Source organism: Pseudomonas sp. AF32 (genome assembly GCF_022342325.2).
GTDB classification, from domain to species: Bacteria; Pseudomonadota; Gammaproteobacteria; order Pseudomonadales; family Pseudomonadaceae; genus Aquipseudomonas; species Aquipseudomonas uvaldensis.
In genome coordinates, this window is the sequence record NZ_RQJK02000016.1 from 57,517 (window position 1) to 115,187 (window position 57,671).

General features: G+C 60.5%; 49 protein-coding genes and 1 pseudogene (2 of these 50 only partly in view). 25 read left to right on the forward strand and 25 right to left on the reverse strand.

All coding sequences use genetic code 11. From position 1 onward, the window contains the following. The 3 genes from EGM97_RS16125 to EGM97_RS16135 form a co-directional block, all read left to right on the forward strand. Positions 1 to 603: the 3' portion of a 2-hydroxyacid dehydrogenase gene (locus EGM97_RS16125; protein WP_238965658.1), read on the forward strand. The gene continues 387 nt to the left of window position 1, outside the view; only the last 603 of its 990 coding nucleotides appear in the window; the start codon falls outside the window, past its left edge; its stop codon occupies positions 601 to 603. A 132-nt stretch (positions 604 to 735) separates the two neighbouring features. Next, positions 736 to 1,170 (forward strand): hypothetical protein, encoded by a 435-nt coding sequence (locus EGM97_RS16130; RefSeq protein WP_238965657.1) that lies wholly within the window; start codon positions 736 to 738, stop codon positions 1,168 to 1,170. Then, positions 1,170 to 1,574 (forward strand): META domain-containing protein, encoded by a 405-nt coding sequence (locus EGM97_RS16135; protein WP_238965656.1) that lies wholly within the window; start codon positions 1,170 to 1,172, stop codon positions 1,572 to 1,574. The genes EGM97_RS16130 and EGM97_RS16135 overlap by 1 nt, the downstream gene beginning before the upstream one ends. Positions 1,575 to 1,771: 197 nt before the next feature. Here the strand turns inward: EGM97_RS16135 and EGM97_RS16140 are convergent, their stop codons facing one another. Continuing rightward, a complete protein-coding gene (locus tag EGM97_RS16140; RefSeq protein ID WP_238965655.1) occupies positions 1,772 to 2,239 on the reverse strand; it encodes a TlpA disulfide reductase family protein in 468 nt (155 codons plus the stop codon). Positions 2,240 to 2,366: 127 nt separating this feature from the next. Between EGM97_RS16140 and arsC the strand changes: the two genes are divergently transcribed. From arsC to EGM97_RS16155, 3 genes are read left to right on the forward strand one after another with little or no spacing between them, the layout of a single operon-like run. Next, complete coding sequence (gene arsC, locus EGM97_RS16145; protein WP_053147314.1) at positions 2,367 to 2,720, forward strand: arsenate reductase (glutaredoxin); 354 nt, start codon at positions 2,367 to 2,369, stop codon at positions 2,718 to 2,720. Then, positions 2,717 to 3,322, forward strand: coding sequence for an NAD(P)H:quinone oxidoreductase (gene wrbA / locus EGM97_RS16150; protein ID WP_238965654.1), 606 nt, complete (start codon positions 2,717 to 2,719; stop codon positions 3,320 to 3,322). The genes arsC and wrbA overlap by 4 nt, the downstream gene beginning before the upstream one ends. Then, positions 3,315 to 3,740, forward strand: coding sequence for a DUF2069 domain-containing protein (locus EGM97_RS16155; RefSeq protein ID WP_238965653.1), 426 nt, complete (start codon positions 3,315 to 3,317; stop codon positions 3,738 to 3,740). The genes wrbA and EGM97_RS16155 overlap by 8 nt, the downstream gene beginning before the upstream one ends. Positions 3,741 to 3,839: 99 nt before the next feature. On the opposite strand, the gene EGM97_RS16160 is transcribed toward EGM97_RS16155, so the two are convergent. Next, positions 3,840 to 4,514 carry a DNA-3-methyladenine glycosylase I gene (locus EGM97_RS16160; RefSeq protein WP_238965652.1) on the reverse strand — a complete coding sequence of 225 codons (675 nt, stop codon included), beginning with the start codon at positions 4,512 to 4,514 and terminating at the stop codon, positions 3,840 to 3,842. A 66-nt stretch (positions 4,515 to 4,580) separates the two neighbouring features. Then, positions 4,581 to 5,405, reverse strand: a complete 825-nt coding sequence (ttcA, locus tag EGM97_RS16165; RefSeq protein ID WP_238965651.1) for a tRNA 2-thiocytidine(32) synthetase TtcA — start codon at positions 5,403 to 5,405, stop codon at positions 4,581 to 4,583. Positions 5,406 to 5,721: 316 nt separating this feature from the next. Here ttcA and EGM97_RS16170 point away from each other — a divergent pair, with 316 nt between their 5' ends. Beyond that, positions 5,722 to 6,324, forward strand: coding sequence for a Yip1 family protein (locus EGM97_RS16170; protein ID WP_039591896.1), 603 nt, complete (start codon positions 5,722 to 5,724; stop codon positions 6,322 to 6,324). Between the two features lie 156 nt (positions 6,325 to 6,480). Next, a complete protein-coding gene (locus EGM97_RS16175) occupies positions 6,481 to 6,975 on the forward strand; it encodes a SprT family zinc-dependent metalloprotease (protein ID WP_238965650.1) in 495 nt (164 codons plus the stop codon). Between the two features lie 123 nt (positions 6,976 to 7,098). Here EGM97_RS16175 and EGM97_RS16180 read toward each other — a convergent pair whose 3' ends face one another. Next, complete coding sequence (locus EGM97_RS16180) at positions 7,099 to 8,274, reverse strand: CaiB/BaiF CoA transferase family protein (RefSeq protein WP_238965649.1); 1,176 nt, start codon at positions 8,272 to 8,274, stop codon at positions 7,099 to 7,101. Positions 8,275 to 8,493: 219 nt separating this feature from the next. Further along, positions 8,494 to 9,846, reverse strand: a complete 1,353-nt coding sequence (locus tag EGM97_RS16185; RefSeq protein WP_238965648.1) for a dicarboxylate/amino acid:cation symporter — start codon at positions 9,844 to 9,846, stop codon at positions 8,494 to 8,496. A 334-nt stretch (positions 9,847 to 10,180) separates the two neighbouring features. Here EGM97_RS16185 and EGM97_RS16190 point away from each other — a divergent pair, with 334 nt between their 5' ends. Further along, on the forward strand, positions 10,181 to 11,179 hold the full coding sequence (locus EGM97_RS16190; protein ID WP_238965647.1) for an AraC family transcriptional regulator: 999 nt from the start codon (positions 10,181 to 10,183) through the stop codon (positions 11,177 to 11,179). Positions 11,180 to 11,319: 140 nt separating this feature from the next. Here EGM97_RS16190 and EGM97_RS16195 read toward each other — a convergent pair whose 3' ends face one another. From EGM97_RS16195 to EGM97_RS16205, 3 genes are all read right to left on the reverse strand, one after another. Then, positions 11,320 to 12,666: an ATP-binding protein gene (locus tag EGM97_RS16195; protein ID WP_238965646.1), complete on the reverse strand. Its 1,347-nt coding sequence runs from the start codon at positions 12,664 to 12,666 to the stop codon at positions 11,320 to 11,322. Further along, positions 12,663 to 13,340, reverse strand: coding sequence for a response regulator (locus tag EGM97_RS16200; protein ID WP_053147293.1), 678 nt, complete (start codon positions 13,338 to 13,340; stop codon positions 12,663 to 12,665). The genes EGM97_RS16195 and EGM97_RS16200 overlap by 4 nt, the downstream gene beginning before the upstream one ends. Positions 13,341 to 13,434: 94 nt before the next feature. Then, complete coding sequence (locus EGM97_RS16205; RefSeq protein ID WP_238965645.1) at positions 13,435 to 14,034, reverse strand: porin family protein; 600 nt, start codon at positions 14,032 to 14,034, stop codon at positions 13,435 to 13,437. Between the two features lie 156 nt (positions 14,035 to 14,190). Here EGM97_RS16205 and EGM97_RS16210 point away from each other — a divergent pair, with 156 nt between their 5' ends. Then, entirely contained in the window at positions 14,191 to 14,982 is a 792-nt protein-coding gene (locus EGM97_RS16210) for a dienelactone hydrolase family protein (protein ID WP_238965644.1), read from the forward strand. 104 nt (positions 14,983 to 15,086) lie between these two features. Continuing rightward, positions 15,087 to 15,812, forward strand: a complete 726-nt coding sequence (locus tag EGM97_RS16215; RefSeq protein ID WP_238965643.1) for a 4'-phosphopantetheinyl transferase family protein — start codon at positions 15,087 to 15,089, stop codon at positions 15,810 to 15,812. Between the two features lie 109 nt (positions 15,813 to 15,921). On the opposite strand, the gene EGM97_RS16220 is transcribed toward EGM97_RS16215, so the two are convergent. Together EGM97_RS16220 and EGM97_RS16225 are read right to left on the reverse strand one after the other, a co-directional pair. Continuing rightward, positions 15,922 to 17,532 carry an ATP-binding protein gene (locus EGM97_RS16220; protein WP_238965642.1) on the reverse strand — a complete coding sequence of 537 codons (1,611 nt, stop codon included), beginning with the start codon at positions 17,530 to 17,532 and terminating at the stop codon, positions 15,922 to 15,924. Continuing rightward, a complete protein-coding gene (locus EGM97_RS16225; RefSeq protein WP_238965641.1) occupies positions 17,529 to 18,251 on the reverse strand; it encodes a response regulator in 723 nt (240 codons plus the stop codon). The genes EGM97_RS16220 and EGM97_RS16225 overlap by 4 nt, the downstream gene beginning before the upstream one ends. 749 nt (positions 18,252 to 19,000) lie before the next feature. Between EGM97_RS16225 and EGM97_RS16230 the strand changes: the two genes are divergently transcribed. Then, positions 19,001 to 21,892 (forward strand): ribonucleoside-diphosphate reductase subunit alpha, encoded by a 2,892-nt coding sequence (locus EGM97_RS16230; protein WP_238965640.1) that lies wholly within the window; start codon positions 19,001 to 19,003, stop codon positions 21,890 to 21,892. Positions 21,893 to 22,179: 287 nt separating this feature from the next. Here the strand turns inward: EGM97_RS16230 and flgE are convergent, their stop codons facing one another. From flgE to EGM97_RS16260, 6 genes are all read right to left on the reverse strand, one after another. Beyond that, positions 22,180 to 23,490, reverse strand: coding sequence for a flagellar hook protein FlgE (gene flgE / locus EGM97_RS16235; protein WP_238965639.1), 1,311 nt, complete (start codon positions 23,488 to 23,490; stop codon positions 22,180 to 22,182). Positions 23,491 to 23,518: 28 nt separating this feature from the next. Further along, on the reverse strand, positions 23,519 to 24,241 hold the full coding sequence (gene flgD / locus EGM97_RS16240; RefSeq protein WP_238965638.1) for a flagellar hook assembly protein FlgD: 723 nt from the start codon (positions 24,239 to 24,241) through the stop codon (positions 23,519 to 23,521). A 15-nt stretch (positions 24,242 to 24,256) separates the two neighbouring features. Further along, positions 24,257 to 24,700 carry a flagellar basal body rod protein FlgC gene (gene flgC, locus EGM97_RS16245; RefSeq protein ID WP_003204730.1) on the reverse strand — a complete coding sequence of 148 codons (444 nt, stop codon included), beginning with the start codon at positions 24,698 to 24,700 and terminating at the stop codon, positions 24,257 to 24,259. A gap of 3 nt (positions 24,701 to 24,703) precedes the next feature. Beyond that, a complete protein-coding gene (flgB, locus tag EGM97_RS16250; protein WP_053147273.1) occupies positions 24,704 to 25,111 on the reverse strand; it encodes a flagellar basal body rod protein FlgB in 408 nt (135 codons plus the stop codon). Positions 25,112 to 25,408: 297 nt separating this feature from the next. Next, entirely contained in the window at positions 25,409 to 26,236 is an 828-nt protein-coding gene (cheR, locus tag EGM97_RS16255; RefSeq protein WP_238965637.1) for a protein-glutamate O-methyltransferase CheR, read from the reverse strand. A 53-nt stretch (positions 26,237 to 26,289) separates the two neighbouring features. Then, entirely contained in the window at positions 26,290 to 27,216 is a 927-nt protein-coding gene (locus EGM97_RS16260; protein ID WP_238965636.1) for a chemotaxis protein CheV, read from the reverse strand. Positions 27,217 to 27,294: 78 nt separating this feature from the next. On the opposite strand from EGM97_RS16260, the gene flgA reads away from it, so the two are divergent. The 4 genes from flgA (at position 27,295) to EGM97_RS16280 (ending at position 29,892) form a co-directional block, all read left to right on the forward strand. Further along, positions 27,295 to 28,059: a flagellar basal body P-ring formation chaperone FlgA gene (gene flgA, locus EGM97_RS16265; protein ID WP_238965635.1), complete on the forward strand. Its 765-nt coding sequence runs from the start codon at positions 27,295 to 27,297 to the stop codon at positions 28,057 to 28,059. A gap of 173 nt (positions 28,060 to 28,232) precedes the next feature. Next, on the forward strand, positions 28,233 to 28,538 hold the full coding sequence (gene flgM / locus EGM97_RS16270; protein ID WP_053147265.1) for a flagellar biosynthesis anti-sigma factor FlgM: 306 nt from the start codon (positions 28,233 to 28,235) through the stop codon (positions 28,536 to 28,538). A gap of 48 nt (positions 28,539 to 28,586) precedes the next feature. After that, complete coding sequence (locus EGM97_RS16275) at positions 28,587 to 29,054, forward strand: flagella synthesis protein FlgN (RefSeq protein ID WP_053147263.1); 468 nt, start codon at positions 28,587 to 28,589, stop codon at positions 29,052 to 29,054. A 91-nt stretch (positions 29,055 to 29,145) separates the two neighbouring features. Further along, a complete protein-coding gene (locus EGM97_RS16280; RefSeq protein WP_238965634.1) occupies positions 29,146 to 29,892 on the forward strand; it encodes a flagellar brake protein in 747 nt (248 codons plus the stop codon). Positions 29,893 to 30,095: 203 nt separating this feature from the next. On the opposite strand, the gene EGM97_RS16285 is transcribed toward EGM97_RS16280, so the two are convergent. The 6 genes and pseudogenes from EGM97_RS16285 to EGM97_RS16310 form a co-directional block, all read right to left on the reverse strand. Then, positions 30,096 to 31,409, reverse strand: a complete 1,314-nt coding sequence (locus EGM97_RS16285; RefSeq protein ID WP_238965633.1) for an MFS transporter — start codon at positions 31,407 to 31,409, stop codon at positions 30,096 to 30,098. Between the two features lie 67 nt (positions 31,410 to 31,476). After that, positions 31,477 to 32,718 carry a glutamine synthetase family protein gene (locus EGM97_RS16290; RefSeq protein ID WP_238965694.1) on the reverse strand — a complete coding sequence of 414 codons (1,242 nt, stop codon included), beginning with the start codon at positions 32,716 to 32,718 and terminating at the stop codon, positions 31,477 to 31,479. Positions 32,719 to 33,049: 331 nt separating this feature from the next. After that, on the reverse strand, positions 33,050 to 33,742 hold the full coding sequence (locus EGM97_RS16295; protein ID WP_238965632.1) for a sensor histidine kinase: 693 nt from the start codon (positions 33,740 to 33,742) through the stop codon (positions 33,050 to 33,052). Then, the gene (locus EGM97_RS16300; protein ID WP_053147254.1) at positions 33,735 to 35,342 is read right to left on the reverse strand and encodes a tetratricopeptide repeat-containing response regulator; all 1,608 of its coding nucleotides are present in this window, start codon (positions 35,340 to 35,342) and stop codon (positions 33,735 to 33,737) included. Before EGM97_RS16300 ends, EGM97_RS16295 begins: the two co-directional genes overlap by 8 nt. A 171-nt stretch (positions 35,343 to 35,513) precedes the next feature. Next, positions 35,514 to 36,750: pseudogene (locus tag EGM97_RS16305) on the reverse strand (aromatic ring-hydroxylating oxygenase subunit alpha). Between the two features lie 241 nt (positions 36,751 to 36,991). Continuing rightward, positions 36,992 to 37,918 (reverse strand): LysR family transcriptional regulator, encoded by a 927-nt coding sequence (locus EGM97_RS16310; RefSeq protein WP_238965693.1) that lies wholly within the window; start codon positions 37,916 to 37,918, stop codon positions 36,992 to 36,994. 372 nt (positions 37,919 to 38,290) lie between these two features. Here EGM97_RS16310 and EGM97_RS16315 point away from each other — a divergent pair, with 372 nt between their 5' ends. From EGM97_RS16315 to EGM97_RS16355, 9 genes are all read left to right on the forward strand, one after another. Then, on the forward strand, positions 38,291 to 39,451 hold the full coding sequence (locus tag EGM97_RS16315; protein ID WP_238965631.1) for a quaternary amine ABC transporter ATP-binding protein: 1,161 nt from the start codon (positions 38,291 to 38,293) through the stop codon (positions 39,449 to 39,451). Positions 39,452 to 39,530: 79 nt separating this feature from the next. After that, complete coding sequence (proW, locus tag EGM97_RS16320) at positions 39,531 to 40,484, forward strand: glycine betaine/L-proline ABC transporter permease ProW (protein WP_238965630.1); 954 nt, start codon at positions 39,531 to 39,533, stop codon at positions 40,482 to 40,484. 59 nt (positions 40,485 to 40,543) lie between these two features. Then, the gene (gene proX, locus EGM97_RS16325; protein WP_238965629.1) at positions 40,544 to 41,557 is read left to right on the forward strand and encodes a glycine betaine/L-proline ABC transporter substrate-binding protein ProX; all 1,014 of its coding nucleotides are present in this window, start codon (positions 40,544 to 40,546) and stop codon (positions 41,555 to 41,557) included. A 66-nt stretch (positions 41,558 to 41,623) separates the two neighbouring features. Next, entirely contained in the window at positions 41,624 to 42,970 is a 1,347-nt protein-coding gene (dddP, locus tag EGM97_RS16330; protein WP_238965628.1) for a dimethylsulfonioproprionate lyase DddP, read from the forward strand. A 312-nt stretch (positions 42,971 to 43,282) separates the two neighbouring features. Then, complete coding sequence (locus EGM97_RS16335; RefSeq protein ID WP_238965627.1) at positions 43,283 to 44,173, forward strand: GlxA family transcriptional regulator; 891 nt, start codon at positions 43,283 to 43,285, stop codon at positions 44,171 to 44,173. Positions 44,174 to 44,311: 138 nt separating this feature from the next. Beyond that, a complete protein-coding gene (locus EGM97_RS16340) occupies positions 44,312 to 45,631 on the forward strand; it encodes an NAD(P)/FAD-dependent oxidoreductase (protein WP_238965626.1) in 1,320 nt (439 codons plus the stop codon). Positions 45,632 to 45,696: 65 nt separating this feature from the next. Next, positions 45,697 to 47,025 carry an MFS transporter gene (locus EGM97_RS16345; RefSeq protein ID WP_238965625.1) on the forward strand — a complete coding sequence of 443 codons (1,329 nt, stop codon included), beginning with the start codon at positions 45,697 to 45,699 and terminating at the stop codon, positions 47,023 to 47,025. Positions 47,026 to 47,097: 72 nt separating this feature from the next. Then, positions 47,098 to 48,000, forward strand: coding sequence for a dihydrodipicolinate synthase family protein (locus EGM97_RS16350; RefSeq protein WP_238965624.1), 903 nt, complete (start codon positions 47,098 to 47,100; stop codon positions 47,998 to 48,000). 1 nt (position 48,001) lies between these two features. After that, the gene (locus EGM97_RS16355) at positions 48,002 to 49,492 is read left to right on the forward strand and encodes an aldehyde dehydrogenase (RefSeq protein ID WP_238965623.1); all 1,491 of its coding nucleotides are present in this window, start codon (positions 48,002 to 48,004) and stop codon (positions 49,490 to 49,492) included. 126 nt (positions 49,493 to 49,618) lie between these two features. Here EGM97_RS16355 and EGM97_RS16360 read toward each other — a convergent pair whose 3' ends face one another. The 3 genes from EGM97_RS16360 to EGM97_RS16370 form a co-directional block, all read right to left on the reverse strand. After that, on the reverse strand, positions 49,619 to 50,515 hold the full coding sequence (locus tag EGM97_RS16360; protein WP_238965622.1) for a PoNi-like cognate immunity protein: 897 nt from the start codon (positions 50,513 to 50,515) through the stop codon (positions 49,619 to 49,621). Positions 50,516 to 50,764: 249 nt separating this feature from the next. Continuing rightward, positions 50,765 to 51,661, reverse strand: a complete 897-nt coding sequence (locus EGM97_RS16365; RefSeq protein ID WP_238965620.1) for a PoNe immunity protein domain-containing protein — start codon at positions 51,659 to 51,661, stop codon at positions 50,765 to 50,767. Next, positions 51,662 to 57,671: the 3' portion of a two-partner secretion domain-containing protein gene (locus EGM97_RS16370; protein ID WP_238965619.1), read on the reverse strand. Its footprint extends 3,068 nt past the window's final position; 6,010 of the gene's 9,078 nt are visible here — the last part of the coding sequence; the start codon falls outside the window, past its right edge; its stop codon occupies positions 51,662 to 51,664. It abuts the gene before it with no gap.

Sequence of the window (57,671 nt, forward strand, 5' to 3'; positions counted from 1 at the left end):
GGCAATTTCAGCCTTCATGGCCTGACCGGATTCGACCTGGTGGGCAAGACGGTCGGTGTCGTCGGCACCGGGCAGATCGGCGCGACCTTCGCACGGATCATGACCGGGTTCGGCTGTCAGTTGCTGGCTTACGATCCCTATCCCAACCCTGAGGTAGAAGCCTTGGGCGCACGCTACCTGCCCCTGGCCGACCTGTTGGCGCGAGCGCAGATCATCAGCCTGCATTGCCCCCTGAACGAGCAGAGCCGCCACCTGATAAACGCCCGGTCGCTGGCGGCCATGCAGCGCGGTGCCATGCTGATCAATACCGGGCGCGGCGGTCTGGTGGACACTCCGGCCTTGATCGATGCCCTGAAAAGCGGTCAGTTGGGCTACCTGGGGCTGGACGTCTACGAGGAAGAAGCCCAGCTGTTTTTCGAGGATCGCTCCGACCTGCCCCTGCAGGACGACGTACTGGCACGGTTACTGACCTTTCCCAATGTGGTCATCACCGCCCACCAGGCGTTTCTGACCCGCGAAGCCCTGGCTGCCATCGCCACGACCACCCTGGACAATATCGCTGCCTGGGCGGCCGGCACGCCGCGGAACCTGGTAGACAGCTGATCTGTTATTCAGCCCCTGTGGGAAATTCTATGTTGCAGGCCCACTCCCACAGTGGATTTCGTCGCCCGGACGGCATCCGGCCCATCCCCAACCCTGGCGCGTGCTAGCATATCGCGCCAATCTGGAGGACCCATGGCCGAACACGATTTCCGCTACACCTTGATGAACCCCCAACACACCTTGACCGAAGTCCGCGCCCTGGCACCGGGCCGCTACCAGGTGACCGGCAACGGCGGTTCGATCCAGACCAACGATGTGCTGCTCGTCACGCTCAAGGGCAGCAAAGACTTGTCCATGCGCCTGACCGTGGACAGCGTACGCCACCTGCTCAAGCCGATGGGGCAATGGACCGCCGTGACCACCGGTCCGGTATTCGGCGAACTGGCGATCCATACCTGGCAGGTCAATTGCGACCGTTGCGCCAGGGAGCTGAAATTTGAGTTCGCCGTCGACGCCAAGCTTGGCAGTAAGGCTCAGAAGCCTGCTGCCAATGCGCGCATCGCCGAGCTGGGCTGGACCACTGTGGGTGAAAAACACATCTGCCCCGATTGCCAGGATGCCGCTTGATGAAATGCTTGACCCTGTCCGTGTTGATCGGCATGAGCCTGATGGGCTGCGCCGCTGAACCTGTGCAGTTGCAACAGAACCGCAGCTATATTCTGGAGTGGATTGGCGAACGACCATTGATGGATTACAGCCACCTGACCATTACGCTGGGCGAAGACGGTCGGGCCTATGGCAACGCAGGCTGCAATCATTGGTTCGCGCCGTATACCCTGGAAGGTCACCGCTTGAGCTTCGGCAAGATCGGCAGCACCCGCAAGCTCTGCGGGCCGGCCGTGATGGAACAGGAAACACGCTTTTTGCAGGCGCTGGAAAAGGTCGAACGCTGGGACGTTTCGCCCATCGAGCAGATGCGTTTCTGGCCCGCCCAGGGCAAACCGTTACGGTGGTGGCTGGAGGAAGGCTGAGCCTGGCGAGCCTTTGGGCTGGCACCCATTCACCTGACCTGGATGCGATCATTGTGGCGAGGGGATTCATCCCCGCTGGGCTGCGTAGCAGCCCTCCGCATAGGTCTGAGACACGGCGGTGGCATTGATATATTGGGGCCGCTTCGCAGCCCAACGGGGATGAATCCCCTCGCCACAAGGTGTCCTTGCAACAGGTATCATTTAAGCGCCTGCAACGCCTCCAGCTTGGCCATCACCCCCGCTGCCGTCTGCTCCCCCAACAACTGCTCACGCATCTTGCCCTGGTTATCGATGATGTAGGTCACCGGCAGTCCTTCGCTGCGAGGCAGGTCGAACATTTCGGCCGGATCCCGGGCCAGCACGGTAAAACGAATGCCCATTTTTTCGCTGACGCTCTTGAGCTCTTGGCCCTGCACCTGATCGAAGTTGACGCCGAATACACCGACATTGCGTCCTTTGAGTCGTTCGGCCAGGGCGTTGAATTCAGGGATCTCGGTGCGACAAGGCGCACACCACTCGGCCCAGTAGTTGATCACCAGCCACTGCTTGTCCAGCCGTTGCGAGGCGACAGCCTGGCCGTTCTGATCCACCCCATAATCATTGCCACAACCGGCGAGCATCAAAATGCCCATGCATACCAGTGCCGCCGTCAATCGCTTTGCCATGTGCCTGTCCTTGTATTGAATGTGAACGCCTGCGCGGCCCATCACCTGCAAAGGCACCCGAGCGGGGTGCCTGGGGCGTCGCGGCACAGTAGAATAGCCGCCACCTTACGCAAGATGCGACCCACTCATGACCGACCTGACGCTTTATCACAACCCGCGCTGCTCGAAATCCCGTGGTGCGTTGGAACTGCTGGAGGCCCGAGGCCTGACACCCACCGTGGTCCATTACCTGGACACCCCGCTCGACACCGCGCAATTGGAGCGCCTGCTGGGCAAGCTCGGTATCCCCGCCCGACAACTGCTGCGCACCGGCGAAGAACAATACAAAGCCTTGAACCTGGCCGACGCAAACCTCACCGAGGCCCAGTTGATCGCCGCCATGGCCGCTCACCCGAAACTCATCGAACGGCCCATTCTCGAAGTGGGTGACAAGGCTGTGATCGGACGCCCACCGGAGAAAATTCTGGAGATCCTCCCGTGAGCGCACCGTACATCCTGGTGTTGTATTACAGCCGCGGTGGCGCCACCAATGAAATGGCTCGGCAGATTGCCCGCGGCGTCGAGCAGGCCGGGCTGGAGGCCAGGCTGCGTACGGTGCCGGCCGTCTCCACCGAGTGCGAAGCGGTGTCCCCCGACATTCCCGGGCAAGGCCCGCTGTACGCCACTCTCGATGATCTGAAGAACTGCGCCGGCCTGGCCCTGGGCAGCCCGACCCGCTTCGGCAACATGGCCGCGCCGCTCAAGTACTTCCTCGATGGCACCAGCAATCTGTGGCTGACCGGCGCATTGGTCGGCAAGCCGGCTGGCGTGTTCACCTCCACCGCAAGCCTGCACGGCGGCCAGGAAACCACCCTGTTGTCGATGATGCTGCCGCTGCTGCACCACGGCATGCTGATCACCGGCCTGCCCTACAGCGAATCGGCCCTGATCGACACCCAGGGCGGCGGCACGCCGTACGGACCTAGCCATCACGCCGGGGCCGACGGTAAAAGCGGTTTGAACGAGCATGAAGTGACCCTGTGCCGGGCCCTGGGTCTGCGCCTGGCGAAAACCGCACAAGCGTTGGAGAACGGCCGTGGCTAAAAAGCCGAAAGTCCTGCCGCCCATCCACTGGCTGGAGCCTCGGGTGCGCATAGCCCGCGTCCTGAGCCTGCTGTGCTTTTTCGGCCTGGTGGGGTTGCTGTGCGTCTATTACCTGCTGATCGCCGACCTGCACGGCGCTAGGCCCTGGGTGATCCTGTTGATCGAGCTGGTGCCGCTGTTGATCCTGGCGCCGGGGATGATCATCGGCAGCGCCCGTGGACATTCCTGGATGTGCTTCGTGGTGAACCTGTACTTCATCAAGGGCGCGCTGGCCGCTTACGACCCGAACCGCCAATGGTTCGGCGTGCTGGAAATGGCGGCGAGCGTGGCGGTGTTCTGCTCGGCCCTGTTGTATGTGCGGTGGCGGTTTCAGTTGAACCGCAGGCTTGCTGGCGAAGGTGAGATTTCCGCCGCCTGATAGACCGCTTTCGCGAGCAAGCCCGCTCCCACATTGGATATGTGGCGTTCACAGATCCGGTGTGGGAGCGGGCTTGCTCGCGAAGAAGACGACGCGGTACTAGTGGTTCACGGTATAAGCCAGCATCATCGAAATCTGCGACATCGGCCTTCCCCCACTCTCTTCGTGCCAGCGGTTGAAAGCGTCCTGCACGGTCGCCAGGTCCCGAAGGCTGGTGGGAACTTTGTCGATGATGTCCTGGGCATTGAGCGCGGCCACCACGTCATAGCTGGGCACGAAGGTGTCCTTGCCCATCATCCGCAGAAAGCGCGGCGCCGAGAGGCCACCCAGTTGATGACCTTTCTTCTTCAGATAGGTCCACAGGCCGACGATGTCGGTCACCGGCCAATCGGCAATCAACGCACCGAAGCTGCCCTTTTCGTGGGCCACGTCCAGAATCAACTGCGCGTTGCGCGGCACGCTCTTGAGCTTGCCCAAGTGCCGGATAATCCGCGGGTCCTGCATCAGCCGCTCCAGATGCTCGGCGCTCATCAACACGACTTTTTCCGGATCGAACTTGAAGAACACCTCTTCGAACGCCGGCCACTTGGCGTCCACCAGGCTGTGCTTGAGCCCGGCGCGGAACACCCGTAGTGCCATGGTCGAGAGGTAGCGGTCATCGCCGATCGTGCGCAGTTGTGCCGGCGTCTTGGAAACCGGCAGGTGGGCTTCCAGTTCGGCCGCCGAACCGAAGCGGTTCAGACAATACTCGTGCAGCCACTTGTAATCGCGCATGCCCTCTCCTGGGGTCGGAAATGAAAACGGCGCCCGCGAGCGCCGTGAATACAGGGTGTTCCCTCGTCAGAGGTTCACCACATTGACGAACCGCGGCGTGGCGCTTTCGTCGATACGAAGGTTGGCGAAGTCGAACAGGTTGCGGTCCGCCAGTTGCGACGGAACCACGTTCTGCAAGCCACGGAAAATACTCTCGGTCCGGCCCGGGGTCTTGCGCTCCCACTCCTGGAGCATTTCCTTGACCACCTGGCGCTGCAGGTTCTCCTGGGAGCCACACAGGTTGCAGGGAATGATCGGGAATTGCTTGAAGTCCGAATAGGCCTGGATGTCTTTCTCGCTGCAGTAGGCCAGCGGGCGGATCACCACGTTGCGCCCATCGTCGGCCCGCAGCTTGGGCGGCATGGCCTTTAGCGTGCCGTTATAGAACATGTTCAGGAAGAACGTCTCGACGATGTCGTCGCGATGATGCCCCAGGGCCATCTTGGTCGCGCCGATCTCATCCGCGAAGGTATAGAGCGTGCCGCGACGCAAGCGGGAGCACAGTGAACAAGTGGTCTTGCCTTCCGGGATCAGCTCCTTGACCACCGAATAGGTGTCTTTCTCGACAATATGGTATTCCACGCCCAAGGACTCGAGATAAGCCGGCAGCACGTGTTCGGGGAAGCCAGGCTGCTTCTGGTCCATGTTCACCGCGACGATGTCGAACTTGATCGGCGCAACCTTCTGCAGATGCATCAGCACGTCGAGCAGGGTGTAGCTGTCCTTGCCACCGGACAGGCAGACCATGACCTTGTCGCCGTCTTCGATCATGTTGAAATCGGCGACTGCCTCACCGGCCTGGCGGCGCAGGCGCTTTTGCAGTTTGTTCTGGTTGACCGTAAGAGTGCCCATGACGCGAAATCCGTGAGGTGTGACGAAAGGCGGGCATTATTGCAAAGCGGCAAGCTACAAGCTACAAGCGGCAAGCTCAAGCCAAACCCACCGCTGTTTCTTGCAGCTTATAGCTTGCAGCTTGCCGCTTGGCGGCATGTAGCTATCTGCGATTACCAAACTCCCCAACAGTCCAATTTGCTCTAAGTCCTCAACACAACTCCTTCCTATACTGCAACGTAAGGTCGCACACACTTACAGACCTTAACTTACTTGGCCAATTGGCCCGTAGGCGCTCCGTTGGGGGGCGATGGCAATAACAAAGGAGTGACTGACTATGATCCATCACGTCGTGGGGCTCTTTACCCACCCTGATCAAGAATGGAAAGAAATCCGTGGCGATCAGGAGGAAAGCATCAGCCACATGTACCTCACCCATACGCTGATCCTGGCGGCCATCCCCGCCGTGTCGGCGTTTATCGGCACCACGCAGGTGGGATGGGTCATCGGCAATCGCCCACCGGTGATGCTCACCCAGGAAAGCGCGCTGTGGATGACCATCATGTCGTACCTGGCCATGCTGGGTGGCGTGGCAGTAATGGGGGCATTCATTCACTGGATGGCCCGTACCTATGACGCCAATCCGAGCCTGGCCCGTTGCGTCGCGTTCGCCACTTACACCGCGACACCGCTATTCATCGGTGGCCTGGCGGCGCTCTACCCGCACATGTGGCTGGGGATGATCGTCGGCACGGCGGCTATCTGCTACACGGTCTATCTGCTGTATGTAGGCTTGCCCACTTTCATGAATATTCCTCAGGACGAAGGTTTCCTGTTTTCCAGTTCGGTGCTCGCCGTCGGCCTGGTGGTGCTGGTCGCCATCATGGCGTTCACGGTGATCGTCTGGGGGCTGGGCGTCGGCCCGGTCTATACCAACTGACACCAAGGCTCGCCTATAAAAACAGGATCTGCCAATACAGGCCGCCGCAAGGCGGCCTTCCTGTGTGTGCAACGGCCGAAACGACCACTGGGCGCCCAGGCGATTCGCAACGGCCGGCGCTTGCGGCATACTCGGGATTCTGGAGACCCGTAAAGCATGCTCGAGCAACTCAATACCCGCGTCGAAGAGTGTTACCAACAAGCCGAAGCCTTTTTCAAACGTCCTTTCAAACGCCCCGTGGTCAGCTTCAAGTTGCGCGGTCAGAAAGCCGGTGTCGCGCATTTGCATGAAAATCTGTTGCGCTTCAACCCGCAGCTGTACCGCGAAAACGCCGAAGACTTCCTCAAGCAGACCGTCGCCCACGAAGTCGCCCACCTGATCGCCCATCAGCTATTTGGCGAACGTATCCAGCCCCATGGCGAGGAATGGCAACTGATCATGCGCGGGGTGTACGAACTGCCGCCCAATCGTTGCCACACCTACGAAGTCAAACGCCGCAGCGTGACCCGTTACATCTACAAATGTCCCTGCGACGCCAACGACTTTCCGTTCTCGGCCCAGCGCCACCGACTGGTGCGCCAGGGGCGGCGGTACTTGTGCCGCAGCTGTCGGGGGACGTTGGTGTTCAGTGGGGAGACGCGGGTGGAATAGCTTGCTTTTTTTCGGGGGACGGGGCTGGCCCCATCGCGAGCAGGCTCGCTCCCACACTGGATCTATGGCGTTCAGAAATCCCCGGTGGGAGCGAGCCTGCTCGCGATGAGGCCCTGAAAAACACTACAAAATCACCTTGTCACCGCGCAATCGAGCAATCCTCTCAGCACTGAACCCCAACTCCCCCAACACCTGATCCGTATGCGCTCCCAGCTTCACGCCCATGTGCCGGGGTTCGGGCAACCCCTCCGAGAACTTCAACGGACAGGCCATCTGCGCCTGGCTCGAACCATCGCCTCGGGGCACTTGGATGACCACGTCCCTGGCCCGCAACTGCGGATGAGCAAGGGCTTCCTCCAGGCTCAGCACCGGTTCGACGCAAGCATCGACGGCGGCGAACAGCTTACACAGCTCGGCGAAATCGCGTTTCTCGAACTCAGCTTGCAATGCCTGCTTGAGCAGATATTGCTGCGCGGGATCGAGCCCATGGACGGCAAGCTCCGGCCGTCCCAGCGCCTCGCACAGCGCCTGCATAAAGGCTGGCTCCAGGCTGCCCACTGACATCCAGCGGCCATCCCGGGTCCGGTAATAGTCGTAGAAACTGCCGCCGTTGAGCATCTGGTTTTCCCGGCCCGGCAACACATCGCAGGCCAGGTAACCGGCGCCGGCCAGCGCGTTCAGGCTGAAGGCACAATCGGCCATGCTCACATCCAGATACTGGCCCTGCCCGCTGTGTTGCCGCGCGATCACCGCCGCCAACAGCCCGATGACCCCGTGCAGCGAACCGCCGGCGATGTCTGCCGCCTGGATGCCCAACGGCAGCGGGCCGCTGTCGGCACGCCCCGTGTAGCTGGAAAGCCCCGTCAGGGCGAGGTAATTGATGTCGTGTCCGGCACGCTCCCGGTAGGGACCGGTCTGGCCGTAGCCGGTAATCGACACGTAGATCAGCCGCGGGTTGATTGCTTTCAGGGCCTCATACCCCAGGCCCAGCCGCTCCATCACACCGGGACGGAACTGTTCCAGGAGAATGTCGTGCTCGCCGAGCAGCCGCTTGATGATTTCCAGTGCTGCCGGCTGCTTGAGGTCCAGGGCCAGGCTGCGCTTGTTGCGGTTGAGGTAGGCATGACTGGCGGAGACGCCCTGATCATGGGGCGGCAATACCCGCAAGAGATCCGGACGGGTCGGCGACTCGATACGCAACACCTCGGCGCCCATGTCCGCCAGCAGCAGAGAGGCAAACGGGCCGGGCAACAGGGTCGAGAAGTCGAGCACCTTGAGCGATGCCAGCGGGCCATGCATGGGCGAATCTCCGCAAGTGAGGCGATGGCTGAAGACTAGGCAGGGGTGGGCGATGAGGCAATTACCGGATTTATAGTTTGGAATGACCATTGCGCTCAAGCTGACACAACTCCCTTGTGACGAGGGGATTTATCCCCTCACCACAGAAGCACGCTCGCCTTCAGCAATCCGAGGCATGAAAAAACCCGCCGAAGCGGGTTTTTCATTGCAGCTTGAAGATTACTTCACAACACCTGGAGCCGAGGATTCAGCCGCCGCGATCTGCGCCGCCGCGATCTGCTCATCATCTTCACGTACATCGGAGATGCCGCGGCCACCGGAAGCCAGTTCGGCGTGCAGCTGGTCTTCGTCCAGCTCCTTGACCCATTTGGCAACCACGACAGTGGCGACTGCGTTGCCCACCAGGTTGGTCAAAGCGCGGGCTTCGGACATGAAGCGGTCGATACCCAGGATCAGCGCCAGACCGGCTACTGGCAGATGGCCTACCGCCGACAGGGTAGCCGCCAACACGATGAAGCCACTGCCGGTCACGCCAGCAGCACCTTTGGACGACAGCAGCAGCACCAGCAGCAGGGTGATCTGGTGAGTGATGTCCATCTGGGTGTCGGTGGCCTGGGCAATGAACACCGCCGCCATGGTCAGGTAGATCGAAGTACCGTCGAGGTTGAACGAGTAGCCGGTCGGAATCACCAGGCCTACGACCGACTTCTTGGCACCCAGGCGCTCCATCTTGATCAGCATGCGAGGCAGGGCCGATTCCGACGAGGAAGTGCCCAGCACGATCAGCAGTTCTTCACGGATGTAGCGCACCAACTTGATGACGCTGAAACCATGGGCGCGGCAAATGGCACCCAGCACCACCAGTACGAACACGATGCAGGTGATGTAGAAGCAGATCATCAGTTGACCCAGCTGCACCAGCGAACCGACACCGTAGGCACCGATGGTGAACGCCATGGCACCGAAAGCACCGATGGGCGCCAGTTTCATGATCATGTTGATGATGATGAACATCACGTGGGCGAAACGATCGATGAAGTCCAGCACCGGCTTGCCGTAGGCGCCCAGGCGATGCAGGGCAAAACCGAAGAGGACCGAGAACATCAGCACTTGCAGGATGTCACCGTTGGCAAACGCGCCGACGATGGTGTTCGGGATCACGTTGAGGATGAACGCAACGATGCTCTGATCTTTACCGGCCGAGATGAAACCGGCGATCTTGCTGGTGTCCAGAGTCGTTACATCGATGTGCATGCCGTTACCCGGTTGCACAACGTTGACCACGACCAGACCGATCAACAGGGCGATGGTGGAGACGATTTCGAAGTACAGCAACGCGTAGCCGCCGGTCTTGCCGACCGACTTCATGTTCTGCATGCCGCCGATACCGCTGACGACTGTACAGAAAATGATGGGGGCGATGACCATTTTGATCAGTTTGATGAACCCGTCACCGAACGGCTTGAGGGCCACACCGGTCTGTGGGTAGAAGTGGCCGAGCAAAATACCGATGGCAATGGCTACGATCACCTGGAAATACAGGGATTTGTACAGTGGCTGACGAGTCGTCATGGCAAACCTTCCTCAAGCGTCCCGTGTGACGACATCCACCTGTCATCAACGAAACCTCACCTTTGCGAACCCTCCTGCACTGGAGGGATTTGTTTTTGGCGGCTGCACGCAGCAGACCTACGTACTGCATCGCAAAGCGCGTGCCATTTATGCGAAATACCCTACAGCCTGCATGGCAGACGGGTTCCATAAATATTCAAAAGGTAAACAGCCCTTCCCAAGATGGCGGATTTCCGCCTCACGCTCCGTTCGCATCCCGGAATTTGGCGGATATCCGCCTTGTCGAGCCGGGTCGCCCTGCTACCATCGGTCGCTTAACACACGGATGGATGCCATGCGCCAACGCACGATCGCCAGCCATTTCGCCCGCGCAGCACTGGGCGGCGCCCGTCGACAAGGGTTCGACTATTTACCCGTCCTGCAGCAGTCCGGCATCAGCCCCGAGCTGCTGGATGAGCCGCGGGCACGCATTGCGCCAGAGCAGTTCGCCCGCCTGCTGCAAGCGCTCTGGCTGGCTATGGACGATGAATACCTGGGCTTCGGCAAGGCCCGCAGCAAACCCGGGACCTTTGCCATGATGTGCCACGCACTGATCCACTGCCGCAACCTGGCCAGTGCCCTGCAGCGCGGCCTGTTGTTCTACAGTCTGTTCCCCGACGGGCCGGGCCTGACGCTGGTGAACGAAGGGGAACGCGTGCGCCTTGTGCTGGACGAGTCGACGCTGTGGGACCCGGATCATTTCCTCACCGAAAGCCTGCTGGTGACCTGGCATCGCCTGGGCAGTTGGCTGATCGGCCAGCGGATCGGCCTGGAACAAGCGACCTTCGGCTATCCCAAGCCTGCCCATGGGGCCGAGTACGATTTGCTGTTCCCCTGCCCACTGGTGTTCGGGGCACAACACACCAGCCTGTTATTCCACAGCCGTTACCTGGACATGCCGCTGCTCCAGGACGAAAGAACCCTCAAACGCTTTCTGGAGCGCTCTCCCGCCGACCTGCTGTCGCGCCCCGACGACGGGCACAGCCTGAGCAGCCAGTTGCGCCGCCTGCTCAGCCGCGACACCGTTCGCTGGCCGGATCTGGACACTGTCGCCCATCATCTGCACATCAGTCCCCAGACGCTGCGACGGCATCTGCGGGAGGAAGGTACCAGCTTCCAGGAGCTCAAGGATCAGCTGCGGCGGGATATCGCCATCTACCATTTAGGGCGGGCGGATCTGTCCTTGCAGCAGATTGCCGAACAACTGGGGTTCTCCGAACCATCGGCGTTTCATCGGGCGTTCAAGAAATGGACGGGGGTGACGCCAGGGGCTTATCGGGAGCAGGAAAATTAAACAGGGCCGCTCTCCCGTGGCGTCTGTACTGGCCTCATCGCGAGCAGGCTCGCTCCCACAATGGATCTATCTTTGACGCAAAACCGATGTGGGAGCGAGCCTGCTCGCGATGAGGCCGGCAAGCCCTGCGAAACCTTCAATCATGCCAGCGGAAAATGAATCCGGAACGCCGCCCCGCCCAGTTCCGAATCGCCCAGGGTCAATGTAGCGCCATAGCTCTCGATAATGTCCTTGACCACCGCCAGACCGATCCCCTGCCCCGGGTGCTGACGATCCAGCCGCTCGCCGCGTTGCAGGATCCGCGCGCGTTGATCCGGCGGTACGCCCGGCCCATCATCCTCGACGCAGAGTTCGATGCGGCCCTGGATCTGGTGCACGCTGACGCGTATTTCCCCCAGGCATAGCCGATAGGCATTTTCCAGCAGGTTGCCCAGCATCTCCAGCAAGGCCCCCTGCTCAATCGGCACATGACATTGCTCCGGCAAGTCGAAAACAACGTTGACCCGTTTATCGCGATAAACCTTGTCCAAGGTGTCGCACAGGCTCTGCAGCACTGGACGCAAGCGCACCTGATGGCGCACCAGCCCGCTCTTGCGCAAGCTGGCACGCTGCAACTGGTAACCGATCTGCTGGCTCATGCGCTCGATCTGGGTCTGAAGTACCCAAGCCTGCCCACGCTCCTCGGGGCGGCGGGCCATGTCTTCGCTGACGCCCTGCAGCACCGCCAGTGGCGTCTTCAGGCTGTGGGCAAGGTCATCGAGGGAGTCACGATAACGACCGCGCTGCTCGCGTTCGCTGTGCAGCAAGCGGTTGAGAGAGCCGGTCAGGCGCAGCAGTTCCCGAGGGTGTTCGGTACTGAGGCTTTCCCGGGCCCCGCTTTCGATTTCATCCAGCTCCTGGCTCAAGCGTCGCAAAGCCCGAAGGCCCCAGGTCAGGCCGATCCACAATAGCGCCAGCAGTACCATCAATGCGGCACCGAAGCCCAGGTAAAGATTGTCCCGCAACCCCTGCAGGGTGGTTTCGTAGTCACGAACCGGTTGCAGGGTAACGATACTGAATGCCGCGTTCTGACCACCGAGCAGCTTGATCTCGACGTCATAGACGAAAAACTCCTGGCCATCGTTTTCGCGGATGCGCGCGAACTGATTGCCCTGGCCGTCGTAGCGCGGGGTGTAGTTGATGTTTTCTTCCCGGGTGGCCTTCGACCGCCAGACCAGCCGCCCATCGCGGTCATAGATGTAGCCCAGCAGGCGCGCATCGGCGAGGTTGAAGCGCTCGTCCGGCAGTTGCTCGGGCATCTTCAATCGATTGTTTTCCACCCGGGCGGCAGAAATCAGCGTGGTTACGTCCGACGCCAGACGTTGCTCGATGGACTCTTGCAAGGCCAGGCTGAACGCGCCTTGCATGGCCGGCAGCAACGCCAACATGAACAGCACCGCCAGCGTCATGGCGGCCAGCATCAAGCGCAGCCGAAGCGAACGAATCACTGGCAACGCTCGTTGAACAGGTAGCCCAGGCCGCGCACGGTGTCGATTGGCTTGAATCCAGCCGGCGCCTCCAGCTTGCGCCGAAGGCGCCCTACCAGCACTTCGATGACATTGGGGTCGCGCTCGTCGTCATCGGGATAAAGCTGCTCCATCAAGCGGTCCTTGGCCACCACCTGCTGGTGATGGCGCATCAGGTATTCCAGGATGCGGTACTCATAGGCGGTCAAGGCCAACGGTTCCTCGCCCAGGGACGCCTGCTTGCGATTGAGGTCGAGCAACAGCGGGCCGGCGGTGATGGTCGACTGGGTAAAACCACTGGAGCGACGCAACAGCGCGTTCAATCGCGCCTCCAGTTCCTCGAACTGAAACGGCTTGACCACGTAGTCATCGGCCCCGGCGGCCAGGCCTTCGACCTTGTCCTGCCAATTGCCGCGAGCCGTGAGGATCAGGATCGGGAATGCCTTGTCCTGGGCGCGCAGCCGGCGGATCAGTTCCAGACCACTGATGCCCGGCAACCCGAGGTCGATCACCGCCAGGTCATGATTGAATTCACGGACCTGATACAAGGCCTCCTCGGCGTTGACCACGGCCTGCACTACGTGGCCGCTGTCGGTCAGTCGGGTCTGCAGGTGGTGACGCAACAACGCTTCGTCTTCGACGACCAGTAATTTCATGGAGCCTCTCCCCAGGCAGATTCAAACAATCGGCACTGCGCACCGCAACGAAGGCGCCGGATCGTGTTCGACCGATCCGGCATCCATCACCCGCTTAGAACATGTAGCTGGCGGACAGGTACGTCTGGGCGCTGCTGGTCAGGTCCAGCGACCCCACTTTGTCGCCACCGTGCGGGCTCATTTCGGTGCTGGCATTGCTGCGCAGGTAACGGTAACCCAATTCCACCGCCGTGTTTTTCGATACCTGTTGCAGGACGCCCGCCTGCAAGCCTACTGCGTAGCCAATGTCGCTGTCGCGGCTGAAACCGGGAGAATCCTGGGTCAGTTTGGTCAGGCCCGCCGTACCGCCGCCGAACAGTTTGGTACTGCCGGTGACCGGGTAGAACACATCGTAGCTGCCCAGCAGATTTTCCTGGCGCAATTTGATGCCATTGTGGGTGCCCGAGACGTTGTCATAGGTGGCGTAGTAGCGCCCCTGGTCATTCTGCTTGCCCAAACGCAGGCCGTAGGTGGTGTCCTTGCCGATCACGCCGTCGGCGTTCGGATTGTTCAGTGCCTGGTCCAGCGCACTGGATTTCTTGACCTTGTCGCTGGTCTGGCCGAGGGTCAGGCTGGCGAAGTTGTCATCGGCGTGGGCCATGGCGCTGGCGCTCAGAACGGTGAAAGCCAACAGCAGTTTTTTCATCTGGGTCATGATCAGGTTCCTCTGAAGCGTGGTGTGTGATGAAGTCGACGCCACGTTAACCAACGGTCCCTGAACACCCCTTGAACGTTCTCTGAACCTGTGCTGAACGAATCGGCTAGAGTGTCCAGTCTCAGTCGTGCAAACCACTTTTCATGGAGATCCGTCATGCGCAGGTTATTTGCTGTCTTACTTCTGGCTTTCAGCGGGGCGAGCCACGCCGCCATCCAGACCCAGGAGATTCCCTACACCAGTGCCGACGGCACGAAGCTGATCGGTTACTACGCGTATGACGACGCCATCAAGGGTCCGCGCCCAGGGGTCGTGGTCGTGCACGAATGGTGGGGACTGAACGACTACGCCAAGCGCCGGGCTCGCGATCTGGCAGGCCTGGGCTACAGCGCCCTGGCCATCGACATGTATGGCGAAGGCAAGAACACCGAGCATCCCAAGGACGCCATGGCCTTCATGCAAGCAGCGCTCAAGGACGCCAAGGCGGCCAGCGCGCGGTTCCAGGCCGGGCTCGACCTGCTCAAGAAACAGCCCCAGACCGATCCGGACAAACTCGCCGCCATCGGCTATTGCTTCGGTGGCAAAGTGGTGCTGGATGCGGCGCGCCAGGGCGTGCCACTGGCCGGCGTGGTAAGTTTCCATGGCGCGCTGGTGACCAACACCCCGGCCAGCCCCGGCAGCGTCAAGGCCAAGGTGTTGGTCGAGCATGGCGCGCTGGACAGCATGGTCACCGAAGACAACGTCACCGCCTTCAAGACCGAAATGGACAAGGCCGGCGCCGATTACAAGTTCGTCAGCCTGGAAGGCGCCAGGCACGGTTTCAGCAACCCGGACGCCGACCGCCTGAGCCACGGTGAACATGGCGGGCCGGACATTGGCTATAACAAGGCGGCCGATGACAAGTCGTGGACGGATATGCAGGCGTTCTTCAAGAAAATCTTTGGCTGAGATTGTAGCCTGCCCCTGTGGGAGCAGTCTTGCTCCCACAGCCACCAACCTGTACCGGATTTGCCCTCTACCCAGCGTCAGGCCAACCCGGCAAAATGCCCGGCATGAACCGACTCCCCGCCCTCCCCGCCTGCTGCTCGCCTCTGGATGAACATTGGCTGCTGCCCGACATCCTGCCTCATACGATTCTGCTCAGTACCTGCTTCGATCCATTGTTGCTGACCGCGGATGACTTCCTGCGCAGTGCCATCGAACCACCGGCGAGTATCCAGCGTTCGGTCGCCAAGCGGCAGGCCGAATTCCTCGCCGGACGGATCTGCGCCCGGGCCGCCCTGCACCGGCTGGACGGCCAGGTTTGCGTACCGGCCATCGGCGAAGACCGCGCCCCGGTGTGGCCCGCCCACATCAGCGGCTCGATCACCCACAGCACCGGGCGGGCCGCCGCCATTGTCGCGCACAAGGATCATTGGCAAGGGCTGGGGATGGACCTGGAAAACCTGCTCGACCCGGAACGGGCCGAGCGTCTGGCGGGTGAAATCCTCACACCGGCGGAACTGCAGCGCATGGCCGCTACCCGGCAGGATGACCGGGCGCTGCTGGTCACCTTGACCTTTTCAGTGAAGGAAAGCCTGTTCAAGGCGCTGTACCCGATCGTCGGCCAGCGTTTCTACTTCGAACATGCCGAGGTACTGGAATGGCATCACGATGGTCAGGTGCGGCTGCGGTTGTTGACCGATCTATCGAGCGAGTGGCGCCATGGCCGTGAACTGCAGGCGCAGTTCGGGGTGAAGGATGGGCAATTGTTGAGCCTGGTGGGGGTCAGGGCCTGAGTCTTGTGGTGCTCTTTAGTGCCCCATCGCGAGCAGGCTCGCTCCCACATTGAAATGCATTTTCCTGTGGGAGCGAGCCTGCTCGCGATGGGGCCATGCATTACATGGCTCAGGACCGGTCCTGATGCCTCGGCCAACTCAAGCTGAAACAGGCCCCACCCAGGCTTTTGCTCTTGCCGACCAACGCCCGGCCGTCATGCCAGTGGATGATCCGTCGCACGATCGACAGCCCCAGACCATGACCGCCCGAAGCACGGGCACGGCTGTCGTCCAGCCGCAGGAAGGGTTTGAATACTCGCTCCCATGCTGCCTCCGGCACGCCAGGCCCATCGTCCTCGACGTCCACTCGACAACGCAACTGCCCCACCTGATAACTCACCGTCACCCGTGACCGGGCATGGCGCATGGCGTTGCTCACCAGGTTCTGCAAGGCGCGATGCAAAAAGCGCGGCTCGGCCTCCACCCAGGCATCGTCGCAATCGGCGGCCGAGAGACAGAGACCGCGTTCCACCGTGATGCCCGGCCTGAGCGGGCCCAACTCCTCGATCACTTGATTGACCAGTGCATCGAGGTCCACTCGCTGGAAATTCAGCGCCGGGGAGCCCTGCTCCAGCCGTGCATAGGTCAACATCTCGTCCACCAACCGGTCCAGGTCCTCGATGTCGTGGTCCATCCCCGCCAGGTATTTTTCACGAGCCTGGGCGGTGGTGGCGCTGCCGATCATTTCCAGGCCGAAGCGCAGGCGCGCCACCGGCGTGCGCAGCTCATGGGACACCGCACGCACCAGCTCGCGCTGGATCGCCAGCAATTGTTGCAGGTGCTCGGCCATGCCGTTGAACGCCGCAGCCAATCGCCCCACCGAATCGGCGCCCCGAGCCGGTACGCGGGTTTCCAGGCTGCCCTGGGCGATCTGGGTGGCAGCCGACTCCAGGCCTCGCAGGCGCCGCTCCAGCTGGCGCACCAACAGGTACACGATCAACCCGATCAGGCTCAACCCCAGCACCGCGATCAACACCAGCCATTGCGGCGGATAAGGGTTCATCTGGTACAGCGGGCCGATCTCCAGCACCCACGGCGTACCGACCAGGCCGGCGAACACCCGGATCGAATCGCCGTCCTTGCCCAGGGCCATCACGGTATCGCCCTCGGAAACGCGGCGTCGCTGGTCTTCGTCCATGTCCACCTGGTCGACGGTCATCAGTCGAAGGTCGAAACCGAAGCCCTTGTCCTGCTTGAGCTGGGCGAGTCGTGCGGGTTGTTCGGACACCGGGTAGCGCACCAGCTCATCGGCCAGCAGATAAATAGTGGCACGGGCCAACTGTTCGCTGATCTGGCGGACCTCGCCCATCAGCATCAACTTCTCGCCGTCGCTGACCAGTCGGTAGACCTTCGCCGCGTGAGGGCCGGTCTGCTCCACCAGCGCCTGCCCGCGCAATACGCGGGTGCGCTGGCCAAGGTCCAGATCGGTCTGGGCGAACGTGCGCAACGCCAGGGGAATCCCCAGCAGCCGCTCCCACAACAACAGCGCACGGCGGCGTTCGGTGTCGTTCATTGGCCGCAGGTTATCGGCCATCAGGGAAAACGTGCCGTGGGCCAGGCGTTCGCGATACTGCTCGCCACGGGCCTGGTTGAGCAGGTGCAGCGCCAGCACACCGAGGACCGCCACCAGCACCAGTGCAGCGCACATGCCGCCGTAGATGCGCAGGAAAATCGAATTCACGACGTCGGGTCTACGCAAGCTTCGGGAACGAACAGGTAGCCTTTACTGCGAATGGTCTTGATCAACCGTGGATGGTCCGGGTCATCGCCGATCTTGGGACGAATGCGGGAGATCCGCACGTCGATGGAACGGTCCTGACCGTCATAGCCGATGCCGCGCAAGGCAGTGAAGATTTCCTCTCGGGACAGGATGCGTCCGGCATTGGAAACCAGCAGCCATAACAGATCGAACTCGGCGCTGGTCAGTTCGATGCCGGTGCCCTGCAACCAAGCCTCGCGCAAGGCGTTGTCCACTACCAACGGGCCAAATTGCAGGCGCCGTGGCTTTTGCGGGTTGGGCTCGGCTGGCTCGCTGCGCCGCAACAGAGCCTGGATGCGCGCCAGCAATACCCGAGGACGCACCGGTTTGCAGACATAGTCGTCCGCTCCCAGATCCAGGCCCTGGATCTGATCGGTGTCATCGGTGCGGGCCGTGAGCATCAGGATAGGCCCGTCGTACTGCTCGCGCACCTTGCGGCAGATGCTCAGACCGTCTTCGCCGGGCAGCATCAGGTCGAGGATCACCAGGTCCGGCTGCTCGGCGATGATCCGCTGGGCCGCCACCGCGCCGTCGCCTTCAAGGGCGACACGCAGCCCGTTGCTTTCCAGATAGTCACGGGTCAGCTCGGCCAGACGCTGGTCATCCTCGACGATCAATACCTGCCAGGCTTCTTGTTCCACTGGGGGCCCCTTAAGGTCAGTACCTGATAAAGGAAAGATGTAGTGCTTCCCTGTGGGTGCTGCCTCACCTCTTTCTGTCACATAAAAAGAAGATAAGCATGCCAACGCACGGGCCGATTGTATAAACGGCGCGTGCCTGGAAAACAAGCGGACAAATGCGTTCGGTCGGGCAGGATTTGTGTGGTAATGTCCGCGCCCGCAAAAATCGACAGACTGTTTTCCGGGCCTCGAAAACGATGAAAAAAAGCCCGCTCCAGCAAGGTCGCGGCCTACAGCGCAGTTCCCGGTTTCGCACACAAATTACGCACAGGCTTATCCACAGGTAGCACGTTGCATTCCTCCCCCAAAACGCATTATCTTGTAGCCCGCTGCGAAAAAACCCCTACATGTAGGGGTTTAAGCCAAAAACCAAACACAAGTCGGACAGAGAATTCAAGCGCTTTTCATGCCTCTTTCCACTTGAAATATCGTGTTTTCCCAAGACCAGACCGCCCCCTGCGGATGGCTACTGTTTCAACGGTCGAAACGACCGAAACGGTACGGGTGTTGCAGTCCATTACTGCCATCCCTGCAACCCGGTTTCGAGCCCAGGCTCGCAACCCAGAACTTCGGATGGAAGCGGCCCCTGGGCCCTGCTTCCTACTGTCCCGAAGTTGTTATGCCCGACATCAGTCGGTTGTAGTGCTTCAGGACGGAACGGTGGGCACCGTAAAGGTGCCCAAACAAACATAGAGAACGTGGAGACACCCATGCACACCGACACAACTCGCGAGAACCCGCAGGGCACCGCGCCGCTGGCCGCCGATTCGACCCCGGATCTGGCCGCCACCGCGCCCGGCCAACTGCGTGTGATCAAGCGTAACGGCACTGTCGTTCCTTACACCGATGACAAGATCACCGTCGCCATCACCAAAGCGTTTCTTGCAGTTGAGGGCGGCACCGCTGCCGCTTCGTCGCGCATCCACGACACCGTGGCCCGCCTGACCGAACAGGTCACCGCAACCTTCAAGCGTCGCATGCCGTCGGGCGGCACCATCCACATCGAAGAAATCCAGGACCAGGTCGAACTGGCCCTGATGCGTGCCGGCGAGCAGAAAGTGGCCCGCGACTACGTGATCTACCGTGATTCGCGCGCCAAGGAACGTGCCACCCGCGCCCCGGCCGACGCACCGGTACAGGCTCACCCTTCGATCCGTATCGCCCGCGCCGACGGCAGCCTGGCGCCGCTGGACATGGGCCGCCTGAACACCATCGTCACCGAGGCCTGCGAGGGCCTGGAAGAAGTCGACGGCGAGCTGATCCAGCGCGAAACCCTGAAGAACCTCTATGACGGCGTCGCTCTCAAGGACGTCAACACCGCCCTGGTGATGACCGCGCGGACCCTGGTGGAACGCGAGCCGAACTACTCCTTCGTGACCGCCCGCCTGCTGATGGACACCTTGCGTGCCGAAGGCCTGGGCTTCCTGGGTGTCGCCGAGAGCGCGACCCACCACGAAATGGCCGACCTGTACGCCAAGGCCCTGCCGGCCTACGTCGCCAAGGGTATCGAATACGAATTGCTGAACCCGGTCCTGGCGTCCTTCGACCTGGAAAAACTCGGCAAGGCCATCGATCACGAGCGCGACCAGCAGTTCACCTACCTGGGCCTGCAGACCCTGTACGACCGTTACTTCATCCACAAGGACGGCGTGCGCTTCGAACTGCCGCAGATCTTCTTCATGCGCGTGGCCATGGGCCTGGCCATCGAAGAAAAGCAGAAAGAAGACCGTGCCATCGAGTTCTACAACCTGCTGTCGTCCTTCGACTACATGGCGTCGACACCGACCCTGTTCAACGCCGGCACCCTGCGTCCACAACTGTCGAGCTGCTACCTGACCACCGTGCCGGACGACTTGTCGGGCATCTACGGCGCCATCCACGACAACGCCATGCTGTCGAAATTCGCTGGCGGCCTGGGCAACGACTGGACCCCAGTGCGCGCGTTGGGCTCGTACATCAAGGGCACCAACGGCAAATCCCAGGGCGTCGTGCCATTCCTCAAAGTAGTCAACGACACCGCCGTGGCGGTTAACCAGGGCGGCAAGCGCAAGGGCGCGGTCTGTGCCTACCTGGAAACCTGGCACATGGACATCGAAGAGTTCATCGAGCTGCGCAAGAACACCGGTGACGACCGTCGCCGTACCCACGACATGAACACCGCCAACTGGATTCCGGACCTGTTCATGAAGCGCGTCTTCGACGACGGCAAGTGGACCCTGTTCTCGCCATCCGAAGTGCCGGACCTGCACGACCTGACCGGCAAGGCCTTCGAAGAGCGCTACGAGTATTACGAAGCCCTGACCGAGTACAACAAGATCAAGTTGTTCAAGGTCGTCCAGGCCAAGGACCTGTGGCGCAAAATGCTCTCGATGTTGTTCGAGACCGGCCACCCATGGCTGACCTTCAAGGACCCGTGCAACCTGCGCAGCCCGCAGCAGCACGTGGGCGTGGTCCACAGTTCGAACCTGTGCACCGAGATCACCCTGAACACCAACAAGGATGAGATCGCGGTCTGCAACCTGGGCTCGATCAACCTGCCGAACCACATCGTCGACGGCAAGCTGGACACCGCCAAGCTGCAACGCACCGTGAACACCGCCGTGCGCATGCTCGACAACGTGATCGACATCAACTACTACTCGGTGCCGCAGGCGAAGAACTCCAACTTCAAGCACCGTCCGGTCGGCCTGGGCATCATGGGCTTCCAGGACGCGCTGTACCTGCAGCACATCCCGTACGGTTCCGACGCTGCCGTCGAGTTCGCCGACAAGTCCATGGAAGCGGTCAGCTACTACGCGATCCAGGCCTCCTGCGACCTGGCCGACGAGCGCGGTGCCTATGAGACGTTCCAGGGCTCGCTGTGGTCCAAGGGCATCCTGCCACTGGATTCGCAACAGATCCTGATCGCGTCCCGTGGCGAGAAGTACATCGACGTCGACCTGAACGAATCCCTGGACTGGGCACCGGTTCGTGCCCGCGTACAGAAAGGCATCCGTAACTCCAACATCATGGCCATCGCACCGACCGCCACCATCGCCAACATCACCGGCGTGTCGCAGTCGATCGAACCGACCTACCAGAACCTCTACGTGAAATCGAACCTGTCGGGCGAATTCACCGTGATCAATCCGTACCTGGTCCGCGACCTCAAGGCCCGCGGCCTGTGGGACTCGGTCATGATCAACGACCTGAAGTACTACGACGGTTCGGTACAACAAATCGAGCGCATCCCGCAGGAGCTCAAGGAGCTCTACGCCACCGCGTTCGAAGTGGAGGCCCGTTGGATCGTCGACGCCGCCAGCCGTCGCCAGAAGTGGATCGACCAGGCTCAGTCGCTGAACCTGTACATCGCCGGCGCCTCGGGCAAGAAACTGGACGTGACCTACCGCATGGCCTGGTACCGTGGCCTGAAAACCACCTACTACCTCCGTGCCCTGGCCGCCACCAGCACCGAGAAGTCCACCATCAACACCGGCAAGCTGAACGCGGTTTCCGCTGGCGGCAACCACGGGGACGACTCGGTCCTGGCCGCTCCGGCGGGACCTGCGCCAGTGCCAAAGGCCTGCGCCATCGACGAGCCGGATTGCGAAGCTTGCCAATAAGCTGAGCGGGTGGGCGCTGCGAGGCGCCTGCTTTTGAAGGAAGCCCCCGATAGACCGCTGGTTTATCGGGGGTTTTCTTTTGCCTGGAGGAAAATGGCGCCTGCATCGCGAGCAGGCTCGCTCCCACACTGGATCCGTGGCGTACTCAGGCTCTGTGATCGGCGCAGAACCCTGTGGGAGCGAGCCTGCTCGCGATGAGGCCAGAACAGGCAACACAAAACAGTCGCCCAAAAGAAAGCCCCTCTTGCGAGGGGCTTCTTGTACATCGTTTCAAGCAACCATCGACATCAAGTCATTTGAATGATGGTCTGCATGATGGTGCTCTGGGTGGAGATGGTCTTGGCGTTCGCCTGATAGTTGCTCTGGGCCTTGATCAGTTCGACCAGTTCGTTGGTCAGGTTGACGTTGGACTCTTCCAGAGCGTTGGACACGATCGAACCCAAGGTGCCGGTGGTCGGGGCATCGTAGGCCGGGATGCCCGAGGAGAAGGTTTCCTTCCAGCTGGTGCCGCCTACCGGTTGCAGACCTTGCTCGTTGGTGAAGCTGGCCAGGGCCAGTTGACCGATCGGCTTGGTCTGGTTGTTGCTGAAGTTGGCCAGCAATACACCGCTGCCGTCGATGGTCAGGTTGGTGATCTGGCCGGTGGCATAACCGTTCTGGACCGGGAGCGACCGCGCGGTGTCGGCGTTGAATTGAGTGGTGTTGGCCATGGAGATCGTGATGACCGGCGCGCTTGCGGCGCCGTTAGCCGTCCATACACCATTGGTCACGGTGCCAGGAATCCAGCCAGTGAGCTTGAGGTCGCTGTCAATGAGCGGTGCTCCCGGAGGATTCGGGGTGCTGACCTGAACCAGCTTGCCATTGGCGTCAAAGGTCATGGTCGAAGGAACAGGCGCGTTAGCACCGGTCGTGGTCGGCGCGGTGCCATTGAGGTTACGGCCGTCGATCAAGGTATAGACATTCCAGGTGTTGTCGGAAGTCTTGACCATGTACTGGTCCATGGCATGTTGGTTGCCTTGGGTGTCATAGATCGGGGTAGAGAACTGCTTGACGTATGTTGCCGTGTCGGCCGGATTGAACGCCGCGGTGATTGGCGTCGCCGTCGAGTTCAGGTTGATGGTCGACGAAACCAGGCTGGTAGCGGTCGGCGGCAGGTTGGAGGTGTCGATGCGCAGGTCGGTCAGGATGCCGTTCTGGATCTTGCCGTTGGCATCCACGCCATAGCCCTGCAGCTTCGCAGTGCCATCGCTGTTGGTGATGTAGCCTTCCTTGTCGGTCTTGAAGGTACCGGCACGGGTGTAGCTCAGCGAACCATCGTTGCTCAGGACAAAGAAGCCCTGACCCTGGATGCCCATGTCCAGCACGTTGCCGGTGTTGTTGACGTCGCCCTGGCCGAACTGCTGAGAAACGTTGGCCAGGCGTACGCCGTTACCGACGGTCTTGCTGCCCGAACCCAGCTTGGTGGCCGAGTAGACGTCTTCGAATTCCGCGCGGGACGATTTGAAACCGGTGGTCGCGACGTTGGCGATGTTGTTGCCGGTCACGTCCAGCTGTTTGTTGGCTGCATAGAGACCGCTAAGGCCGATGTTGAAAGACATGTTGACTCCTTTTGCCGGTTAGTCGGCTCTACATACCAATAGTTTGTACTTTGGACAGGGCAATGCTGCCCAGACCGGCCAGGTTGAGCATCAACTCACCGCCCGTCTGGCTGATGGTCACGCTGCTGACGGTGGCCGGCAGGTTGGTGATCAGCGACGTGGCCTTGCCATCGATGGTGGTCGAGGCCGAGAAGGTGTACGTGCCCGATTCTACCGTCGTGCCGGCGTCGTTCTTGCCGTCCCAGATGAACGCCGAGTTGCCGGCCTTCTGGCTGCCCAGGTCGATGGTGCGGACGGTCTTGCCGTCCTTGTCCATGATCTTGACGGTGAGAGAGGACACTGCCGACGGCACCACCACCGTGCCGTTAAGGCTCTTGGAAGTGTCGACCACGGCCTTGTCGCCGGGCGCGATGACCGAGCGCCCCACCAGCGACGAAGCCTGTAGGGCCTGCGACGAGTTGTAGTTGCCGGCAATGCCGCTCACGGTTTCGTTGAGCGTGGTGATCCCTTCCAGGCTGCTGAACTGCGCCAACTGAGCCACGAATTCGCCGTTGTCCTGAGGCTCCAGCGGGTTCTGGTTTTTCAGCTGGGTGACGAGCAGTTGCAGGAACGCATCCTTGCCCAGCTCCTTGTTGCCGGTCGCCGCCTTGGTCGCACCGCCGAGGCCATCGGTGGTGGTGTTGGTCTTGACCGAGGAGTTGGCCAGAATCTCGTTAAGGCTCAAACCGCTGGTGGTGTTGGTAACGCTCATGTGACTCGCCCCTTATCACTGACCGAGGGTCAGGACCTTCTGCATCATGGTTTTGGCGGTGTTCATCATTTCGGCGTTGGTCTGGAACGAACGACTGGCGGAAATCATGTCGGCCATTTCCTCGACGACGTTGACGTTCGGGTAATAGACATAGCCCTTGGCGTCGGCCGCCGGATGGTTCGGCTCATAACGTGCTTCGAGGTTGCTCTGGTCTTCGACCACGCCCAACACTTGTACGCCCTGCCCGGCCGCATCCTGCTCCTGAAACAGCGAATCGCTGCCGCCGGACTGGCCGCCCTGGAACATGGTGGCAAACACCGGGTGACGAGCGCGGTAGGTCTGGTCGATGCTCGACGAAACGGTCTCGGCGTTGGCGATGTTACTGGCGACGGTGTTCAGGCGAGTGGTCTGGGCACTCATGGCACTGCCGGCGATGTTGAATACGCTCGCGATCGACATGACTTATTCTCCGCGCAGGGCCGATACCAGCCCTTTGAACTTGCTGTTGAGCAGGGTGAAGCTGGCCTGGAAGTTCACGGAGTTCTCCGCGTAGTTGGACTGTTCCAGTTGAGCGTCCACAGTGTTCTGGTCGATCGAAGGTTGCATCGGCGTGCGATACATCAGCGATTCGTCGCCGTTGCCCAGGCCTTCGGCCTCGATATGACGGTTGTTGGTCATGTTCAGGGCGAAGTGGCCGTTCTTGGTCTTCTCGCTCTGCTCGGCGAGCACTTTGGAGAAATCCAGGTCACGCGCCTTGTAGTTCGGGGTGTCGGCGTTGGCAATGTTATTGGCCAGGACTTCGGCACGCTGGGCGCGGAAGCTCAGAGCCTTTTCATGGATACCGAGCGCTTTATCGAAGCTGATGCTCATGTCGGAAACCTTTGGGTGACCAGAATGTACGTACGAATGGATATAGCAAGCGTCGTGCCACTTTCAAAAACCCCGTAAACCGGGGCTTTGCGGGAAGCGGCAAGGCGGCAATGCCAGAAAAGCGGCAATCGGTTTCCGCTCACCTGCCGCTTTTCTGCCGCTTTTCATGGTCGGCAAAGGACAACTGTGGGAGCGAGCCTGCTCGCTCCCACAGGGGATAGGGGGTGATTTGGAGAAAGCCAGACACAAAAAACGGGAGCCTGTGAGAACTCCCGTTTTTTTGACAACACCGGCAAATCACTTCGCCTGGTAGATGATCCCCGGGCTGCACTGGACCATCTGGTAATGATCCGGCAAGCCATTCAGCGCCTCGGAGGCTCCGAGGAACAGGTAGCCACCGGGCTTGAGGGTGGAGTGGATACGCAACAGGATGTCTTTCTTCACTTCGGCGGAGAAGTAGATCAGCACGTTGCGGCAGAACACGATGTCGAACTTGCCCAGGCTGGCATAACTGTCCAGCAGATTGAACGAGCGAAACTCCACCCGGTTCTTGATCGGCGCCTTGACCACCCAGCGTCCCGGCCCTTTCGTGTCGAAGTAGCGTTGCAAGCGATCCGGCGAGAGGCCACGACCGATGGCCAGGCTGTCGTACTCGCCCGTCTTGCAGTTATTGAGCATGGTCCCGGACAGGTCGGTGGCGACAATTTGCACGCCGCCCTTCAACTGACCGATGTTGGTCCGCTCGAACTCGTCAATGGACATCGAAATGGAATAAGGCTCCTGCCCCGACGAACAGGCCGCCGACCAGATGCGCAGGCGTTGGCCGGGGCTGGCCTTGATGGCTGCTGGCAAGACCTTGTTCTTCAACACCTCGAAAGGATAGGTATCGCGAAACCACAGGGTTTCGTTGGTGGTCATGGCGTCCACTACCATTTCGCGCAACCCACTGCGCGGCTGGGTCTGGATACGCTGCACCAGCTCACCCAACGACTTGAGGCCCTGTTGCTCCATCAATTTGTTGAGACGGCTAGACACCAGATATTGCTTGTTTTCACCAAGCAAGATGCCACAGGCTTTTTCCAGGAAGACCCGGAACTGTTCGAAATCCAAATTACCCGTAGACAAGATACCGCCTCTTTCATCGTGTTGATTTGCCGGGCGCACAATGCGCCCAACCTTTATTCTGCTGCCTTGATCCGGTCGACGACCCGGGAAGCCAGGTCATCGGGCCGGAACTTGGCCAGAAAATCGTCAGCGCCGACTTTCTTGACCATCGCCTGGTTGAAAACCCCGGACAAAGAGGTATGCAGAATGATGTGCAGCTTCTGCATGCGCGGATCGCTGCGGATTTCCGACGTCAGCGTATACCCATCCATCTCGGGCATCTCGATGTCGGAGATCATCATCAGGAACTCTTCTTCCGGCTTCTTGCCCTCATCGACCAGGCTGCGCAGGTAATCCAGCGCCTGCCGCCCATCGTTCAACGCCACCACCTCGACACCGACCGTTTGTAGACACCGGGTCACCTGCTTGCGTGCCACCGAAGAATCATCGACGGTCAACACACGCATCGAAACCGCCTTGTGCTGGGTTTCGGCATCCACCACGCCCACGGAAATGGTTTCCGGCGTCGGGGCCACCTCGGCGAGGATTTTCTCCACGTCGATGATTTCCACCAACTGATTGTCGACCCGGGTCACCGCCGTCAGGTAGTGATCGCGGCCAGTGCCCTTGGGTGGCGGATGGATCTCTTCCCAGTTCATGTTGACGATGCGTTCCACCGAGCGCACCAGGAAGCCCTGGGTCTTGGTGTTGTACTCGGTGATGATCACAAACGGATTGCTCTGATCCAGCAGCCCACCGGAACCGGTGGCCATCGCCAGATCGAGAATCGGGATGGTCGCTCCCCGGATATTCGCCACTCCGCACACGACGGGACTGGATTTGGGCATCAACGTCAGCTTGGGGCATTGCAGCACCTCACGGACCTTGAACACGTTAATCCCATACAACTGTTGGCCATCGAGACGGAACAACAACAGCTCCAGGCGATTCTGACCGACCAGCTGCGTGCGCTGGTTTACCGAATCCATCACTCCCGCCATGCCCTGACTCCTACCTAACGCTAATGTGTCCGACGCGCATTCATCACTAAACGGCACGGGGCTTGCTATTCAACCGGCATGAACGCACAAACGACATTTTCTCGACGCCTGATCACTCATTGCCGCCACTGGCTAGGTGCGCTGCTGGCTGTCTGCCTGTTCGCCTCGGGCGGCCGTGCCCTCGCCGATGCTCCGGTTACCTTGCCTGATCTCCTTATCGGCGTCACTCAGGGCTTTCTTGAATTCACCGTAGAAGACTATCTGGCTTCCAGTCAAACCGAAGGCCGCTACGAAATCGAAGTCAATCAGCTCGACCCGCGCTTGCGCATGCCGATGTGCGACAAGGATTTGACTGCCTCACTGGAAAGCCCTGCCCGGCCCCTGGGTCGCGTCACGGTCAAGCTTCGCTGCGACAGCGCCGCGCCGTGGACGGTGTTCGTGCCAGCCCAGGTGCGCCTGTATCGCGAAATCGTCACCACCACCCGCCCGCTCAAGCGCGCCGGCATCGTCGAACCCCAGGACGTCATGCTGCGCGAGCGAGACGTCAGCCAGATCACCCAGGGTTTCCTGACTTCCGTTGACCAGGCCATCGGCCAGAAACTTGTCCGACCAATGGTAGCCGATCAAGTGGTAACCCTCGTGCACCTGGAACAGGCCGAAGTGGTCCGCAAGGGTGACCAGGTCGTGATCACTGCCCGTAGCGGCACCCTGGCCGTGAGAATGCCGGGCGAGGCCCTGTCCAACGGTGGTATGCGTGAACAGATCCGGGTGAAAAACCTCAATTCCCAACGCGTGATCAAAGCGCAAGTGATGGCCCCGGGCCAGGTGGAAGTGGCTATGTAGCGATCCGGTAGAAGCGGGTAGAAAGCTGGCGCTAGCCCCCGCCGTTCCCTAGACTGTGCCTTATGCCAAGGCAAGCGCAGACGTGCGCACGTTCATTGAATAAATGAGCCTAAAGTTTTTTTGGGAATGGCCGAGAACATGGCAAGCGTCCAAATACCCAGAGGTTTTCTACCATGGTCATCGACTTCAATCGTTTAAACAGCTCTTCACCCCTGACAGGCACCACGCGCACCAGCGCCAGCAAGGAAACCGAGAAATCCTCGCCGGTCGAACAGGCCGCCACGGTCAAGAATGGAGAGACGGTACACCTCAGCGATGAGGCTCAACAGTTGCAGAAGGTCACTGACAAGCTGCGCGATCAACCTGTCGTCGACAACGCCCGCGTGGCCGCGTTGAAAGCAGCAATCGCCGATGGCAGCTATAAAGTCGACAGCAACCGTGTAGCCAGCAAACTGCTCAACTTCGAAGCCCAGCGCTAGGCCGCCGCCTGCGCCAGGCTTTTGGACGCTTAAGACCCAAGGCCAGCCATGCACGACACTACTTTATTGCAACTGATCATCGACGACTTCGTTCCAGTACAACAATTACTGGAACTCCTGCAGACCGAATCACTGGCGCTGCACGGTCGCGACATGCCTTTGCTGGAAAATATTCTGGCGCAGAAACAGGCGTTGATCATCTTGCTCGATCAGCATGGCCGCAAGCGCAGCGAGATTCTTGCCAGCCTCAACCTGCCAGCCAATCAAGGCGGCCTGGAACAACTGGCCAGCCAGTCGCCGATCGGCGACCAATTATTGTCCCAAAGCGCGGCACTCAATGACCTGCTTGCTCAATGCCAGGCCGCCAACGCCCGGAACGGCCAGTCGATCCAGGTCCAGCAGGCTGCAACCGCCAACCAGCTTCGCATCCTCAATGGCGGCGAAATCCCGACGCTTTACGATGCTCGCGGCTCGACCGCAAAAATGGTCAAGCATCGCCCGCTCAGCCAGGCATGAAATGAACGATGCCTGCGCTCTATCAACGTGCGATACATGCTGGCAAAATGCTGGCTACTTGTAGTCGTATTTAGCCTGGAGATTGACCCTCGTGTTCAATGCCTCAAACGCGGATGATGCTCCGCAGCCCCCCAAGGTCCTTACCACGCCTCTGGAAATCTCCGGCAACCTGAGGATGCTGCAAGAGAGCCATGACCCGCTGATCATCACCTTCCACGAACGCAGCCAGCGCTTCCAGAGCTATCTGGTCGATATCGACCGCGAGAAGAACGCCCTCGCCCTGGACGAAATGATCCCGCGCGACGGGGAACGCTTCCTGCTGGCAGGCGAACCGTTTCGGGTCGAGGGCTTCCATGATGGCGTGCGCATTGCCTGGGAAAGCAATGGCCCATTGACCATTGATGATTCCAGCGACGGCCGCTGCTATCGCGGCGCCCTGCCCGAGGAAGTGGTCTACCACCAGCGTCGCAATGCCTTCCGCGCCGCCTTGAAACTGGCGCAACTGGTGGACGTTGAATTGGGTGGCGAAAAGCTCAAGTCACCGGTAGTTGGCAAGCTGCTGGATATTTCCGCGACCGGCTGCAAGCTGCGTTTCGATGGCGACATCATCGCTCGCCTGCAATTGGGACAGGTTTATGAGCGCTTCATTGCGGCCCTGCCCTTCGGCAACATGACTGCGCCAGTCGAACTGCGCTACCTGCATTTCGAAGAAAGGATCAACACCACCTTCGCCGGCGTGCGCTTCCACAACATCAGTGGCCTGGTGCAACGGCAGGTCGAGCGCTTCGTCTATCAATTACAGCGCGAAGCCCGCCGATTCGATAAAGACGACCTCTGATCATCCGGTATAAAAAACGGGCAGTCTCCGCAAGGAACTGCCCGTTTTTTTATGGCGCCGTCATTCACATCCGAAAGCCGCTGCGTTTGGGCCGGCCCCATCGCGAGCAAGCTCGCTCCCACAGAGGATTGTGGCGTGCAGGGGAGCTATGTACGACACGGTACCTGTGGGAGCGAGCCTGCTCGCGATGGCAACACCACGGTCTACCTGACCGACTCCTCGACCGGCGCCTCGGCAACCGGCTCCTCCGCCGCCGGCGTCTGCATCTGCTCCTGCACCACTTGCTCGTCCACCCGCGGATCGAGGCACGCGACCAGGGGCGAGCTCGACATGCTGTCCGGCATCGCCACGTGGTGCAACGGTGCGTCGTCGACCTGATGCAGGTTGGTCACGGCCTTCGGCCGGATGCGCCACACCAGGATCAACGCAAAGAACGCGAAGAAGGCATACAGCATGTGGCTGCCGAACGACTTCATCAGCACCCCGGCCACCAGCGGCCCGATACTGGCGCCGATGCCATAGGTCACCAACAACATAGCCGTCAATGACACCCGGCGATCACCTTCGACGTGGTCGTTGGAAAACGCCACCGCCAGTGGATACAGACAGAACTGAACCAACGAACAGAGGAATCCCGCGACGAACAGCACTTCCAGCGGCACCTGGGGCAGGATCGCCAGCGGCAGTGCGCAAACCGCCAGGAACAGTGCGAAACAGCGGATCAGCAACGCCCGGTCATAACGGTCGGACAGCCAGCCCAGTGGCCACTGCACCAACAGCCCGGCGAAAATGCAACTGCCCATGAACAAGCCCACCTGCTCCGTGGACAACCCTTGCTGGGACGCGTACAGAGGGGCCAGGCCATAGAACGAGCCCGCGATCAACCCGGAACCCAACACTGTGCTCAACGATTGCGGTACGCGCTTGATGAAGAAGCGCGGCTCCATCGGCGCAGGACGCAGCGGCGCCGGGTGGATCCGTCGGGTCAGCGCCACCGGCACCAGACACAGGGCGAAACACAGCGCCACCAACATCAGCAGTTCTAACCCCAGGGATGGATGCATGACCAGAATCAGTTGGCCCAGCACCAGCCCCAGGTACGACGCGATCATATAACCGCTGAACACCACGCCGCGCTGGCTGGCCTCGGCCTGTTCGTTGAGCCAGCTTTCGATGACCATGTACTGGCACATCATGCCCAGGCCGACGATCATCCGCAGTACGATCCAGGCCGGCAACCAATCCACCAGACCATGGCCCAGCACCGCAGCGCCGACCAGCCCGGCGCAAGCCGAGTAGGCGCGGATGTGCCCCACGCGGGCAATCAGCCGATGGCCGATCTTGCCGCCCAGCACCAGGCCGAAATAGTTGGCCGCCATCAGCGCGCCGACCCACAGGCTGTCTACGTGATCGGCAGCCAGGCGCAAGGCCAGGTAGGTACTCAGCAGGCCCGAGCCGATGAGCATCATCAGCGAAGCGAAATAAAGCGCTCGAAAAGGTTTCCAGATTTGGCGCATCGGCGTTCCGAGCGGCTCCTTGAGGTGGGTAAGGGCTATGCGCGGATAGCCCGAATGCGACGGTTGGTTAAACCTGCGTTCCTAGCACGCGTCGTTCCCAGGGCGTGATTTCATCAAGAAAACTGGTCAGTTCAAGGGTTTTCGAAGCGATGTAACCTTCGATGAACTCCGTACCGAACAGTTCCTTCGCCAGAGAACTACGCTTCAGACGCTCCAGAGCGGCATGCAAGGTACATGGCAGGGAGAGATTGTCCGGCACCTGGAACTCACCCTGTATCGCGGCGCTCGGCTCCAGCCGATTTTCGATGCCATGAAGACCGGCCGCCAGGCTGGCGGCAATCGCCAGATAAGGGTTGGCATCGGCCCCCGGCAAGCGGTTCTCGACCCGACGGGCCACCGGCGAGCTGGCGGGGATTCGCAACCCGGCAGACCGGTTGTCGTTGGACCAGCAGGCATTGTTCGGCGATGCGAACGGGTGGCACAGGCGCTGGTAGGAATTGACGTTGGGCGCGAACAGCGCCGTGAAATCCGCCATGCCAGCCTGTTGCCCCCCAATAAAGTGCCGGAACATTGCCGTCGGCTCCCCCGCCTCATCGCTGAACACATTGCGGCCGCTGTCCAGCTCGACCACGCTCTGGTGAATATGCATCGAGCTGCCTGGTGTGTGAGCCAGGGGCTTGGCCATGCACACCACGGTCACACCGTGCTTGAGGGCCACTTCCTTGAGCAAGTGCTTGAACAGGAATGTCTGGTCGGCCAACAGCAATGCGTCGCCATGAAGCAGATTGATCTCGAACTGACTCACGCCCATTTCATGCATGAAGGTATCGCGAGGCAGTCCCAACGCGGCCATGCATGTATAGACTTCGCTGAAAAACGGTCGCAGGCCGTTATTGGAACTGATGCTGAACGCCGAATGGCCATCTTCGCGCCGTCCATCCAGGCCCACCGGGGGCTGGAACGGCCGGGTCGGGTCCGGGTTGGATGCGAACACGAAGAATTCCAGCTCGGTCGCCACCACCGGTGCCAGGCCCAGGGCGGCATACCGGGCGATCACGGCCTTGAGCTGGCCACGCGTCGAGAGCCGGGAGCTTTCGCCAGTCAACTCATCGGCATCGCAAATCGCCAGGGCTCGAGGATGTTCACTCCAAGGCAGACGGTGGATCTGTTTCGAGTCGGGCACCAACGCCAGGTCGCCATCGTCGCTGCCGTAGAAGCGCGCCGGCGGGTAGCCGCCCATGATGCATTGCAGCAGCACGCCTCGGGCCATCTGCAATCGCCGCCCTTCCAGGAAACCCGCGGCGGTCATCACCTTGCCCCGTGGTACGCCATTGAGATCCGGCGTGACACATTCAATCTCATCAATGCCCGTCAATCGCTGCGCGAGTGAACGCTGGCCATCGGTCGTCATGACGCATTCCTTGTTATGTGCGAGCCGCGAACGGCAACCCGTACAAAATAGGCTTCGGCTGTTCGGAATATCAAGCACTCCAAAACAATAAACAAGCCAGCCTGAAATACATTGTGGGAGCGAGCCTGCTCGCGATAGCGTCGGGTCAGACGATTCTTGGCTGACTGATCCACCGCTATCGCGAGCAGGCTCGCTCCCACAGGGGTTCCGCGTAGGCCAGGGTTATTTTTTAAGGCAGATAAATCCTGAACACCCCGCCCCCCAGAACGCCGCCATTGGCAATTTCGGTACGCCCACACACACCGCCGCGCTGATGCAGTCCGGCGATCCGTGCGGCGAAGTACAGGCCCAGCCCGGTACTGCCGCTGCTGTGATTGATACCCTGAACGTATTCAGCCTGGCGCTCGATCATTTCGGATGGATAGCCTTCGCCATCGTCATTGATGGTGAGCACCAATTGCCCGGCCTCGTCGCTCACGCTGATCAACAGCGCCTGGCGGGCATGGCGAATCGCATTGTTGATGATGTTGTCCAGCACCGAAGCGATGAGCTCGCGATCGAAAAACCCCAGGGGAGTCAGCGGGTCGACCTCATAGGTGGCCATAATTCCGCGACTGCGGAACACGTCTTGGTGACCGGCCAGTTGCGCCTCGATGAAATCATCCAGCTCATGGTAGTCAGGGTGCAACGGCAACTGGTTGACACCCAGCTTGTACAGCCCCAGCAACTGCACGAGCAATCCGTTGAGGCGGGCGAATTCGAACTCCATCACGCCCTGCTCCGAGGTCTGCCGGGATGGCTCGGGCAGACGTTCGAGCCACTGGGTATGGGCCTGCATGAGCAAGGTCAGGGAGTTCTTCATGTCATGCACGGTCGATGCGATCACCGTGGAAAAATCGAGTGCCTGTTCGCTGTCATTCATCGCCAAATGCCTTGCTTCGCAGTTTCTGATAACGCGCATAACGCGCATCGGTATCGGGCATCATGCCCACCAGTTTCAGGCAGGCGCGACATTCCTCCAACAGCTCCGATTCCACGCTGGTATCGGTGCCATGCAGCAGGGACTGCGCCATGTTCAGGGCAATACTGATGTTCTTGGGTTGCATCTTCAGGGCGCGGCGGAACAGCTCTCGTGCCTCGGGCAGCGCGCCGGTCTTGTAGACACGCACGCCTTCGCGGTTCAGTTCGGCAGCGGCGTTGCCCTGGTTGAGGATGTTCGGGTCGTCGGTGAGCTTGGCGATGCCTTGCATCACCACAGGGTCATCGCCGTAGATTTCCGCGCAGTTCTTGAGCATCGATTCGCCGGCGCTGGTCTGGCCGAGCATCTGTAGCTGCTTGGCTACCAGCAGCGCGGCTTCGGCGCTCATGAACTGCTCCATGCCGTCGAGGCGCTGCAAGGCCTGTTCGGTGAGTTTTTCCGCGGTTTCGGCATCGTTGAGCAACAGGCTGGTGGCTTTCATCAGCCGTGCCCGCACCTGCAGTCCCGGATCGTTGAGGTTTTCCTTGGCCACCGCGCTCAGCGTGGTGTTGATCTCCAGCCGCGTCCGCGTATCCAGGCCCTTTTCGCTGCCCTTGCTGATCAGCGCATGGGCCAGGCCCAGGTTGCTTTCCGGATCCTTGAAGCGCGACTGCGCGCCCTGCCCGACCGCCTGGCGATAAGCCCTGGAAGCGGTATCGTAGTCTTCGTTGGTCATCGCCAGCTTGCCCAGCAAGGATTGCCGACGGACCGCCAGCGGCGACAGGCGAACCGCCTCCTCCAGCACGCTCTGCGCCTGCTTCGTGTCGCCTTCGGCCACCAGCACATCGGCCATGCCGTCATACAAGGCCGGCATCATCGGGAACGTCTTCAGGGCTTTTTCATAGACCGCCTTGGCCTGGCCTACCTGGCCGCGCTTGAACAGCAACTTGCCCAGGCCCGCATAGGCCCAGGGCAACGGGCGGTCCGCCAGGATGGTGTTGTATAGACGCTCCAGGGCTTCGTTCTGATTCAAGTCACGCAGCGCATCGGCCCGATAACGCAGGCACAACGGCCCGTAGCGCGGATCCTGTTTACACAGGGCAATACAGGCATTGAGCACTTCCAGCGGCTTGCCACGGTCCAGCGCCTGGAGGATTGGCTTGAGCAGGGTCTTGCGTTGCTCCAGCCGCTCCAGCCGCTGGGCCAGGCCTGAGCGGTTGAAGGGTTTGGTCAGGTACGCATCGGGCTCGTGCTCCAGCGCACTGAGCACCATCGCCTGACTGGTCTCGGCGGTCACCATGAGAAACACGCTTTCATGGCTGATCAGCTTCTCGACCATCAGGTCTTCCAGCACCTGCTGGCCGTTCTTGCGGCCGTCGCCCAGGTGATAATCCTGCAGGATGAAGTCATAGCGTTTCTGCGAACACATGCGCAGCGCGACTTCACCGGTGTCGGCGGTGTCTACGTCCTTGACGCCCAGTTCACGCAACATGGACCGGATGGAACTGCGGAAATCCGAGAAATCATCGACGATCAGAAAACTTTTTTGGTGGTACGCCAGCATCGAGGATGTCCAGGCAAGTAAAAAAGATGCGCCCAAACGGGTGCTCATCAGCTTATCGGCCGCAAATGGCATTCCGTTAAGCAGATCGTATAGCACAAACCTTGCGCAAATCGGAGGGACCTGGAAAAGCTGCGACCAGCTCGCTGGATGGCTGGCCGCAGGGATGAGTGCTTAACCCACCGACTTCAGCGGGAGAGGATCCTGCAAACGACTCATCAGGGTATCGCAGTACCAGTCATCGAATTGGCAGACCCCATTTTCAGCGGTTTCCGAAAAGGGTCCGGGCTCGTACGTCGGCGAGCTGATTCCAGCCTGAGTCCCCTCGACCAAACGGCGGTCCTGGTCATTGGTGGCAAGCCAGACTTTGGTCAGCCGGTCGAGATCGTAGTCCACCCCTTCGACGGCCGTGTTGGGCACCAGCCATTTGGTGGTCACCAGCGTCTCGTTCGGACCGATGGGCAACACCCGGAAACTCAACGCGTGGTCGCCCAGAAAATGGTTCCAGGTCGATGGATAATTGAAATACAGCAAGGCGCCGATATCCGGTTCGCCACTGTTATCCAGACGACCTGCCACGGCCGGCTTGCCGTCCATGGTGTAACTGACGGCGCCCGCCGACAGCGGAATCCGGGTCATGCGGAAACGCCCATGCAGGTCCATTACCAACCGGCTGGGCATGCCGGCTTTTTCACAACGGCTCCAGTGCGCCGACAGCTCAGGATCGTCCTCACCGCCAACACCTGCCACCGACAGATTTTCGACGAACGAATTCATCAGTTCAGGGTGCGTGCCGTCGCAATGGAAGCACTCCCGGTTGTTTTTGGAACACCAGCTTCCAGTTGCCCTTCTCCACCAGGTTCGATTCAAAGGCAACCTTGCAATTATCCAGTTGGTGTGGGGCGAGGAACGGACTGACCGAATGGCGGAAGCTGTCGAAATCCGGAGCTTTTTCGGCAACGCAGACATAGATATAGGTGTGGACAATCTCCACATGAACCGGCTTGAGGTGGTACTGCGACTTATCAAAGCCATCGCCCATGTTCCCGGCGAAAATCAGGCTACCGTCCAGTTCGAAGGTCCACTTGTGGTAAGGGCAGACCATTTTCGCGACCTTGCCGTGGGAATGCTCGCACACCTTGGAACCACGATGACGGCAGGCGTTATGAAACGCACGGACCTGGCCATCCTTGCCTCTGATCACCGCTACCGGGTAATCGCCGATCTGCAAGGTGAAATATTGACCCGGCTTTTCAATTTCAAACGTATGCCCGGCAAAAATCCAATCCTTATGCCAGATCAGATCCAAGTCTTGTCGATAAACTTCCGGCTCGATATATAGCTCACGCGGCAGCGCGTGACGCGCCTTGCGTTTCTTGATCAGGTCAATCACGAAATCCTTGCTGCTCATTATTATTCTCCACGCCTAAGCTCAACCACAGACCTACGAGATACCGCTTGATAAACTGTCCGGACAATAATCGGCCTCAGCGCATTAAACCGATTTCAGCTTTAATAATAAAAAAACACAAATCCGAATAAATTTGACCCAAGACTACGACAACCAAAATCAACCAACAAATGACTTTTTCAGCATTCAAAAGATAATTTCAGGTTATCGATAAGCCGTTATTGTTTTTCGATAGAACACATCAGACATACCAACGCGGAAACTTCGACAGCACCCAGTCACGCATGCGCAGGCAGGCATCCTCGTATTCGGTGTTTTCCTTGCACGCCAGGTAATGAAGGCTGTTTCGCAGCGTGACCTGCTGCTCCACGGGGCGCACCAGCAGGCCCTTTTCGAGCAGGCCGATCACCAAGTGATTCCATCCCAGTGCGATGCCCTGATGGGTCAACAGCATGTTGATGATCAGGTTGTAGTCATTGGCATGGAAAATCGATGGGCTTTCGACAGGTCGATCATCGATGTCGAGGTTCTGGAACGCCAGCCACACCTCCCAATCCACGTGCTCGGCAACGCCGGAGCGGCCGAACGGACTAAGGTCGAGCAACGCCGAATCACGCACGCCTTCGAGGGTAGAGACCTCCGGATGCTGTTCCAGGTACGCCGGCGAGCACACCGGATAAATGACATCGTGACACAACGGGTAACTCTTGTAGCCCTCACCCATCCGGGTGGTTTTCGAAATGATGATGTCCGGTTCGACGCCGGGCTCCATATTCACGAAATTCTGTGTGGTGATGAGGTTGAGTTCGACATCCGGATTGCTGACGCGGAACTCCGGAAGATGATGAGAGAGCCACAACGCCGAGAAGGCCGGGGAGCAGCAGACAGTCAGAACAGGCTTGTGCACCGGCGCACTACGGATCCGTTCCGCTGCCTGGGCAATGTTCACGAACGACAACTGCGCAGCCTCGAAGAACACCGCACCAGCAGGCGTCAACTGGACCGTACGCCCTACTCGCATGAACAACTGGGCGCCCAAATAGTCCTCCAGCTCGCGGATCTGCCGGCTGATCGCCGCCTGTGATACGCACAAAGCCTCTGCCGCCCGGGTGAAACTCTCGTACTTGGCCGCTGCCACGAACGCTTTCACTGCCCTGAGGGAGGGCATTCTCAGCAACAGCGTATCCGGGTCGACGTGTCTATTGAACACTTGGCTGGCTCCTTCATTCTTCTTCACAAGGCGGCGGAGGTTAACTCAACGGATCCAGCCCAGACCATACGGCTGTCGCGAATCCCCTCCGGCGGTCGCTTCAAATGCCATGTATAACGATAGGTTATCCATAAAGCCCTGTAAATGTTGTTGGATTTGCCGGCGCGATGCTTATAGATTTTAAGAAAGCCCTTCTGCAGGGTAAAACAATAAAAACTGGAAAACTGTCATGCGAAGGTTTCTCCTTTGTTACTGCCCGTCCGTATTAACGACGCTCGTTAATTATTTAATCGAGCGCAACTATAATGCCGCGCGTTCAGGAGGGGCGAAATGAATAATCCCGACGAGATCATTTCGGTCAATAACATTTTCAAAATCTTTGGTACACAACCCGACGTGGCCATGAACATGCTGAATGCCGGGGCCAGCAAACATGAAGTCTTTGAAAAAACCGGCCAGGTGATTGGCGTCTTCGACGCCAGCTTCTCTGTAAAGCGCGGGGAAATATTCGTCATCATGGGACTGTCCGGCTCCGGCAAATCCACCATGGTGCGTTTGTTCAATCGCCTGATCGAGCCCACGTCGGGCAGCATCTTTCTCAACGGAAAAGAGATTACCGGCCTCTCCGACAAGGCCCTTCTCGATGTTCGCCGTAAAGAAATGGGCATGGTGTTCCAGTCGTTCGCCCTGATGCCGCACATGAGTGTGCTGGAGAACACCGCCTTTGGCCTGGAGATTTCCGGCGTCAATGAAACCGAGCGTCATTCCCGAGCTCGCGAAGCGCTCAGCCAGGTCGGCCTGGCCGGCCACGAGCACAGCTACCCGCATCAGCTTTCCGGCGGCATGCAACAACGGGTTGGCCTCGCCCGTGCACTGGCCAATGACCCGGCGATCCTGCTGATGGATGAGGCGTTTTCCGCCCTGGACCCGCTGATCCGCAGCGAAATGCAGGGGGAACTGATCCGCCTGCAGGCCGAGCAGAAACGCACCATCATTTTCATTTCCCACGATATCGAAGAAGCCATCCGCATCGGCCACCGCATCGCGATCATGGAGGGCGGCCGGGTAGTGCAGATCGGCACGCCACAGGAACTGATCAATCAACCGGCCAACGATTATGTGCGTACGTTCTTCAAGGGCTTCGACAGTTCACGGGTGCTCAAGGCCGGGGATGTGGCGCAGCTCGATCCGCAGGTGATCTGCCGGGTCAATGGCAAGGCGCCTCAGTTCGAGGCGGTCAGCTCGTTCGGCTACCTCATCGATGAGCGCGACCGACTGATCGGCGTCGTCGATACGGACGAGCGCGGCGTGGGCGCCACCGCGCACTACAACCTGCACGAGCAGCAGCCGGTCTACCTCGACACCCCGCTGCATGACGTATTGGACGTTGCCGCCAGCCTGCCATACCCGGTGCCGGTACTCGACCGGGAGGGCGCCTTCAAGGGCACGCTGTCGAAGAACCAGTTGTTGCAGACCCTGAGTCGCCACTGAGCCCGCCGTGGCTGCGTCCCTGATGAAGTGAAACGCCACGATCCATTCAACCGTGGCGACGATGAAAAGGTAATCCACCATGTCCGATTTCAGCTTTCTCGACCCTTTCCAGACCCTGGCCATTCCCTTGGGTGACTGGGTAACAAGTACCCTGAATTTCCTGGTCCACAATTTCCGCGATGTGTTCCGTGCCATTCGCTGGCCCATCGACCAGGTGCTCAACACCATCGAGCTCATCCTGAAAAGCATTCCCCCGAGTATCGGCATCATCCTGTCGTCGCTGCTGGGATGGCAGTTGGCCGGGAAACGCATGGCACTGCTGTGCTTCGTGACGCTGACGCTTCTGGGCCTCATTGGCGTATGGTCGGAATCGATGACCACTCTGGCCCTGGTCCTGACGTCCGTCTTCTTCTGTGCATTGATCGGCATCCCCCTGGGCATCCTCTGCGCTCGCAGCAACCGCCTGGAACAGGTGATCCGACCGATCCTCGACGCCATGCAAACCCTGCCGGCCTTCGTCTACCTGGTGCCGGTGGTGATGCTGTTCGGCATCGGCAACGTCCCCGGCGTGCTGGTGACCATCGTGTTCGCCCTGCCGCCACTGGTTCGCCTGACCAACCTTGGGATCCGCCAAGTGCCGGAAGATAAGATCGAGGCCGCCCGCGCATTCGGTTGCACCCCTCGGCAAATGCTGACCCGGGTGCAACTGCCACTGGCTACCTCGACCATCATGGCCGGCCTCAATCAGACCTTGATGCTGTCGCTGTCCATGGTGGTGATCGCGTCGATGATCTCCGTCGGCGGACTGGGGCAAATGGTTCTGCGTGGTATCGGCCGGCTGGACATGGGCCTGGCCACAGTCGGCGGCGTCGGGCTGGTGTTGCTGGCCATCTTCCTCGATCGCCTGACCCAGGCCATGGGCGCACGGAGCGGCGCCGACCCGAGCCTGCGCTGGTACCAGACCGGGCCGGTCGGCGTGTTGTTGCGCCTGTTCGGCGCGAGCAAACCCACAGGGCGGCGCAAGACCGCCTGACTCAAGCCTCACATTCGATCTGCCGCACTTGATAAAAACCAGAAGAAAGGTACGCAACGATGTCCAAGCTCAAGCTTCCCACCACACTGTTGAAATGCGCCACGGCACTGACCCTGACCGCCGCCGCCCTTTGCGCCCACGCTTCGGCGGACAAACCGGGCGATGGCGTGAAAGTCACGCCGATCTTTCCATCCATCGCCGAAGAGCGCTTTCGTGGCGAGATCGCCATGCAAGGCCTGCGTGATTTGGGCTACAACGTCCAGGAGCCGAAGGAGACGGAATACGGCGTCATGATGATGGCCCTGGGCAATGGCGACGCGGATTTCACCGTCCATCTGTGGGACAAGCTGCACGCCAAGTTCTACCAGCAGGCCGGCGGCGATGACGTGATGGTCAAGGCTGGCGACATCATGCCCGGCGTACTGCAAGGCTATCTGATCGACAAGAAAACCGCCGACGCGTACCACATCAAGTACCTCACCGACCTGAAAAAACCGGAAATCGCCAAGCTGTTCGACACCGACGGCGACGGCAAGGCAGACATGACCGGCTGCAACCCTGGCTGGGGCTGCGAGCTGATCATCGATCACCACATGAAGGCCTACGACCTGGGGAAAACCGTCAAGGTCAACCAGGGTTCCTACTTCGCCCTGATGGCCGACACCATCACCCGCTACAAGGAAGGCAAGCCGATCCTCTACTTCACCTGGGTGCCGCAGTGGATCGCCACCGTGCTGGTCGAAGACAAGGATGTGGTCTGGCTGGAAGTACCGAAAACCGACCTGCCTGACGGCAACAATGACGTCGACACCATGTACAAGGGCAAGAACCTCGGCTTTGCCGTGGACAAGATCGAAGCGGTATTGAACAAGGACTTCGCCAAGAAAAACCCGGCAGCCCTGAAGTTCCTCTCGGTCATGCAGATCAGCACCGCCGATGAGAGCGCGCAGAACCTGAAGATGCAGGAAGGCGAGAAAAAACCGGCCGACATCACCCGCCACGCCAAGGAATGGATCGCAGCGCATCGCCAGCAGTACGACGCCTGGCTGCAAGCCGCACGTGCGGCCAAGTAAGCGAACGCCGATGAACGGCGGGGGCAGCCACTGGCCCGCCCCCGCTTTGAAAGGATGACTGGTGAGATGAGCACTTCGCCCTTTTCCATGTCTGCGAATACCCGGCGGATCGACCCCGCCAGGCAACGTGCCGCCGCACTGAAGATCGACGGTTCCGTCGACGACAACGACCGCGTCGAGATCGGCCCGACCCCACTGGCGTTTTCCGAGTGGGCCGCGCTGGGGTTGCAAGCGCCTCACCTGCCGACGATGCGCGAATACCGCCTGCGGCGTCTCCAGGAGCAACTGATCGCCCGCGACCTGGCCGGCATCCTGCTGTTCGATCCGCTCAACATCCGCTACGCCACAGACACCACCAACATGCAATTGTGGACCACCCACAACCCCGCCCGCGCCTGCTTCGTGGCGGCCAGCGGTCATGTGGTGTTGTGGGATTTCCACGGCTGCAATCACCTTTCCGCGCACCTGCCACTCATCAGCGAGCTGCGCAGCGGCGCTTCTTTTTTTTACTTTGAAACCGGTGAGCACACCGACAAACACGCGCTTCATTTCGCCGCCCAGGTCGACGAGCTATTGCGCCAGCACGGCGGCGCCAATCGCCGACTGGCGGTCGATCGCATCGAAGTGGCGGGCCTGCGCGCCCTGGACAGCTTGGGTGTGGAGGTCTGCCAAGGCCAGGAAGTGACCGAATGGGCCCGCGCCATAAAAGGCCCCGATGAAATCAAGGCCATGCGCTGCGCCGTCGCCTCCTGTGAAATGGCCATCGGTGAAATGCACCAGGCCTTGCGCGCCGGCGCCACTGAAAACGATGTGTGGTCCGTGCTGCATGCCGGCAACATCCGCCGCGGTGGCGAATGGATCGAAACGCGTATCCTCAGCTCCGGTCCGCGTACCAACCCTTGGTTCCAGGAGTCCGGGCCACGCGTGCTGAGCGATGGCGATCTGTTGTCGTTCGACACCGACCTCATCGGCGTCTACGGCATCTGCGTGGACATGTCGCGTAGCTGGATCTGTGGCGGGCTTGAGCCCACTGCCGAACAGAAACGCCTGTATCGCATCGCCCATGAGCACATCACCCACAATATGCAATTGATAAAACCGGGCGTTCGCTTCACCGAATTGACGGCCCGCGGCCATCGCCTCCCGGAATCGTGCCGCGCCCAGCGCTACGGCGTGATGTTCCACGGAGTCGGACTGTGTGATGAATACCCCTGCATTCGTTACCCCGAAGACCTCGACAGCTATGGATATGAAGGCGAGATCCAGCCAGGCATGGCCCTGTGCGTCGAGGCTTATGTGGGAGAAGTTGGAGGGCGGGACGGGATCAAGCTGGAAAATCAACTATTGGTGACCGAAGAGGGTTATGAACTGTTGACCCACTACCCCTTCGATGAAAGTTTTCTGCGGGATTGATCCAGCGTTTTTCAGCGCCTTTTTATAACGAAGGGTTATCCAATAAGGCGCGCAAATGTTGTTGGACTGAGTGACACGGCAATAATAGATTGGGGTCAGCCTTGTAATAGGCCGCTAACATAATTAATCCGCGAAAAGCCTGCGTGTCAGTGTCTTTTTCCTGGAGCCCTGCGCGGTAGTGCGAATCAAATGAACAGTCTTATCAGAAACCCCGGAATAACCTTTGCTCAGCACACGGCAAATTACATTTTGCCCACTGCTGAACGCGTAACCACTTCAAGGGTGGGGTTTCTTTTGCTGGAAAAATTTTCGTTGCCCTGTTTCAGCTTGTCCCTGGATGCCCTCGCCACGGCAAACCTCATCAAGCCGGGTTCCGTGAGCGTGCATATCTTCAGTCATACCCATACCGAGGTCATGAGTGACCTGGCGATTCCAATCCGGCCGGACACGCCGTTGACCGATGTCCGCATCAGTGCGCTTGACCTGATGATCGTGTGTGGCGGCCCACATACCCCAAGGGTCGTTCCCCACTGGCTCATGGCGCAGCTGAAAAAACTGGACAACGCTTGCGTCGCCCTGGGTGGCCTATGGAATGGCGCGTGGTACCTGGCCCGGGCCGGCCTGCTGGACGGTTACCGCTGCGCCATCCATGCCGAGCAACGATTGGCCCTGGCCGAAAGCTCGCCCAACGTCAATGTTTCACTGGATCCGTTGATTTTCGACCGTGACCGGTTGACGGCAGCCACGCCGAACGGCGCCTTCCATATGATGATCAAGTGGTTGGGCAAATCTTCCGGCGCGCCACTGGCCGATGCCGTACTCGAAATGCTCGATCATGAGCAATATCGATTTCGCAGTTGCGCCGACACGCGCCATCAACGATTGACCGGCCCCTTGCGCGAAGTCGTCACGCTGATGGAAGCCAATCTGGAAGACCCACTGGAATCCGAACAGTTGGCGCGTTGCGTCGGCATTTCCCGTCGCCAGGTGCAACGCTTGTTCCGTGAGCAACTGGCAACCACTCCGCAAAAATACTATTTGCGATTGCGCGTCAATGAAGCCCGGCGCCTGCTGAAAAATTCGAACTTACCCATCTTCCAAGTTGCACTGGCTTGTGGCTTCGTGGCCGCCAATCACTTTTCCAAGTGTTACAGCGTACAGTTTGGCTATCCACCGTCCAAAGAACCGCGTTACGAACTTTGACAGGCCGATATGACGCGTATCGACCGGAATAAATCAACTGCAACTTTTGAATATCTCGTTGAACTGACCGCGTCAATTCGGCCATGCACTTGCGCAACAGCCCTGGCCTTGAATTGATTAATGGAACTGGATCCCCAAATGACAAAAATATGTTCACTGCCAGCCGATGATCAAAGCTGTGGCTGGTACCACCTGAGCAAGGGCCGTCAGGTCAAGCCTTCCCATCAGGGCCATACCAGTGCTCGATGGGTAATCGTCGGTGCGGGGTTCACCGGCCTCGCGGCGGCCCGCCAGTTGGCGATGCATTTTCCTGACGAGCCTATTCTCCTGATCGAAGCGCAGGAGGTGGGTTTCGGCTCCTCCGGACGCAACGCCGGTTTTGCCATCGACTTGCCTCACGACATTGGCGCCGAGGATTACATCGGCGACATCGCCACGGCCAGGACGACGTTGAAACTCAATCTCAGCGGACAGTCCTACCTGAAGGAGTTGGTGGAACGCTTCAACATCGATTGCCAGATGAAGCACTGCGGCAAGTACCAGGCGGCGGTCGAAACGCGGGGTATAGCGGTCCTCGACGCCTACCGCAGCGGCCTCGACAAACTCGGCCAGCCCTACGAGATGATCGAGGGGGACGACCTGCCCGGGCACATCGGCACCCACTTCTACCGCAAGGCCCTGTTCACCCCCGGCACTTCCCTGATCCAGCCGTCGGCGCTGGTCAAGGGGCTCGCCGACAGCCTTCCGGACAACGTCACACTGTACGAAAACACCCCGATCACCGAGGTGGAATACGGCGCCAGGACCGTGCTCAAGCATGCCAACGGTTCGATCACCGCCGACAAGCTGATCCTGACCAACAACGCCTTCGGCATGAGTTTCGGCTTCCTCAAGGGACGCATGCTGCCGGTGTTCACCTATGCCAGCCTGACCCGCCCGATGACCGCGCAAGAGCAGGCCGCCCTCGGTGGCAAACCCTATTGGGGGCTGATCCCGGCCGACCCGTTCGGCACAACGGTGCGGCGCACCGTGGACAATCGCCTGCTGATCCGCAACAGCTTCAGCTTCAACCCGACGGGGCGCAGCGATCAAAAGTACTTGCAGCGCTTCGTGTCCCGTCATCGGGCCTCGTTCGAACGGCGCTTCCCGATGCTGCCGGACATGGCCTTCGAGTACACCTGGGGCGGTGCGCTCGCACTGTCGCGCAACCACGAAGGCTATTTCGGCGAGCTGTCGCCCAACGTCTACGGCGCACTTTGCTGCAACGGCCTGGGCGTCACCCGAGGCACCGCCACGGGCAAATTGATGGCCGACTGGCTGGCGGGTGAACGCGACGAATTGATCGACTTCGTGTTGCGCTCGCCCGGGCCATCGGCCAACCCACCGGCGCCACTGGTATCCCTCGGCGTCAACGCCAACTTGATGTGGGGCCAATATCGGGCCGGCCGGGAAAGCTGACCCACACGGAGCGTCGCGCTCGAACTGAATAGCGGATTCAAACAAGAACAATTTCAGGTAGAAGAATGACCAGCCTCAATGTTTCTGTAGAAGATGTCCCCCTTAATCGGTTTCACCGGTTATTGACCCTGCGCTCGGGCGGAGGCTCGTTCGTTGACGGTTATGTGCTCAGCATCATCGGCGTGGCGCTTGTCCACATTTCACAAGCACTGGCGCTGGACCATTTCTGGGAAGGCATGATCGCCTCCTCGGCGCTGATCGGGATTTTCTTCGGTGGTTTTCTCGGCGGCTGGCTCACTGATCGCTGGGGTCGCCAGAAGCTTTTTTTCGTCGGGCCGGTGTTGTTCGTCGGCGCTTCGATCGCCCAGTTCTGGGCTGAATCGGCGCTGGTGATTTTCCTGCTGCGCCTGGTCATCGGCATTGCGGTGGGGATCGAGTACCCGGTCGCCACCTCCCTGCTCGTCGAGTTCATGCCCAGGAAATACCGCGGCCCACGGTTGGCCACGCTGACCATTCTCTGGTTCGCGGGAGCGGCCTGTGCCTACATTGCCGGGGAGATCATCCTGCGCCTCGGCGGCGACGATGCCTGGCGCTGGGTGCTGGCCAGTTCGGCCGTGATCGGCTTCGCGTTGTTCATTGTCCGCCTGGGCACGCCCGAATCACCGCGCTGGCTGCTCAGTAAGGGGCGAGCCGCGGAAGCGGAAGCGGTCATCAAGGACGCCTATGGCCCACAGTTTTCGCTCAAGCATCTTCCCGAGCAGCAAGCCAAGCTGAAAGTCACCATCTGGAACCTGCTGTATTCGGGCTACGGCGTGCGAATGCTGTTCGTCGTGGTCTTCTGGACCTGCTGCATCATCCCGTTGTTCGCCGTCTACGCCTTCGCCCCCAAAGTGCTGGCCGCCATGAATGTCACCGGGGACAGCGCCGCCATTGGCGCAGTGTTGATCACCTTGTTCTTCGTGGTCGGTTGCGTCATTGCCACACGGATCATCAATCGGGTCGGCCGGCGCAGCATGTTGATCCACAGTTTCCTGTTCTCCGGGCTGGCATTGCTGTGCCTGGGGGCATTCCACACCAGCGCAGGCATATGGACCCTGTTGTTCTTCGCCATCTATGCCTTGTTCATCGGTGGCGCCCAGGTCCTGACGCTGGTCTATCCCAACGAGATTTTCCCCACGGAAATCCGCGCGTTCGCGGTCGGTGTCGGTACGTCCTTCTCACGCATCGGCGCCGCCATTGGCACTTACCTGGTGCCGATCTCGCTCGATGTACTGGGCATCGCACAGACCATGTATGTGGCCGCCTTCATCACGTTGATCGGGCTGCTGTTGTCATGGCTGCTGGCACCGGAAACCCGTTCTCTGAACCTCCAGCAAGCGGCCGCCCTCGGTTAGACAGATTCGTTGCGCCAGCCACGCAAGGCTGGCGCTGTTTATAGGCAGTGACACTCATTTGGAGCGACACCCATGAAGTTCGAAGGTATCTACACACCCGCCATCACCCCCCTGGCCGCCGATGGCAGCATCGACAAAGCAGCCTTCGCCGAAGTCCTGGAATCTCTGGTCGAGGCCAGGGTCCACGGCATCATCATCGGTGGCTCGACCGGCGAGTATTACGCCCATAGCGCCCAGGAACGCTTCGACCTGGCCGCCCAAGCCAAGGACGTGTTGCAAGGACGCTTGCCATTGATCGTCGGCACCGGCGCGATCCGCACCGAAGATTCGGTGGCCTTCGCCGAAGCCGCCAAGGCGATCAAGGCCGACGCCCTGCTGGTGGGCTCGCCGCCCTACGCACTGCCGACCCAGCAGGAAATCGCCATTCATGTGCAGGCCGTCGACCGCGCCGCCAACCTGCCGATCATGCTCTACAACTATCCCGGCCGCATGGGTGTGCACATGGGCCCTGAATTCTTCGACGCCGTTGCCGGATGCAAGAACATCGTCGCGATCAAGGAAAGCTCCGGCGACATGGCCCAGCTGCATCGCCTCGCCTGCCAGTACCCGCAGATTGCCCTGTCTTGTGGCTGGGACGATCAGGCACTGGAGTTCTTCGCCTGGGGCGCACGCAGCTGGGTCTGCGCCGGTTCGAACTTCATTCCACGGGAACACGTGGCCTTGTACGAAGCCTGCGTGATCGAGAAGGACTTCAACAAAGGCCGACGCATCATGGCGGCGATGATGCCGCTGATGGACTTCCTCGAAGGCGGCAAATTCGTCCAGTCGATCAAGCATGGCTGCGAGCTGGCCGGCCTGCGCCCGGGCGGTGTGCGTGCACCGCTGCAAGGCCTGGAAGACAGCGAGAAAGCCGCCCTCAAGGACGTGGTCGATACCCTGAAACGCACAATCGCCCAAATCACCGGAGGTGCCTGAGATGACCGAAGTCCTGAGTAAAGAACAATACCTGGCCATTGCCTCGCGCCTGGAGCTGCGCACCCAGGCCTTCATCGACGGCGGTTTCCGCGATGCGCTGTCGGGCAAGACCTTCACCAGCACCAACCCGGCCACCGGCGAGGTCCTGGCACAGATCGCCGCATGCGACAGCCAGGATGTCGACGTCGCCGTGGCGGCGGCCAAGCAGGCTTTCGATGACGGTCGCTGGCACAAGCAGTCGCCTGGCGCACGCAAGAAAGTGCTGCTGCGTTTCGCCCAACTGCTGGAAGACAACGCCCATGAACTGGCAGTGCTGGAAAGCCTGGACAGCGGCAAGCCGGTCAGCGAATGCCAGAACGTCGACGTGCCGGAAACCATCCACACTCTGCGCTGGCACGCCGAGCTGATCGATAAGGTCTACGACAGCACCGCGCCAACCGGTTCCGGCGCCGTGACGATGGTAGTCCGCGAAGCCATCGGCGTGGTCGGCCTGGTCTTGCCCTGGAACTTCCCGCTGTTGATGCTGGCCTGGAAAATCGGCCCATCGTTGGCCGCCGGCTGCTCCATCGTGGTCAAGCCGGCCCGGGAGACTACCCTGACCGCCCTGCGCGTGGCCGAACTGGCCCATGAAGCAGGCATTCCGCCGGGCGTGTTCAACATCACCCCGGGCGGCGGTCGCGATGCCGGCGAAGCCATTGGCCGGCACATGGACGTCGCCATGGTCAGCTTCACCGGTTCGACCGACACCGGTCGACTGTTCCTCAAGTATTCGTCGGAATCCAACCTCAAGCGCGTCGTGCTGGAACTGGGCGGCAAGAACCCGGCGGTGGTGATGAACGACTGCGAAGACCTCGACCAGGTGGCCCAGTACGTCACCGCCGGGGCTTTCTGGAACATGGGCGAAAACTGCTCGGCCTCCTCGCGCCTGATCGTCCACAAGGACGTCAAGGACGAGCTGCTGCAACTGATCTGCAAGCACCTGGGCGATTGGAAACTGGGCGACCCGCTGGACCCGGAAAACCGCCTCGGCGCGATGGTCAGCAAGGCACATTTCGAGAAAGTGCGCTCCTACCTGGAGTACGCCGCCGAGCAGAAACTCAACGTGTTCCAGGGTGGCGAAACCGAAGGTGGCGTGTTCGTACAGCCGACCATCGTCGACGGCGTGCAGCGCGACAGCCGCCTATTCATCGAAGAGATCTTCGGTCCGGTGCTGAGCGTGACCACGTTCAGCACCCTGGATGAAGCCATCGAGCTGGCCAACGACACCGTTTACGGTCTGGCCGCCTCGGCCTACACCGGCAACCTGCGCAACGCCCTGCGCCTGTCACGGGAGATCCGCGCCGGCGTCGTCACGGTCAACTGCTTCGGCGAAGGCGACGCCTCGACGCCGTTCGGTGGCTACAAAGAGTCCGGCTTCGGTGGACGCGACAAGTCCATCTGGGCCCACGATCAGTACACGGAGCTGAAAACCATCTGGATTGACGCCTCGTAAACTGATCTGGACGTGCTGTTCAGACGGAGCTCAGCACATCGGCCCCCCGCCTCCACGCAGGCGGGGGGCCGATTTTTCAGGCTTCTATGAAAAGTGCCGTCATCTATCGGGTTGGCAGGTCACACGCTACTTGCGCCCGAATACCCTTGCCCAGAACCCCGCCTTGCTTTCCACGGTGCCTGTTTCCGGCGCTTGTGTTTCCTGTCGCACCGGGTGCGAACTCGGGCCGTCGGGCCTCAACAGATCACCCGGATAATGCTCAAGCCCCAGGCACTGCGAATCATCCAATCCAAAAGCCTTGACGGCTGCCACCGCTTCCACGCACCAACGACCGAAATACGCGCCGCCTTCGAAATTCTCGTCGCCGTAGGTGTACCAGTAGGGATGCTTGAAGTTGACCGCCTGGGGATCGGAACCGGACTTCGCCCCCGTGCGTAGTTCCTGATACCAGTGACTGACAAAAGCCTGCAGCGTTGAAGCCTGCGTATCCACCGGCGCATCCACTGCCGCCAGCAGTCGTCCATAGGGTTTGGGATAAAGGAGAACGGCGCCCACTTTGCGTTCGGGACTGCGACTCGCGATGATCCGGTCGAGCAGTACGTCCTCACCTTCGTTGCCGATAAGGGCCAGTAGCCTTTGCCATTGATCATCTGGAATATCCAGCGCCAACCCCAGGCCGATCAGCCAGAAGCAGACAATGTAGTGATCGTAGTTGACGCGCCAGCTGTGGCGGGTGAATTGCTGTTCCGGGGTCCAGACTGACGCGCCAAGACGCTCAGCCTCTTCCCAGGCATCGAGTAGTCCAGGGAAATAACGCGGCAAGTCGGCAATAGGACGCCCTGCAGAATAGCGACTTAGCATCTGGTGCCAGTGGTTCTGGGCGATGATAAAGACGTACTGCGGCGCGTAATCGGGATCGCCCGCAGGTGTACGAGCGGTCTCGAGCGCTTCGACAATACGTTTATCACCATACTCAACCCATTTCGACCAATAATGGGAATCTCCCAACGGGGCACGGATCATTTACTTTCCCTCGTTGCAAATGGGTCGATGCCAGTCGCCATGCACTGCCTCAAACACTATCTGCGAGCCAACCTGAGGTATCTCGATCATTGATAGCAACTACCCCCGGATACCGTGACAGGTCGCCAACCCTTACCTTGTCGGGGCCGCTGCGCAGCCCAGCGGGAGCAAGCTCCCTCGCCACAGAGTGCCCACTTGGGATTCGCTGAACGGACAATGACATACCGGCTTTACACGTCAGATCGTCCGCTAACGACGCCCCAACAACTTCCCCCAAAATCCCACTTTAGTCTCCGCAACCACTGGCGCAGCTGGCGCGACCTCCTGCCTTACCGGATGCGTACTTGGACCATCTGGCCTCAATAAATCCCCGGGATAATGCTCAAGCCCCAGGCATTGCGAATCATCCATCTCGAAGGCTTTGACGGTCGCCACGGCTTCCACGCACCAGCGACCGAAATAAGCGCCGCCTTCGAAATTTTCGTCGCCGTAGGTGTACCAATAGGGATGTCGATAACTGACCGCTTGAGGATCGGAGCCGGATTTCGCTCCCGTTCGGACCTCTTTGTACCAGTGCTGAACGAACGTGCCGAGCAGCGTTGCTTGCGAATCCGCAGGGGCATCCACCGCCGCCAGCAATCGACCGTAAGGCTTTGGGTAAAGCAGCACAGAGCCCACTTTGCGATCCGGGCTGCGGCTGGCGATGACCCGATCGAGCAATACGTCCTCGCCTTCGTTGCCAATCAGCACCAACAGCCGTTGCCATTGATCGTCCGGAATTTCCAACGCCAGGGCCAGACCGACCAGCCAAAAGCAGACAATGTAATGGTCATAGTTGACCCGCCAACTGTGACGGGTTAATTGCTGCTCTTGAGTCCAGACCGACGCACCAAGACGCTCCGCCTCTTCCCATGCGTCAAGCAGACCTGGGAAATAGCGCGATAAATCAGTTATAGAGTCGCCAGCGCTGTACCGTCGCAGAATCTGATGCCAGTGTTTCTTCGCAACGTTAAAAGTGTACTGCGGCGCGTAATCCGGGTTGCCCGCAGGTTCTCTCATGATTCTTTGAGATTCCAGGATATAGCCGTCGTTGTCGTCAACTACCTGATTCCAATAGCCGGCATTGCCGAGAGGAGCACGGATCATTTACTTGTTTCCTAGAAGCTTGGACGCTGCAACAGGGTCAGCGAAAAACTTTCCGCGGGCATCCAGCACCCCCACGGTGACGTTGCCAAAAGGGTCAGTATGAACCAGCCACTTTTCTACCCGCCCAGCCTGCATGGCATTTTCAACACTTTGCGCCATTCCACTATTACCTCCGACAGACTCCAATATCCGATCATAATTAGAATTTTTTCCCAATAACCAGTCATCACTCATCTGCAAACCATCCTTGGTCGGTTTCAACGCAGACGAACCAAACTTGTACTCCACGATCAGGTAATCCACACCCGGCTTGTTGACCTTGTACAAGTCATCGATACCGGTCTGCCCGATGTCCGGCGCCCGGCCAATTTTCTCGGCGCCCGGCACCAGTGACTTGATCCGCTCGCCGCCCATGACATCGCCGATGATGCTTTTTTGCGCGTTGGTCAGCGCCCGGAAATCCATCAGCGGCGTGCCACTGGGATTGAACTGCCCGCCGCGGGCTACCAGCTTATCGAACTTGGCCAGGCCGGCCATCGCCTCCAGCCCTTGCGTCCCCACCTTGATCCCGGCTTTCGCCAGCGCCACCCCGCCCTTGGCCGCGCCGCCGACACCGGTGGCGATACTGCCCACCTGCCAGACAAGCTCGCCAAGGTCCTGGCCCAGCTGCACCGCGCGCTCATCACCGCCGTTTTCAAGGGCGTCCTTGACGCGGTCGAGTTTGGCGTTGAGTTCGTTGACCATCTTGTCGCCGAACTGCCTGCGGGCCTCGGGGTCGTTGATCAAGGCTCTCAGGCCATTGACCCCGTCGACAGGGTGCATGAGAAATTGCGCTACCCCTTCGACGTCGCTCCAGCCCGCCTGCAGCAGGCCCTTGCCTACACCAAAGCGGGTCAGGGTATCTTGCTTCTTGTGGATATAGCCCCATTTGGCAACCACTTGAGCTTTGGCCAGCAGGCCATCGGCCTCGGTGTATTCCTTCTCGGCCTGGACCAACTGCTGAGTCGCCAGCCAGTTGTTGTCCACCGCCGAACCTGCCGCCGTAGTGGCGGTGCTGGTGTCCATTGAGCTGGCGGCAGCCAGCCCGGTAACGAGGCTGACGATCAGGTTGCGCTTGGCTTCTCGCTGGGCTTCGCTTTCGTCGGGGCTGGTTTCGGAGAACAGGCCGGTGAGCAGGCTCGATGCCGCCGCGCCGGCCGCGCCGCTGCCGCAGCTCTGGTTGCTGGCGGCAGCCCCCGCGCAGGCAACGATGCCGTGCAGGGCGGCGTGCAGCGGTGAACCCTCGGTGAGTTTGCCATCCGCCACCAGGTCACCGATGTAGCCGGCCCCCTGTTGCTGCACGTAGTTGACCACCAGGCTCTGGACGAACGCACCGTTGCTGCCACTGATGTTGCCGCTGGCCGCGCCCACCAGTGCGGTGGTGATCTGCCGATAAGTGCCGCCGGCGCCCCACTTGTCGGCGATGCCACGGGCCTCAGCGTTCAACTGTTGGGCAGTGTTGAGCAACGCCATGCGTTCGGCATCGCTCAACTGAGCGTCGGGGTTGAGGGCAGCGTTCTGCGCAGCTTCGGCTTGCTGGCGCTTGAGGTCGGCTTCCTTGGCCTTGTTGGCAAGCAAGGTGCCGGCCTCGTTGGCGAACGCACCGACGATCTCGAAGCCGGCGCGGATTTCGTCTTCGTCGAAGATCGGCTTGAGGGTGTTGGTGGTGTCGCGGTCGCTGGAAACATCGCGGTTGAGGCCAGCGACGGTTTGCTCGCCATTCTTGCCGGTGCGCTTCTGTTGCTCGGCGTCGTTGCTGATGACGATGGTGCCGCCGCTGATACCGCTGCGGGTGATGCTGCTGGCATCGTCGCTGGCGTTGATGGCAATCGGCATGGTGGCGCTGAGGTCATTGCCGTTCTGCGGCAGCTCGGTGCCTGGGGTTTGTGTGCCCCCGCTGGTGGCGTTGCCCTGCTGGTCCTTGCCAACTTCCCGATAGCCGCCCCCGACGCTGATGGAACTGGCGTCGTACTCGGCTTTGTTCTTGATATCGCGGCTGGTGAGGCTGGCGGTGACCAGTCGGTTCTTGCCGTCCTGCACCGCCTTGTCGCTGCTGGCAATGACGGCACCGATGAGGTCGGTGTTGCCCCCCACGCGGATGTCGAAACCATCGTCCCCGGCCTTGATGCCGGATTGCTCGGTCACGCTGGCGTAATTGGAATCGATATTCGTGGCACCGAAACTGCCGCTGGCGCCGCTGACCGAACTCATGCCGTAGCAGAAAGGCGGAATGCACAGGCTGATGCCGAAGCCCAAGCTCTTTTCATCGACGTCGTAGGTGTTGGTATCTTGCAGACTTTCGATGTTCAGGTCGCCACCGACATCGGCCAGCACCTGTTTGCCACTCGCCACCGCACCTTTGAGGTTGGTGTCGTCGCCGGAGGACAACAGCAACTGGTTGCCCGCCACGACGTGAGTGTTGGTGTATGTCAGCTCATCGCCATCCGCCCGACCCCGGCTGCCAGACGCCCCCAGGTCCAGGGTGAAACCGTTGCGGGTACCGCCCAGGGAAAACCCGATGCCGATGCTCGCGCTGCTGCCTTTGCTGTCGGTGTCCTGCTTATCGGTATTGCGAGCCGCAAGCAGGTTGATGTCGCCGTCCGCCAGCAGGCTGGCGTTGCGCCCGGCCTTGATATCGCTGCCTTGCACGGTGATGTTGCTGGCATCGCCGGCGCCGGTGGCACGCAGGCGGATATCGTTGCCGGCGGTCAGGGTCGAGCCGGCCGCGCTGTCGCTGGTGTAGGTCGTGGTGCTTTCGTTCTTCTTGGTGCCCAGGGACAGGCTGATGTTGATCCCGCCGGCCGTGCCCGGATCCATCGCCACGGCGGTGGCGGCGTTGTTGGTCGCCAGTACGGCGGTCGCGGCGGCCAGGGCCTTCATGCGCCCATCGTCGGTTTTCTCCGAGGCCCGTTTCATCTGCTGGTTGGTCTGGATCGCGCTGATCACCGGGTTGGTCACGGTGAGGGTGAACCCGGTCTGCTTGAACAGGGTCTCGCGTTCGCGCTGGCGGGTATTGCGCGCTTCGACGACGTCAATGGTCTGCGCCGTGACGTCGATGTTGCCTTGTGGAGCCGACACCTGACTACCCACTTGGCGGTAACCCTTGCCCGCTTCTATCAGCACATCGCCAACGGTCGAACCCACGGTGCTCGACACCGCCGTGTGCTCCGTGGTGAGGTCCTTGACGCTCTGTTTCTGGGTACCGAGGGTGACGGCGATGCCACCGCCGCTGAACAGGCCGCTCTTTTTGACCGACTTGTCGTGGCGCTCGCTGCTGCTGGCGGTCGCCGCTTCGATGTTGACGTTGTTATCGGCCACCAGAACAGTCTGGGTCGTGGAGACCACGTTACTGCCGCTCAGGTTGATGTCGCGCCCGGCCTGCACGTAGGTCTGCTCGGCACTCAGGGTGGAGCCTTCGGCCTGGGTCTGGCTGACGGTATCGCGGGTGGTGGTGGTCTTGCTGGAGAACCACCCGCTCTTGCCCTTGACCTTGTGCGCTTCGTCGGCGAACTGGTAGTTCTGGGCAGTGGTGAGGTTGACGTCACGCTTGGCCTCGGCAAACACCGCGCCCTGCTCGCTGGTGATGTTTGCCGCCCGCGCATTGAGATCCCGACCCGCGCTCAGGCGAACATCGCCCTGACCCTGGATCAGCGAGCCGACTTCGGTCTGGCTGGCGTCCTGGCGCCAGTTGCTGCTGTTCCAGGTCAACGCTTGCTGATGCGCCTCGCCCACGGTAGTGAGGTTGATGTCATTGCCCGCCTCCAGCGATGTACTGCCGCCTTTGCCTGCATTGACGACCTGGGCACCGGTGAGATTCAGGTCCTTGCCGGCGCTGACAGTCATCGAGCCCTGGGCACCGCTGACGAATAGCCCCGCCACCCGTGACAAGTTGGTCCGGGTGCCTTGGGCGCTGCTGCTGTCGCGGCTGCTGGAGATGACATTGATGTCTTGCCCGGCCTTGACCGACAGGTTGTCCACGGCGCCGATCAGGCCGCCCAGGTTGTTGAGGGTGTCCCTGGCGGTGACTGACGCGTTATCGGCCTGGATGCGTCCGCCCAGGTTTTCGATGTTCTGCGCAGTAATCGCCATGACACTGCGCCCGGCCAGGCTGCCGCTGTTGACCAGGTCGCCGGCGATGTTCAGGTTCAATCGCTGCCCGGCGATCAGGGCCCCGGAACCGTTGAGGTCGCCTTCCTGGACCCGTACGTACACCTGCGGCACCAGCACGTTGCGGGTGTCGCCGTTGGGGAGCGTCACCTGCTGCTGCACCAGCCAGACGATGTCACTGGTCAACTGGGCCATCTGCTCGGAGGTCAGGGCCACGCCAGGCACCAGTTGCCATTGCTTGGCAACTGTCACGGCGTTGTCGATCAGGGCGCGGTACTGCAGCTCATCATTGGCGTAGCCATCGAGGAAGCGTCGGCCGGTGAGTTGCGCCACTTGCTCACGAATCAGCTTCTGTTCATAGAAGCCGTCACCCAGGCGTTGCTGGGTCAGCGCCGGGTCGACCTGCAGGCGCTGCAGCATGTAGTCCGAGGAAAGCCAGGTGCGGTAGCTGGCAAAGCGCGGATCGGTTTCGATCAGGTAACCACTGGTGTTCTGCGGGTTGGTGTTGAACAGGCTGTTGTTCGGCAACTCGAGGGAAGGCCCGCCGCTGCGGATCTGCTCGGCCACGCCTTTAGTGTTCAGCGTGGTCTGGGCGGCAACCTGGACGATCGGCGCGACTTGATGGGTTCTGCTGCCCGCAGCAGTGACCGGGCCTGTACCGACAACCTGCTCATTGACGCCCTGGTAGGCGCGAGTACCGATCTGCGTACCGGTTCCGTTGCCGGCGGCGTTCTGGGCGAACACGGTCGGCTGCAGGGTGATGTCCTGGATCAACGGTGCCGGCGTGTAATCCGTGACAGCCGTGCCCTGACGGTCGCGCCCCTTGCGCTGGATGCGATAGAAGTGGGTGGCGGTGCCGCTGTCGGTGGTGGTGCGTTGTCCCGTCAGTTCGGTGTTGGTCAGGCTACCGATATCGGCCTGCAGCAACCCGCCGGCGATGATCCGGCTCTTGTCGTTGAGGACGTCGCCTGCACTGATCTGCATCGAGCCGCCGGACAGAATCTGCGCGGGCGCCGAGGTGGCGATCTGGGTTTCCTCGACCACGCGGGTGTAGTCGTAACGGTTCCAGTTATCCTGCCGACCCTCGGGGGTGGCCAGGTAGAGCACCTCCTCGTTGCTCACCGAAACCTGGTTGCCCTCGTAGCGATTCGTCGAGCCGGTGAGCTGGAACTCCTGCAAGGCGGTGCGGCTGACTTCCACCTGTCGGGTGCTGAAATGCTCGTTGGTGTTGCGCACGCTTTGTACGTTCAGCGACAGGTTGCCGAGGGCTTCGATGGTCGCACTGGCGTTGGTCAGCAACTGGGCGCGGTCCTGGGCCTTGTCAGCCGCGCTCAAGGCGCCGCCGATGGCGAGGTCGCCCGCGCTGAAGATCAGGGCCTGCTCGCGGTTGTCCAGGGTGGTGGCGCCGATGTCCAGTGACTCGCGGGCGGCGATGGTCGCGGCGGTGCCGTTTTCTTCGCGGTTGCTCAATGCCGAGGTGCTGATCGCCAGGCGGTCGCCATAAAGCCGGCCCGTGCCCAGGTTGTTGAGCGAAAGAGACTGCACACGCACTTGCTGACCATCGATCAAGCCACGGTTGGTCAGGCTGTCGTTGACGCTCAGGCGGACCTGTCCGGCGCTGATTTCACCGCTGCCGGCATTATCCAGCGTCTGCGCCTGAACCAGCAGGAGATTGCCGGCCAGCAATTGCCCGTTGTTGTTGAAGACCCCATCGGTACTCAGGTCGACCTTGCCATTGGCCTGGATCCGACCGCTCAGGTCCAGGCCGCTTTGCAGCCTGAAGGTCAGGTCTCCCAGGCTCAGGGCGCGACCCGTACCGCCGTAATAGGCTGCATTGAGCGACAGCAGGCTGCCCGCCAGCAAG

Coding starts and splice junctions, on each gene's coding strand:
- EGM97_RS16340 (WP_238965626.1), top strand. CDS start 44,312: ATGACAAAAATATGTTCACTGCCAGCCGATGATCAAAGCTGTGGCTGG.
- EGM97_RS16345 (WP_238965625.1), top strand. CDS start 45,697: ATGACCAGCCTCAATGTTTCTGTAGAAGATGTCCCCCTTAATCGGTTT.
- EGM97_RS16315 (WP_238965631.1), top strand. CDS start 38,291: ATGAATAATCCCGACGAGATCATTTCGGTCAATAACATTTTCAAAATC.
- EGM97_RS16170 (WP_039591896.1), top strand. CDS start 5,722: ATGATCCATCACGTCGTGGGGCTCTTTACCCACCCTGATCAAGAATGG.
- EGM97_RS16290 (WP_238965694.1), bottom strand. CDS start 32,718: ATGACCGCCGCGGGTTTCCTGGAAGGGCGGCGATTGCAGATGGCCCGA.
- flgE (WP_238965639.1), bottom strand. CDS start 23,490: ATGTCTTTCAACATCGGCCTTAGCGGTCTCTATGCAGCCAACAAACAG.
- flgB (WP_053147273.1), bottom strand. CDS start 25,111: ATGAGCATCAGCTTCGATAAAGCGCTCGGTATCCATGAAAAGGCTCTG.
- EGM97_RS16180 (WP_238965649.1), bottom strand. CDS start 8,274: ATGCATGGCCCGCTGGCATCGCTCAAGGTGCTCGACTTCTCGACCCTG.
- EGM97_RS16135 (WP_238965656.1), top strand. CDS start 1,170: ATGAAATGCTTGACCCTGTCCGTGTTGATCGGCATGAGCCTGATGGGC.
- EGM97_RS16130 (WP_238965657.1), top strand. CDS start 736: ATGGCCGAACACGATTTCCGCTACACCTTGATGAACCCCCAACACACC.
- EGM97_RS16210 (WP_238965644.1), top strand. CDS start 14,191: ATGCGCAGGTTATTTGCTGTCTTACTTCTGGCTTTCAGCGGGGCGAGC.
- EGM97_RS16230 (WP_238965640.1), top strand. CDS start 19,001: ATGCACACCGACACAACTCGCGAGAACCCGCAGGGCACCGCGCCGCTG.
- EGM97_RS16300 (WP_053147254.1), bottom strand. CDS start 35,342: ATGCTGGCGTACCACCAAAAAAGTTTTCTGATCGTCGATGATTTCTCG.
- EGM97_RS16260 (WP_238965636.1), bottom strand. CDS start 27,216: ATGGCGGGAGTGATGGATTCGGTAAACCAGCGCACGCAGCTGGTCGGT.
- EGM97_RS16200 (WP_053147293.1), bottom strand. CDS start 13,340: ATGAAATTACTGGTCGTCGAAGACGAAGCGTTGTTGCGTCACCACCTG.
- ttcA (WP_238965651.1), bottom strand. CDS start 5,405: ATGGGCACTCTTACGGTCAACCAGAACAAACTGCAAAAGCGCCTGCGC.
- arsC (WP_053147314.1), top strand. CDS start 2,367: ATGACCGACCTGACGCTTTATCACAACCCGCGCTGCTCGAAATCCCGT.
- EGM97_RS16215 (WP_238965643.1), top strand. CDS start 15,087: ATGAACCGACTCCCCGCCCTCCCCGCCTGCTGCTCGCCTCTGGATGAA.
- EGM97_RS16295 (WP_238965632.1), bottom strand. CDS start 33,742: ATGAATGACAGCGAACAGGCACTCGATTTTTCCACGGTGATCGCATCG.
- EGM97_RS16140 (WP_238965655.1), bottom strand. CDS start 2,239: ATGGCAAAGCGATTGACGGCGGCACTGGTATGCATGGGCATTTTGATG.
- EGM97_RS16185 (WP_238965648.1), bottom strand. CDS start 9,846: ATGACGACTCGTCAGCCACTGTACAAATCCCTGTATTTCCAGGTGATC.
- EGM97_RS16190 (WP_238965647.1), top strand. CDS start 10,181: ATGCGCCAACGCACGATCGCCAGCCATTTCGCCCGCGCAGCACTGGGC.
- EGM97_RS16175 (WP_238965650.1), top strand. CDS start 6,481: ATGCTCGAGCAACTCAATACCCGCGTCGAAGAGTGTTACCAACAAGCC.
- EGM97_RS16365 (WP_238965620.1), bottom strand. CDS start 51,661: ATGATCCGTGCTCCTCTCGGCAATGCCGGCTATTGGAATCAGGTAGTT.
- EGM97_RS16160 (WP_238965652.1), bottom strand. CDS start 4,514: ATGCGCGATTACAAGTGGCTGCACGAGTATTGTCTGAACCGCTTCGGT.
- proW (WP_238965630.1), top strand. CDS start 39,531: ATGTCCGATTTCAGCTTTCTCGACCCTTTCCAGACCCTGGCCATTCCC.
- flgC (WP_003204730.1), bottom strand. CDS start 24,700: ATGTCGATCGCGAGCGTATTCAACATCGCCGGCAGTGCCATGAGTGCC.
- flgA (WP_238965635.1), top strand. CDS start 27,295: ATGAACGCACAAACGACATTTTCTCGACGCCTGATCACTCATTGCCGC.
- proX (WP_238965629.1), top strand. CDS start 40,544: ATGTCCAAGCTCAAGCTTCCCACCACACTGTTGAAATGCGCCACGGCA.
- flgM (WP_053147265.1), top strand. CDS start 28,233: ATGGTCATCGACTTCAATCGTTTAAACAGCTCTTCACCCCTGACAGGC.
- dddP (WP_238965628.1), top strand. CDS start 41,624: ATGAGCACTTCGCCCTTTTCCATGTCTGCGAATACCCGGCGGATCGAC.
- EGM97_RS16360 (WP_238965622.1), bottom strand. CDS start 50,515: ATGATCCGTGCCCCGTTGGGAGATTCCCATTATTGGTCGAAATGGGTT.
- EGM97_RS16205 (WP_238965645.1), bottom strand. CDS start 14,034: ATGACCCAGATGAAAAAACTGCTGTTGGCTTTCACCGTTCTGAGCGCC.
- EGM97_RS16275 (WP_053147263.1), top strand. CDS start 28,587: ATGCACGACACTACTTTATTGCAACTGATCATCGACGACTTCGTTCCA.
- flgD (WP_238965638.1), bottom strand. CDS start 24,241: ATGAGCGTTACCAACACCACCAGCGGTTTGAGCCTTAACGAGATTCTG.
- EGM97_RS16285 (WP_238965633.1), bottom strand. CDS start 31,409: ATGCGCCAAATCTGGAAACCTTTTCGAGCGCTTTATTTCGCTTCGCTG.
- EGM97_RS16350 (WP_238965624.1), top strand. CDS start 47,098: ATGAAGTTCGAAGGTATCTACACACCCGCCATCACCCCCCTGGCCGCC.
- EGM97_RS16355 (WP_238965623.1), top strand. CDS start 48,002: ATGACCGAAGTCCTGAGTAAAGAACAATACCTGGCCATTGCCTCGCGC.
- EGM97_RS16310 (WP_238965693.1), bottom strand. CDS start 37,918: ATGCCCTCCCTCAGGGCAGTGAAAGCGTTCGTGGCAGCGGCCAAGTAC.